The following is a 57,671-nucleotide window of genomic DNA, read 5'->3' as shown; positions in this document are numbered from 1 at the left end:
TGGAAACAGTGAGAAAAGACGGCCTGTAAGATAAATACATACTTCAGGCCATGTATTACAGGAGGCTGTACATGAATTATACAATACGTGAAATAGAAGAATCCGAGTACCCTTTATTAGATGTTTTTTTATATGAAGCAATATTTATTCCCGATGGCACAGAAGCTCCTCCAAAATCCGTCATTGCTTCCCCTGACCTTCAGGTTTACATCTCCGGTTTCGGCGAAGAGAAAGAGGACAGATGCCTGGTGGCAGACGCCTGTGGAAAAGTAGCAGGGGCCGTTTGGACGCGTGTTATGAATGATTATGGGCATATCGATGACGATACACCGTCATTAGCGATCTCGGTTTATAAAGAGTATCGGGGGATGGGCATCGGAACCGATCTGATGAAAAGTATGTGTTCCCTTCTGCAGAATAATGGCATAGGGCAGGTCTCCCTGTCTGTTCAGAAGGCGAATTATGCCGCTAAAATGTATCAGGATCTGGGTTTTCAGGTAGTAAAGGAAAACGGGGAAGAGTATATCATGGTAAAATATTTATAGCAAAATTTCTGTGCGTCAGAAGTCCCCTTAAACAGACTTCTGCCGCACATGATAAAAGGGTGGCATAAAACAACTGTCTCTCAGTTAATTTATGCCGCCCTTTATTATATTAATTTACCAAAAAATTGCGTTGCATCTATGTTAAAACTTCAGAAGCTTCTGAAGCAGAATATTTTTATCATACAAGAACGACAGTATTGCACTGTCCTCAATCAAGTCAAAACACATTCTGCCGACTGGCGTAGAATATACCAGCGTCAGAATAAGGAACGCAAACCATACAATCAGGAGCGCTACAAAAACACCCGCCAGTGCGCCCGCAAAACGGTTGATCAGGCCCAGGACAGGAAGTTCCCCGATGATATCCACAGCGGCCATCAGTGCCCTTACAATAATGATAGCAAGCAGGAATGTCACCAGGAATGATATGATTTTTATTACCATTCTGGATATATAGGTAGCCACGTACTCCGGAAAGCTGAGTACGTTCAGCTCGCTGTATATCTCTGAGTTATTATTTTCAAGAATAATATTTTTCATAAATGATGGCAGCGTCGAGTTCTCGATCTGCTTTATCTGCGCATCTTTTGGGATCTCTCCGATCACATCAAGAACATCCTGCGCCGTAATTCCCAGACGCTCCCAGTCCAGCTCTTTCAGATTCGCCAGATCGTCCTGACTCAGCCCGGAAAGGGGCGTGCCGCTCAGATCAACTTTTGACAGCTCTTCTGCAGAAATCTCCGGCATGAATGCCTCTGTACATTTTGTCTCTATCATTTCTGAAATTGGCGTATACTTGGTCAGTGCCTGTGCCACGTAAGGATTCAGCACGATCATCAGCACGATTGTCAGCACCGCAGAGAGGAGCGAGAGCCCTATCCGGAAAAAGCCTCTTAAATATCCCACTGCCATGCATATTAAAAATACAACGCCAACCATTATTAATAACCAGTTATCCATATCTTCTCCTATTTCACCAGATAAACCACTCTCAGCTCATCGGCGCTCATCACCAGGTATCTGTTTATCCCCCGTGCAGGGATGACTTCCAATGCATTCGTCTGCAGGTCCCCTTTGAACCGCATGATCCCGTTATTTGTAATAATACAGCACTTGGTACCATCATACATGATGATCTCGTCCTTGTGCATCTTGACATTGCTGTATTCTCCGGTAAATGCCTTATTCATGACCTGTTTGCCTGACTTGTTATACAGGCGGGCTTCGTACCCTGATTTGTTTTTGTTTAAAAGTACAAAGCCAATATATTTGTCTGTATGAAATACACTTTTGATTTCCTGATTGATTTCCACTTCTTTTTTCTTCTGAGGCGTGTCCTTTCCTTCATATATGATAAAGGAACTGTCACTGACCGCAACCGATGTTGTGTCATCCATAAAGTATACTTCCGGGACAATACTCCCGCCGTACTCCTCCATGCTTACCTCATGATCCGTTTTGTCTTTGCCCGCCTCACCAAAATTATAATAGGCAACCCGGGACTTCATGGCTCCGTCTTTGGTGGACAGATAGGAAACTGCAAGTGTCATACCGTCCCTCGATATGTCAAGAGCCAGCGGATACCCCGTACTGTTCATGGTGGCCTGATGTTCTACGAGAATATTTCCCGTCGCATCGTATGTTACGATCATCGGGGAGCCTTCATTTTTCAGGATTGTACTTACAATTCCCTGGCTGGAAACCGACATTTTTTCGATTGGGAGCGTCGTTTCCATCTCGCCCTTCAGGCCCTCCTCCGTAAATACCAATATGGAGTTGCCTCCGCTGTCTGCTACGGCAAATGTTTCTTCGTTGACATCGATCACCGGATTCTTCATCTGACATGGCTGAATCCACTGCTCTTCATTTTTTCTGTTCAAATATACGATACCATCCCGGCTGTAGCGCACGATCCCATCGGCAAACTGAGCATACCGGTTGGTATCCGAAGTTTCGTCTTCGTAGGATGCTGCTTTATGTACGCTTGTGTAGGACTGATTCTTTACAAGCAGGTATGACCCGCTTACAATCATGATGATCAGCAGCGCGGCGATACTCCATCGTTTTACCGCATCTTTCCTGTGCCGCTTTGCTGACTGTTTTATCTTCTCCAAATCGACTGGGCCGGCCAGTTTCAAATGTGGATTTTTCTTTTGCGTCATTTCTATCCCCTTATTGCGTTCTTTAGTCTTACCAAAAGATTATAACATCATTTTATGGTAATAGCAATTTCTGACCTACGTAAATCAGGTTCCCATCCGTGAGGCCATTCATTTTGCAGATCGCATCCACATGGGATACATCGCCATATGTTTTCCGGCTTATAATCGCCAGCGTATCACCCTGTTCCACGATATATACACCGTCGCTTCCGTTGGCACCCGAGTCTGTTTTTGCCGCATCGGCATCCTGACCGCCACCGTCAGTATCCTGCGGCTGATCCGAATCGGCGGGAGCCTGTCCTTCCTCTTCTTTCTGCCCGGTATCCCCCTGGGCATCTTTTTGGCTGCCCTCCTGCTGTAACTGTTCTCCCGATGGTTCATTGGTAACGGCGGTTACATTCCCGCTGGTCTCCTTCGCCTCCACCGACTGCTTGTCCGTAGATGCGGAACTCGAGAGATTGTTCAGAGTGGTCTGTACCGATTTCATCTTATCGAAGTTGTTGAGCGTGGTAACGCCCATGATGATGACAATAAGCACCAGACACGCGCTGACCGCATACATCACGTGGTTGCTTCTTTTCTGGTGTTGTTGCTCCTCGCGGGTTCTAACAAGACTACGAAAGTCCTTTGCAGCTCTATCCTCAACAGTTTCCGAGGGACTCACCCCATTCTTCTTTCTAGTCGAGATCATATAGTTCTGCATACACGGGTTTTTCTCATAATATGTATAGTGCCCGCCTATTTCCATCAGATCATTGTACTTCAGTGCAAAGAACACCTCGTCCTTTTCCACAGGATCTTTCATAATAAACACTGTATTCTTCTTGGGGAACGACTTTTTGTGAAGCTTCACCGTACTGTGTTCCGGTGTCAGCGGCACGCCCTGGTGCGCAACAAACCAGCCCAGCATCTCCCCATCTTCAAAATATTGTTTACAGTCTTCGTATGCTTTCTTCCATGTATCATCCTCTATTACATAGTCGCTGCCCGATAATTTTAAATCGTGCATCTGGATCGCTCCATATATGTATACATACTCCTCATCTTCTGTTTTCTGTATATCTCCTACAAGGAATGCACCGACCGGTCCTTCCCCCCCTTTTTCGCATAACTGGGCGAAAAATGTATCTACATAATCTTCTACATAAATCTTCGGGCTGTCACTGACATTCCCGATTTGACGCACGTTTTTAGGAATTTGTCTCTCCATTACACTCACCTCTGAATAAAATTTTTCATAAGCATAGCATAACGAAAAGGCTGAATTTATCGGTTGGTGTCAGGTGCGTTCGACAAAAATACTGCGGCGGGGTCTGCGGAGGGGTCAGACCCCTTTGCACTCCGTTTTCAGAATATTCTCAATTTTTCGCTCCGAAAGTCCTGTTGCATCCTTACATTCCATTAAAAAACTCTCTTTTATTTTCCCAATTGTTAATACTGTTTGAACATCTTCAATTTGATTTTCGAACATGTATTTCTCAACTAATATTCTAACCCGTTCAGAGTTGTGAATCCTCTCATCTTCAACGGTATCGAGAAATGATTTCTGTTCGAACTGACGATGAAATCCCCAGAAGTCTTCTATATTATGAAAACGGGTTTTCAGCATGTGATATGAGGCTTCGTCTATCAACTCCCGAGTTTCTGAGTAATATTCTGACGCACTGCTGAATCCATAGTCAAAAGGCCGTGTGACAAGGTTGATTTTGACCGGATTATTGTGGATATAACGCAGACAGCACCAGTAATATTCTTCTGTCTCTACGCAGTCACTGTAGTAACGACCCTGGAATACGTGGCCGGTTCTGTCGTATCTGGCATTATAATACTCAGCATATGTCGAATTGATGCGCTGCATGAACCTAGGCAGGACGTCATACCCGGCTTTTAACATGATGTGTACATGATTAATCATTATACAGTAGGCATACATTTCAGTCGTATAGTATGTTTGCCCCTTTTTCAAAATATTCATAAAAGCTATTTTGTCGCTGTTCTTTTCAAATATCTTCTCTTTGTTATTGCCGCGGACTATAATGTGGTAAACTTCGGTCCCGCTCTCTCTTCTGTTTTTTCTTGGCATATAACTCCTCCTTAGTTGTTGCCTGAAATGATTTTTAGTATGCTCACTGTGAAATGTTGTTCCGAACCGGAACTGAAATGTATAGGAATGGCTTATCGCCGCTGGTGATGAAATATTCTCCCGGCGACTTCATACGCCGTCCGCACAGAATATAATCAGATTAGAAATAGAATATCATATTTTTCTTAATTTTTCTACGATAAATTGAATCTACATATTTGTAGTGTTATTATGGATATAAATATTTGATATAAGTATTGATATAAATATAAACAGAGGTGTCTATCATGAGATTTCGTAATAAATTACTGGATAACCTGCGCAGTGAGACTTCTAATAAGAAGGAAGACCTGCGGCGCGACTGGGGAGATGAATTTTATGAGTGTATTAAGGATATCGCAGAGCATCCCGTCGTACTCCGCATGAAGCTGTATCCTCACCACGGCCATACGAGCTGCTATCAGCACTGCCTTCATGTCGCCTATTATAACTATGTGTGGTGCCGTTTTCTTCAACTCGATGCGCGGTCGGCCGCCCGCGGCGGTATGCTTCATGATCTGTTCTTGTATGACTGGCACACACATGCAGCCCGGACCGGGGATTATTTTCACGGGATGACACATCCCAAATGTGCTTTTAAGCATGCGAAAAAGTTTTTTGAACTTAATGCAAAAGAGGAAGATATCATATTGAGCCATATGTGGCCGGTAACTCTTTTCCGTGTTCCCCGTACAAAAGAAGGATGGATAACCACATTTACAGACAAGTACTGTGGAACTTTGGAGACAAGCCAGAGGTAGAGCAAAAGATGATCAAAGGGGTCAGACCCTCCTACCGGAGGGGTCTGACCCCTTTGAAGTTAAAAGAAACTTTTTACTTTCTTATATATACTTTCAGCATCAAGTCCGTATTTCTTAACCAGTTCCACTGCCGGTCCTGATTCTCCAAATGTATCATTGATACCGATCTTCATAACCTTCGTCGGAGCTTTCTCTGAGAGCACGTCACATACTGCGCTGCCCAGTCCGCCGATTACGGAATGTTCCTCAACTGTAACGACTTTGCCGGTCTCATTGGCTGCTGCAACTACCAGTTCCTCGTCCAAAGGTTTAATGGTATGGATGTTAATTACTTTTGCATCAATTCCATCGGCTGCCAGCTTTTCTGCCGCTTCAAGACAGTTTGCTACAGGAAGTCCTGTTGCGATGATAGTAAGGTCTTTTCCTTCACGGAGTACAACGCCCTTTCCGATTTCAAATTTATAATCCGCATTGTCGTTGATTACCGGCACCGCCAGTCTTCCGAAACGCATATATACCGGGCCTGCATATTCATATGCAGCTTTCACTGCCGCCCTTGCTTCCACATCGTCTGCCGGGTTAATAACAACCATCCCCGGTATTGTCCGCATCAGAGCGATGTCTTCGTTGCACTGATGTGTTGCACCGTCTTCACCTACAGAAATACCTGCATGTGTAGCTCCGATCTTGACGTTCAGTTTTGGATATCCGATGGAGTTACGTACCTGCTCGAAAGCACGTCCCGCTGCAAACATGGCAAATGAGCTTGCGAACGGCACTTTCCCGGCTGCTGCCAGCCCTGCTGCAACTCCCATCATATTGCTCTCGGCAATACCACAGTCAATATGTCTTTCTGGAAATGCCTTTTTGAATACACCTGTCTTAGTTGCTGCTGCAAGGTCCGCATCCAGAACTACAACATCCTGGTGTTCTTTTCCCAGTTCAGCTAAAGCATTGCCATAACTTTCTCTTGTTGCAATCTTCTTTACATCTGACATAATGCTTCACCTACTTTCTCTAAATCTTTCATGGCAACTTCGTACTGCTCATCATTTGGAGCTGTACCATGCCAGGAAGCCTGATTCTCCATAAAGGATACGCCTTTCCCTTTCACCGTCTTAGCAATGATTGCTGTCGGCTGTCCCTTTACCGTTTTTGCTTCTTTAAATGCAGCATCTATCTGATCGAAATCATTTCCTTCTATATTAATAACATGGAAATTGAAAGCCTCAAACTTTTTATCTATCGGATATGGTGAGTTAACCTCGTCAATTGCCCCGTCAATCTGCAGGTTGTTATTGTCCACGATCACAACCAGATTATCCAGCTTTCTGTGAGCCGCAAGCATGGAAGCCTCCCATACCTGCCCCTCCTGGATCTCGCCATCCCCAACAAGCGTATAGACTCTGTAATCGTCCCCTGACAGCTTCGCTGCAATTGCCATTCCAACTGCTGCAGAAATACCCTGTCCCAGAGAACCTGAAGACATATCAACCCCCGGAATGTGTTTCATATCCGGATGTCCCTGAAGATAGGAACCTGTGTGACGCAGTGTCTTCAGATCTTCCACCGGGAAATACCCTCTGTTGGCCAGTGCAGAATACAGGCCTGGAGCAGTATGTCCCTTTGACAATACAAAACGGTCACGGTCCGCTTTCTTAGGATCCTTAGGATCAATATTCATTTCTTCAAAATAAAGATATGTGAAAATATCGGCTGCAGATAAAGAACCGCCCGGATGACCGGATTTCGCACTGTGAACTGCAGTCACAATGCCCTTGCGGACTTCATTTGCAGTCTTCATCAATTCTAACTTATTCATTGAAATTCCTCCTGTTTCATTATTTATTTCCAGGGATTGCCCAAAGGGGTCAGACCCTTTTGCATAGGGGTCTGACCCCTTTGACCCTGCTTGTTAAATTATTCACCAAATACTGCTTTATAATCCGCCTGGAATTTTTCAATTCCTGCGTCTGTCAGCGGGTGATGTGTCATCTGCTCGATTACGCTGTATGGAACTGTAGCAATATGAGCTCCTGCAAGAGCACAGTCAGTCACATGAATTGGGTTGCGCACGCTTGCAGCGATAATCTCTGCCTGGATGCCTGCAACTTCGAAAATCTGTGCGATCTCAGCGATCAGGTCTGTTCCTCGTACAGAGATGTCGTCCAGACGTCCCAGGAACGGTGATACGTATGTTGCACCAGCTCTTGCTGCAAGCAGTGCCTGGTTTGCGGAGAAGATTAATGTTACGTTTGTCTTAATACCTTCAGAAGAAAGAACTTTACATGCCTTCAGACCTTCTACTGTCATCGGGATCTTAACTACCATGTTCTTATGAATCCTGGCAATCTCTCTTCCTTCTGCAATCATTCCCTCTGCATCTGTTGTTGTAGCTTTCACCTCGCCGCTGATTGGTCCGTCTACGATTGAAGCGATTTCAGCGATTACCTCTTCAAAAACTCGTCCTTCTTTTGCGATCAGCGACGGGTTTGTGGTAACTCCGCAGATCACTCCCATATCGTTTGCTTTTTTAATATCCTCTACTTTAGCCGTGTCGATAAAAAATTTCATTATTCGTTCCTCCTTGAACTAAAATCCCTTTGTTTCCATATTAATGATTATAAGCGCTGGCGAGTGGCGGGTCAATAGTGCTGTAGATTATTAATAATTTTCTTCAGTTAATAATTTCATATTATTAATTATCTTCAAATTGATATAACTCCCTTTATTTTATTTTCAAAACGTATCCACGCCCATATCCAATATTTTTATATAAATTTTTTATGAACAAAGCAGTTCATGTTCTAAATTATTAGTAATATTTTTTTCTATTACATTAATTTTTCTTTTTTCTGCTTGGAGGATATGAAGTCGTTCCTCTCGTAACGATCCTGGGTTCATATTCCACATGGTAAATGCTGACAGGTTCCATCTCCGAATACTGCCTGTCCCTGGTTTTTATTTTCTTCATAATAATATCGCACGCATCCCGCCCTTTATAAATCACAAAATGCTCTATGGTGGTCAGCGATATATTATGCATTCTGGCAAACAGTGTATTGTCACACCCCATTACGGACATGTCGCCCGGAACTCTGTACTTCTCATCATAAAGCGCATCCATAATGCCGAAGGCAATCATATCATTCAGCCCTACAATAGCAGTCAGATTACGATGTTCTGCCAGCAGTTCTTTGGTCAGGTCATAACCGATTCTGTACTCTGAATCTATTCCCGGAATATCCTTATCGATCTGCTCATTAGCCGCCTTTATAATAACATTTTCTCCCAGCCCTGCATCCTTAAATTCCTTAAGAAATCCCTCCACCCGCTTGGAGCGCTGCTTCTGTCTGACAGTCAAAGGCGGTGCAATATATGCCACATGCCGGTGTCCCAGCTCCAGCAGGTGCCGGGCCATAATCCTGCCCAGCTTGGAATTGTCCAGTTCAACGGCATCTACGTCCAGCTTTTCATTCTGGTTATTTATAATAGCAAACGGGATCTTCTCCGACAATTCTTCCACAATTGGCATAAAACACCTGCTTGGGTTACAGGTATATATCACCCCCTGCGGATTCAGCGACGGCATCATTTTCAAATAGCGTTCTTCCAGCTCCAGATTCCTCTGTGTATTACAGACGAACAGCCCAAAGCCCTGCTCTGTCGCCCGGGATTCAATTCCCTGCAGCAGCATAACATAATAGGGATTCGTCAGGTTCGGACAGAGCACAACAAGAAGCTTTTCCCGCTTATTTTCCTTATGCCGTTTCCTCTTTGGCAGCTCATATCCCAGTTCCACGGCAGCCTCCTCAACCTTGCGGATCACATCCTTTGAGAAGGAAACATTGTACTTCTTATTGAGAACCATGGAGACTGTGGCCTGAGATACTCCTGCTTTGCGCGCCACATCTGAAGATGTCACTTTTTTCTTATACATCATCCCACTTCCTTAGTACCTGTTTCATCTGTCTACAGTTCGGTTCTGCCTTCCAGTGCCCGTAGGAGAGTTACCTCGTCTATATATTCCAGGTCTCCGCCCACCGGAACACCGCTGGCAATCCGGCTGACCTTAATCCCCGTGGGCTTGATCAGCTTACTGATATACATAGCCGTCGTCTCCCCCTCAAGACTGGAGTTGGTGGCGATAATCACCTCATCCACATCCCCCTGAAGACGTTCCATAAGCTCCTTCAGTCGAATATCCCCGGGCCCTATGCCAAGCATGGGAGAAATCGCACCATGCAGGACATGATAAACGCCGTTATATTTTCCCGTTTTCTCATAAGCAGCAAGATCCCGGGGTGTCTCCACCACCATAATGGTCTTCTGGTCCCGGTCGGGATTGTTGCAGATCGGACAGAGCTCCCGGTCCGTCAGCGTACAGCACTGCGCACAGTACCGCACATTATTGCGGGCATCCACAAGAGATTTGGCCAGATTCTCCACCTGCTCCTGCGGCATATTAATAATATGAAAAGCCAGGCGCTGCGCAGACTTCGCCCCAATTCCCGGCAGGCGTGAAAATTCCTCAATCAGCCGGCTGATTTGATTACTGTAATAATCCATTTAGTATCACTCCTGTTTCTTCGTTACGTTCTTAACAAAGCAGGTCAAGAGGGTCAGACCCTTCTGCAAAGGGGTCTGACCCTCTTGAGCACCATTGTCAGAATATTTAGAACATTCCGGGCATGCCGCCGCCGAGTCCGCCTGTCAGTTTGTTCATTGCTGAATTTGACTCTTCATCGACTTTTCTCAGTGCTTCGTTCGTTGCCGCTACAATCAGGTCCTGAAGCATCTCGATGTCTTCCGGATCCACAACTTCTTCCTCCAGCTTCACACGCAGAACCTCGCGCTTGCCGGAAATGGCTACCTCTACAGCACCTCCGCCGGCTGTTGCTGTGTATTCTTTTGTCTCAAGCTCTTTTGCCTGCTCTTCCATCTGGCGCTGCATCTTCTGCGCCTGCTTCATCAGATTTGCCATATTGCCAGGCATTCCGCCGCCTGGAAATCCGCCTCTTTTTGCCATGATTAATCCTCCACTATGATCTCCATATTAATTTTCTTTTCGATGTCTACAAATGTATCTTCAAAGTGCCGTCCCTCTTCTACGTGACGGACCTCCACTTCCACCTTTTTCCCGATCCGGTTCTCAATCAGCGCCTCCAGCTCCTGCCGGTGTTCTTCCTTACCGACCACATCTGCCTCCAGCGTCCCCGGCATCACGATCATCAGCCGGTTGTCTCCTCCAAGACTCAGCCTGGCCTTCTTCAGAAAGGTCCGAAGCATTCCGGACGCCTCATCTGCAATGGGTCTGAAGTTCTTCACAACCTCCTGGATATCTTCCGGGATCGCATTGGGCAATTCCGGCCTGGCCTTCTGTTTTGCCTGCGCAGCCCCTGGGTCTCCGCTCACATAAACCACCCGTTCAGCAGCGGCGCCTGCAGGGATCCCCTGCTCCAGCTTTTCTTCCACTGCCCGGATGCGGTCAAGCAGCGTATCCTGCTCCACTTCCATGGCCGGAGTACACAGCTTAATCAGCGCAACCTCCAGAAGAACCCGTTTTTGAGTCGCATATTTGAGCTGTCCCGACAGCTCGGAAAAAATACGGATGTAACGGAGCAGCATATCGGACTCAATCATCTGAGCCTCTTCCTTCAGCTGCAGCATATTCTCCGTAGATACATCAAGCACATCTTCTATATTATCAGAAGTTTTCACCAGAAGCAAGTTCCTGAGATACCATGTGAAATCGGAAGAAAGCTGTGTCAGTTCCCTTCCCTGCATCACCAGGTCTTCTACCGTGTCCAGTACCTTAGGTATATCCCGCTTAATAATATTGCGGAGCAGCAGGCTGAACACATCCGTGTCCACTGCCCCCAGCACTTCCAACACATTATCATAGGTCAGTTTCTGCCCCAGATAAAAAGCGATACACTGGTCCAGAAGGCTCAGCGCATCACGCATGGAGCCGTCTGCCGCCTTCGCCACATAGCGGATGGCTCTGTCCTCCACTTCCACCTGTTCGGTCACCATCAGCTCCTTCAGCCTGTCGGAAATCGTCTCAATCGTGATCCGCTTAAAATCATAATGCTGGCATCTTGAAAGGATCGTAATCGGTATCTTATGCACCTCTGTCGTTGCCAGTATAAAAATCACATACTCCGGCGGTTCTTCCAGCGTCTTAAGAAGCGCATTGAAAGCACCTATGGAAAGCATATGCACCTCATCTATGATGTAGACCTTATACCGCCCTTCCGTCGGCCGGTACGCCACTTCCTCCCGGATCTCCCGGATATTGTCCACACCATTGTTGGATGCAGCATCAATCTCAATGACATTCATGGAAGTCCCCGCCGCAATCGACCGGCACATCGCACATTCCCCGCAGGGACTGCCATCCGCCGGATGCTCGCAGTTTACGGCCTTGGCAAATATCTTTGCCACCGTAGTCTTCCCGGTTCCCCGGGTCCCGCAGAACAGATAGGCATGTCCGATGCGGTTTGCCTTAATCTGGTTCTGCAAAGTTGTAATAATATGGTCCTGTCCTTTTACATCTGCAAATTCTGTAGGACGGAACTTTCTGTAAAGCGCCGTATACGACATGAATCACACCTCTGCTCTAAAGTGCATCTGACTACTCCCTGCTCCATGTAACTGTACAATCAAACCAGACAGTCCTCGGCTGCAAAAATACCAGACGCACAGTAATTTTCTTTTACCTTCTACCTTTTAAGATTACTTAAAAACATCATCACCAAAACTGATCCCTACCATCTTTGCCTCTTTAATCAGGCTGCAGCCCGGATCCACCGTCTTCAGCTTCCCTGCAACATCCTGGAGCGGTACCTTTGTTGTCTCCCCGTTTTTCATTGCAATCATATAGCCGAATTCTTCCTTCAGAATCAGTTCTGCTGCCGCCGCACCCACTCTTGTGGAAAATACACGGTCATACGCACACGGAGAACCACCCCTCTGGGTATGTCCCGGAACGGTAATACGTACTTCCTTGTCCGTTTTCTGCTGAATCTGTTCCGCCAGTTCATAGGCAATCGACGGATACTTTCTGTTTGCCAGCTTCTCCTTGTATTCCTTTTTCTTCAGCTGTGCATCCTCTTTGGAAACTGCTCCCTCAGCAACCGCCAGGATCGTAAATGGCTTGCCGGCCGCAGAACGCTTCTGGATCACATCCGCGATCACTTCAATATCATAAGGAATCTCCGGAAGCAGAATAATATCAGCGCCCCCTGCAACCCCTGCATGAAGCGTAACATGCCCAACCTTGTGTCCCATTACTTCTATAATAAATACACGGCTGTGTGAGGTCGCTGTTGTGTGGATCCTGTCAATCGTATCCGTGGCAATGTCCACTGCACTCTGGAACCCGAAGGTCATATCGGTTCCCCAGAGATCATTGTCAATCGTCTTCGGAAGCGTAATCACATTCAGTCCCTCTTCCCTCAGGAGATTGGCCGTCTTATGCGTACCATTGCCGCCCAGAATCACAATGCAGTCCAGGCTCAGCTTATGGTATGTATGCTTCATAGCAGCCACCTTGTCCAGCCCGTTCGCATCCGGCACCCGCATCAGCTTAAACGGCTGTCTGGATGTCCCCAGAATCGTGCCGCCCCGTGTCAGAATCCCGGAAAAATCCTTGGAGGTCAGCATCTCGAAGTTCGCATAAATCAAGCCCTTATAGCCATCTTTAAATCCATATATTTCCACATCATCACGCTTAGAACATACACCCTTTACTACGCCGCGCATTGCTGCATTCAATGCCTGGCAGTCTCCGCCGCTCGTCAGCATACCAATTCTCAACATAATCAAATCCTCCTTGTTCAAACTTCTGCCGCTTCCGCAGCAGATCTTATAAACTACAAGCAGCTCCACCGTAAGGTGAAGCTGTTCTTACTCTTATGATTATACCCCATTTTGCATACCGTAACAAGAAAATATTCATTTCCGGATACTGATGGAAAACCTGTTACTGATTACAGACCGGACCGTATACTGACACTCTCTTTTCATTTAAATACCTGGATTTTATTTTCCTCCTGGATTAACCAACCGTGATTCAATGACAAATTCCACAAAACAGTAGTTGCTGTTCCACGGGAGGTGTCTCCCTCCACTACTAGAACAAAAAGCGGCCTACAACTCACATTTTTGCACAAAAGAATTGTAAATTCTACAAAAAACTTGTATAATATTAACAAGTAATACGAAAGAGAGGACACACTATGAAGCAGAATAACATGTTAGCAATGATTTTAGCCGGAGGCCGGGGTTCACGCCTTCACGAACTTACCAACAAGGTGGCGAAACCGGCAGTTTCATATGGCGGTAAATACCGCATTGTCGATTTTCCTTTGAGCAACTGTGCCAACAGCGGCATTGATGTTGTCGGAGTGCTGACACAGTATGAATCCATTTTACTAAACAGTTATGTTGCTGCGGGACGCCGCTGGGGACTGGATGCCCAGAACAGTGGAGTATATGTCCTTCCTCCGCGTGAAAAGGCGGATGCCAACCTGGACGTGTACCGCGGAACTGCAGATGCAATTTCCCAGAATATTGATTTTATCGATACCTTCTCTCCGGAATATGTCCTCATACTGTCAGGTGACCACATCTATAAGATGAACTACGCAAAGATGCTGGCATATCATAAAGAATGCCAGGCAGATGCTACTATCGCAGTAATCGAAGTACCTATGAAAGAAGCGGGCCGTTTCGGAATCATGAATACCACCGAGGACGGCCGTATTGTAGAATTTGAAGAAAAACCGCCACAGCCAAAGAGCAACCTGGCTTCCATGGGCATTTACATATTTAACTGGAAGCTGCTGCGCAGGATGCTTCTGGCAGACATGAAGAATCCGGATTCCAGCCATGACTTTGGAAAGGATATCATCCCTACACTTTTGAATGACAAGAAAGAGCTTTTTGCATATAAATTCAAGGGATACTGGAAAGACGTGGGTACCATTGATTCCCTGTGGGAGGCCAATATGGATCTTCTGGACAAGAACAATGCCCTCGATTTGAATGACCCTACATGGAAGATTTACACGGAGGACGGATACACCCTGCCGCATTATGCAGGACCGGATGCAGATATCAAGCGGGCATTTATCACCCAGGGCTGCAAGATCAACGGGGAGATTAAAAACTCTGTCCTCTTCACAGGCGCCAAAGTCAGCACCGGGGCCAGGATCATTGACAGTGTGCTTATGCCGGGTGTTGAAGTTGGAGAGGGTGCATGCATTACACGTGCGCTCATCGCCGATGGCGTTAAGATCGGCAAGAACGCTGTTGTTGGCAGCGCGGGAAGCGAGCACATTGAACTCGTTTCTAAAAATGTAAAGGGGGAAGAATAATATGAACAACGCATTTGGAATTGTAAATCCTGCCGGAAATCACATCAAAGTAGAAGGACTTCAGTCATACCGCACCATCGGGGCATTTTCGTTCCTCGGCAGATACCGCGTTATCGACTTCCCGATCTCAAATATGAGCAACAGCGGAATTGACCAGATCCAGGTCTATGCCCGCAGAATGCCCCGCTCCCTTGTAGAACACCTTGGCACAGGGCGGCACTATAACATCAACTCCAAACGCGGCAAACTGCGTGTTCTTTTCGCAGAGAACAGTTCTGACAATGACATTTACAACACCGACATCGCCGCTTACCTGGAGAACCTGGAATGCATCGAAAGAATGCACTATCCGTATGTTGTCATTGTACCGAACTACATGGTCTATACAGAGAACTATGACCAGCTTTTGGAGACACACATCAATTCAGACGCTGATATTACTCTGTTGTATCACACCACAGACAATGCAAAGGAAACATTCCTGAACTGCGATCTGTTGAACCTGAACCGCCAGAAAGGCGTGCTTTCTATAGAGAAGAACCGCGGAACCGCTAAGAGCAGAAACATTTTTATGGATACCTATATCATGAAGAAGGATCTGTTTATCGAACTGATCCACAAGGCTAAAGACCTCTCCTCTATGTACACACTTGCACAAATTGTAAACAGCCAGTGTGAAACGCTGGATATCCGGGGCGTGTCTCACAGAGGGTATTTTGCTTCCATTACAGACTTTAAGAGCTATTATGATGCAAATATGTCACTGATCGATTATAAGAATGCGCTGAACCTTTTTGACGATGAATGGCCCATCTATACGAGGACAAACGATTCCTGTCCCACACAGTACTATGAGACCGCGGATGTGAAAACCTCCGTTGTGTCTAATGGATGTCTTATAGAGGGAACCATCGAGAATTCCGTTGTGGGCCGGGGATGTGTTATCCATAAGGGAGCTGTTGTCAAAAACTGCATTCTTCTGCCAGGGGCAGTGATCGGAAAGGATGTTTATCTTGAGAATCAGGTTGTGGATAAGGGGGCCAGCCTGATACATGCAAAAGAACTTATTGCAGCCCCGGAGAAACCGGGGTATATACGACGAGGGGATACGATATAAGGATATTTGTCGTTAGTCATAATTTTGTAAATTGATAGGGGGATGTGTGATTCATATAAATCACACATCCCCTATTTGTGGCTATCTGTTTCGTGACAGCCCCTTTTTTGGCTTAAACTAACTATGCATGTGAAAGTGTTGGAAACATTAAATGAATATCCGAAAAATCTATGAAGCCTTTACCTTTAACAAAGAGTGTCGTATTTTCTTCCTTTAACAATTTACATTCATATTTTTCTTTTTCATCCACATTTTTGTTTCTTTGTAAACTTATACGAGATCTCCATCATCAAATGGATCTCCACATTCGGGACAGAATTTGGGCGGATGGGCCATGTCTTCCGGCTCCCAGCCGCATTTGTCACAGCGGTACTGGGGGACGCCTTCGGGTTTCTTCGAACCGCATTCAGGACAGAATTTCCCTTTGTTTACTGCACCGCAGGGACAACTCCAGCCCGCTTCCCGTACCGGCTTAGGTGCCCCGCACTCTGCACAGAATTTTCCCTTGTTTCCTGTGAATCCACAGCTGCAGTTCCAGCCGCCCGCCTCCGGAGTCTGCCCGGCTGGTGCAGACTGCTGCTGGTTCATCTGTTGCTGCTGTCCCATCTGGTAGAGGTTCTGGCTGTTCATACCTCCCATATTGTTTGCCATACCCATTCCCATGAATGCCATGGCGGATCCTGTACCTTCGTTCTTAGCCGCAGACTGCATGGCTGCTGCCTGGGCACCGGTCAGATATGCAGCTGCCATGGTAGGGTCTTTGAAGACCGCGGACCTCTGCAGTTCTTTTATGTATGCTTCATCTTTTTCGGATGCCCGGATGCTGCTGATCGCGATGGATACCATTTCGATTCCTCTCGTATCGTTCCACTTATTGGAGAGGATGTCTTTCAGCGCATCCGTAAGTTCCGTTGTATGTCCGGGAAGCGCACTGTAGCGGATTCCCATTTCTGATATCCGCGCAAATGCAGGCTGCAGGGCACTCAACAGCTCGCTCTTTAACTGGCTTTCCAGATCTTTAACGGAAAACTCGAAATCAATGTTTCCGCAGACATTTTTATAGAACAAGATCGGATTGCTCAAACGGTATGAATATTCTCCGAAACATCGGATTGAGATGTCCATATCCAGACCTATATTCTTGTCTGTTACACGAAAAGGCACCGGATTTGGAGTACCATATTTATTTCCCATAAGTTCTTTGGTGTTGAAATAATAGATCCGCTGATCCTTTCCGGTATCTCCCCCCATTGAGAAACGCTTTTTGAATGTATGAAAGGCCTCTTCTACTCCCTGATCATATCCGCTCCAGAATATAGAGGGCTCGGAAGAATTCTCCCATACAAATTCCCCTGGTTCTGAAGAGAACGCTACGATCTCTCCCTGATCGACTATCATCATACACTGCCCTTCATTTACCGCCACTATGGAACCGTTGCTGATGATATTCTCGTCTCCGTGCTTATTGGAACTTCTTTTGGATGTCCGCTTCATTCCTTTGGCAGCGATGACTCCGTCATCCAGAGACTCACAATAAAAATACTCTCTCCATTGGTCTGCCAGCACTCCTGATGCCGCTCCAATTCCTGCTTTTAATAACCCCATAACTAGCTACCTCCTGATTTAAATTCAAGTACATCCTGACGCACTTATATTAAGTTTAGAACTTGCCGCTGGCACCGCCGTGTCTTTCACCGTTATCACTTGTATGAACTGTCGTTGTTGTCCTGCTGTGTCTTTGCGGATCCGGATGTCTCGGCGGATCCGGATCCTTCTGCTTCACAGGAACTTTGGTAATACTACTTGTTAAGAACACCTCGTTTTTACGAATCTGCAGCGATGCGTCTTTATTCTGGTATACATTTGCGTTCATCTGCTTATAAGCCGTTTTCATTCTCGACTTCATAACCTTCATGCAAATAATGGTTATAATCAATCCGCATACAAGAGCCGACGCTATGTAGTCAACAGGTGTCTTTGGCTCCGATGGCGTTTTCACCTTTTCCTGCGTCTGATTTCCCCCTGCTGTACCACTGTTTGATGGCTGGTTTTTCTCAAACTTATCCGCTGCATTCGGCTCTGCACTTCCGTCCGCTGCATTTGCCTCTGTACTTTCATCACCCGCACTCTGGCCATCCACCTGAGAATTCAGTTTTTCTTCACATATATGTACAATTCCTGCCACATAGGTAATAAAACCGTCACGATACTGACCATTCGCAAAATAACTCTGTGCCGCAGTTTGCCCCAGTGAATTCAAATCGTAGTCTGAGAACAGTGTAATGGCATCTCCGTGTGTAGATATCGCCCACTCCCTATTCTTCATATCCAGTACAAACAGCACTCCGTCTTTCTTGTCTCCAATACCATATCCATTACTATCAAACAGCATATCTGCTTCAGCCTGAATATCCGCTTCCTGTCTCTCATTTTCAGTTACCAGTACTACATCGATCTGATATACTGCGGCAATATCGTTGGTCAGCTTTGTTAACTCCGCCTCTTCCGCATCAGATAAAAGTTCTGCATTATCGACCACTTTCGGCAGACTCACTTCTTCACTGGCTGATACCGGTATCACATTTACCAGAAACAGACAAAGCAGCGCTGCCATAAACCGTATTTTTTTCATTCTCTATCCCTCTTCCATCATGTATAGTCTCAACACTTTCTATTGCACCGTAATCACAATTGATTATAATAACAAAAGTATCATAAGTAAATATATGATCACACTGCTTCCCGCAAATACACCCAGCGCAAATTTCCAGAACACGCCTCTGTCAACCGGCAGATTCCCTGCCACCTTTCCTGTTTGTCCGTTCACTGCATAGCTGTATGTTTTGTCTTTATATTTTACATTGAATGTCCATACCGGAAGCAGGGCATACTGCACTCGTCCGTTCTTGCAGTCAATCCTGGAACTTTTCTGTATTATAGTTTGATACTCGTTTTTATTGACCGACTGATTTATGGTATCTTCAAATGAGCTTTTTATCCTTTCCTCTGCCCGTCGCCGGCATTTTTCCTTGGGCACGTCATACTTAAACGCTTCATAGCCTGACAGATAACCTTCTTCAAACTTCTCCGCCATTTCCATCCCAAAAGGCTCAATGGCTTCCATATAGGTATCATCCAGCTCAACAGAACCATCTACAGGAACGTATTCGAAAAACATATCCCCTTCTCTGGTAACAAGGTATAAATCGCTTTGGGTATATTCATAATAATCATCCCGCCATTTTTTTATTTTTTCCGCATCATAGATAACAGCCCCCTTTGCCCGACAGCTGAACATCCAGAACGGAGCATAGACTCCTGTTATTTCCTTTATATTATGCTCAGACCAGAAGCCCCTCGGCAAAAGCTTCTTTCCTTTACAGTACTCCTTAAACACCTCTTTTACCGCATCCTGATCCAGCTGAAACGGAATAATCAAATCCGGATGGAATTCTCCCGACACCTGTCCCGGAAGGATTACCGGACTGTCACAATAGGGACACTTTGTAGCTGCGGTAGTCTGATCCGCATCCACATCTCCTCCACAGGAAGGGCAGGTGTAAACTTTCCTTCCGTCTTTTTCTCTTGCCTTCCATTCCCCTTGGCTTCCCCGGGAGTCTTCTTCCCAATCGAATGTATCCTTCTGCTCTTCTACTGACTCTACGATCTCCGCATATTGCCGGATTGTGTCCATATCAATCTCATTCCCACAAGATGGACAGCGAAGCTTCTGGATTTCACTGCTGAACACAAGATTCCCCCCACAGCAAGGGCACTTATAGCCTTTTGTACTCATATTCCATACTCCTCTTCTCTCTGGTCTCATTTAGGTAAAAATATACTTTATAATCTGCGTTTATTATATCATAAATTTTAAACTTTTGTTTGCTAAAAGCATACAAGTGAAACAGACTTTATGCACTTTTCCGAAAGCAACATAACAATCCTTGTTTCATTCGTTCAAAAAAACAGGGCAATCATCCTTAATAATGGATTTCAGCCCTGTTGATATACCTTGTGTATTTTTATTTAATAATGCGCTTAAGCCTGCACCGTTGTATGACCACGATCCTATACAGTGTTCCCAAAGCGGCGATCCCCACCAGCGCTGCTCCTGCTCCCATAACCTGCCTCCAGCTGTTATACATCTGCTGTTCCGGCCAGAATTGCTGAAAAGTTGCCAACATCCTGACTGCCTCCGTTTTTGTTTTCCAAAGGTTGCTGTAAAATTCAAAATCCGACCAGTATGTGGGCAGATAGTCTCTTCCCAGGCCGGAGAAGGCAATTCCAAGAATTATAATTAGCAGCGCCACGATCCAGCCTGCCCCGGACAAGCTCCGTGACAGAACAGCCGGTTTCGTAGTTTTTCCGGCCACTACCGATGCAGCAGTACAAAGTAAAGCGCACAGCATTGCCAGGTTAACTGCAAATACAATCTTTGCAGTAGCCGAGTAGAACTGTCCGTCTATTACTTCTCCGTGAGAACCTCCCATGTATACTTCCAGTATGCTGACAATACTCTGCACAGACTTGTTATCCGATTTTCTCCGGACAGTAACACCATCAAATGTACTCCCCTTTTCTGCAGGTATAATACAGACTGCATCTTCTCCCGACAATATTCCGGTTATACGGTATGTCTTTCCCCCTGTTTTGACTTCATTTCCGGTTGCATCTTTGACCCCAAACAGGGCGATGGCAGTCTTTTCGTCCAGCAGGCAGACTCCTGTTTCGCTGCTCAGAAAATATCTGCCGGACCGCAGTGTCTTTCCAAACACTGCCTCCGGCTGGCCTTTCATACTGTAACAGTCTGCCTTTTCTTTTCTGCCGGTCTGCTCTGCGGATATCTCCTCCCGGCCGTTGTCCTTCCACACTGCGGCTGACGCAAGTTTTTTTGCTTCCTCACTGTCTACCAGCTGGTCAAAGGAATCTTCTAAGATCTGCCCCTCCCCATATCGCACGGACAGATAACCCGAATGGTTCCCGGACGCCTGCGTGCGGCTCAGCAGCCATAGGTCTGCCAGAATCAGCACCCCAGCAAGTAATAGATAAAATGTCAGTTTGCGTTTTCCATTATCCGTACCTGGTCACCTTCTTCCACATATTTTTCCGATGAAACAATGATCTGGTCTCCTCTGGTCAGCTCAGCGATTACTGCAGCACTCTCGCTGTCTTTTTCTAATACGCTTACCGGAACTCTTTTAGCACTCTGGATGGTCCCCAGCATACCGGAGCTTTCGGCGAGAATCAGACAGTAGGTCCCATCAGTGCCTTCTCGCAGTGCACTCAGTGGAATTTTCTGCTCGTATTCTTCCTCTGATTCCACCTCTGCCTTCCAGGTAAAAGCCTTGTTATAAACACCCTCGACTCTTTCGGGAAGGGGTGCGTACCAGAATGCCCCCGCCTCGTCTGACGCATCGCCGCCGGATTGCCCTGCGCTCTGTCCCTGTCCGTCCTCTTTACCCTGTCCGCTGTCTGCATTTTCAAGAGACTCTATTTTTAAGGTACGTTTTTCGGAAGACGGCAGCGTAATCTCTACTTCCTTCCCTGCCGATATTTCCTCTTTGTCTTCCCCCCTGACACTTCCCCGGAGACGCCATCCACCGCTTCCCAGTACCAAAATCTCTGAACCGGTTGTAACAGCGCCCTCTTTTCCCCCTGATTGAAGCACCACGCAGTCCTGTTCTGCACAGATTTTTCCTCCTGCGGCCTGATACTCCTTAAGCTTTTTCAGCTCACTCTCCGCCTGCTCTGTCTGAACATCCAGATCCTTCACCCCCAGCTCGGCGGCCTCCCGGGCATTAGCATCATTGGCCTCCTGGGCCGCATCTTCCTGGCATGCCAGGTTATAGGCATTTTGGGCGTCTTCTACAGCCTGATTCGCTGACTGTACTTCTGCCTGTGCACTCTGCAGTGCCTGGTAAAGCTCCTGCTTCTGCGCCTGAATCCCCGCGTTCTCTTCCTCCTCAGGCTGTCCGGCGGATACCGCCTCATCATATGCAGCCTGCGCCTCTGCTGCCTTTTGTTCCGCTTCTGCCAGCCTGTTCTGTGCGGACTCAAGCGTCAGGGCCGCCCCCGCAGCCGAAGACACTCTTTCGTTCCCGCGTGCAGAAACCTGCTGCTGATCCCGCTGCAGTCGAAGCCGCTCCACTTCAGCCTGCTTCTTGTCAATGGCTTTCTGGAGATATTCCGCTCTGAACTGTACCAGACATTCTCCCGCTTTCACCGTACTGCCTTCTTTGGCAACACTCTCAATCTGCTGCTCCGGCCAGAGAAAAAGCTTTGTTTCCTGCGCTGGAACGATCTGCCCTTTCCCTTCATACGTATAGGAAAGACGTCCTTTTTTTATTCCTCCCACCTGCACCTGTGCTACCAGCAAAGATGCCGCCGCTCTGGAAACCACTGTGCATAGCGCCATCACGGCCAGAAATACTGCCAGAATCCGTATGGCCCGTTTCTTATTCTTATCCATCTATGATCTACTCCTTAATTCCTGATGCAACAATTCCCTGTTCCAGATAATCCTGTCCGAAAAAGAACAAAAGAAGCGCCGGCGCCAGCATAATAATCGATGCTGCAAATGCAAGGGCTGCCTTTGATGCGGTAATCTGCGGCAAATACAGCGAAAGCGGCCAGTACACCTTTGTCTTCAGGTAAGTCATCGGCTGCTCAATTGCATTCCAGCTCTCCAGAAATCCCAGAATCAGTATGGCAAAGATTCCGGCTTTCCCAAGGGGCAGGCCGACATGAAAAAAGATTCTCAGACTTCCCGCGCCATCCACCTTGGCGGCCTCAATCATTTCACCTGGAATTGCCGAAAAGCTCTTCCTTAATATGAATACCGGCAATGTGGAAAACATCCCCGGCAGAATTACTGCCGCCGGTGTATCCATCAGATGAACCGCACTCAGTACCAGATATCCTGAAACCATAGTCACCTGAAACGGGAGAATCATCAAAAGCATATAAAAGAACCAAAGCACACCTTTTCCCGGGAACCGGAATCTGGCGAATGCCCAGGCCGCCGGAACTGCCGCAAGCAGCTGGCCTGCCAATATCCCCCCTGTCTGCATACAGGAATTCCAGAATGCCGTAAAAAACTCCGGCGAATCGAGAAGAAGCCGTACATATGCCCGCAGCGTTGGATAAGCCGGGATCAGCCGGAATCCGGACATTCCCTCCAGACCGGAAAGAACCGGTCCGCACAGTTCCCTTAATTCCTGTACTCCCATGAAGGAATAGGAAACCAGCAGGAACAGCGGGAGTATGATTACCGCCAGTCCAAGAACCAGACACGCCCTGACTGCCGCCTGGCCCAGGCCGGCTGTTTTATGCCTGCCCAAGCTTTCTCTCCCGCTTTTCCCTGTGATTTTTCCATAATTCCTCACCGCCCAGGACACCTCCTATTCCCAGTACAAGCAGTACCGCCGCTGCCGTCATTTTCTGGATATCCAGATTTGTAAACCAGTTGTTAAACAGATGCTGCAGCATGTAAATACTGTCATGGGGATAATCACCCGCTATCAGATATGCTTCTCTGAACACACGGAACGCATTGATGAAGGACAAAAGCGCCGTCACAAATACCGTCTCCTTCATCTGAGGCATCGTGATATACCGAAAACAGTTCCACCGGCCCGCGCCCTGCACCTGAGCGGCTTCATACTGTTCCCGCGGTATAGCGCTTAAACCTGCCAGCCACAGCACCATGTCATACCCCAGGTTCTTCCATATATAGCAGGCTGTCAGCACCCAGAATGCCTGTTTTGTTGCCAGCCAGTCCTGCCCTCCGTCTCCGAATTTCTGAAGCAGGAGATTGAGCCAGCCATGCCTGTCAAATATCATCTGAAAGCAGACGGCTACAGACGCCACCGGCATTGCCATGGGAAGCAGCACACCTGTCTTCATCGCCTTCTGAAACCCGCTGGTGTTCTGCAGTATTAATGCAGTCCCAAGAGATAAGAAAAGAAGCAGCGGGATACAGATCAGCATGAACTTCGCCGTATTTCCCGCTGCCCTTCCAAAAGCCTCATTCTGAAGCACCTCCTGATAATTCATAAGCCCCACAAAGCCATGGCCGGATGCCTGCAGAAACGACCTCCGGATAACATCCAGAAACGGTATGAAGACAAACCCTCCTACTCCCAAAAGACTTGGGAGCAGAAACAGGTATGCCGTTCTTATTTCTTTTTTTCTATTCTGCGAGATAGGTATCCACCTTCTGCGCGATTGTCTCCGCCGCTTTTGTGGCATCAATACTTCCCTCCAGATATTTGTCCGTTGTTTCCTGGTAAATATTCCATACGACCCGATCCTGATTTACCGGCTTTGTCAGTGAGTGGCTGATTTCCATTAATTGCTCTACTTCCTCCACCGTCGGATATGTGGCTGATATCTCCACAACCTCGTCTCCGATCATCGTACTGGACATCATGGAAAATGCTTTCGCATATTCGCTGTCCGCCTCTGCAGCCATACTCTCTAATGCGCTTTCCATTACCGGGAATCCATCATCAAGCTGTGCTGACTGTATTTCTTCTGAAAATAGATATTTAACAAATTCTTCTGCAAGTTCTTTTTCCTCACTGCTCTCGTTAATTCCCACAACACCGACCGGATCATACATATTCTGAATTGCAGACGGCTTTACATTCAGCTCCCGCATCATAGCATAGGGGAGCATCATATTCTGCACACTGGATATCTCATCCGTGGACACTGCGTTTGGATATTTCATGATGCCTGCACTCACAATATTGTTAAACGACCCCTGAACATATTCATAGGAAGTGTTGTATGCCTCTCCCTGGAACTCCTCGGCCCGGGCATTCTCACTGATTTTCGCCTCCAGTTCCAGAAGCTGCGCCAGCTTATCCTGATCGATCTTTCCGTCCAAACCCACAATTTCCTCCTGGTACAGCTGGAACAGGAAATTGCTGATATAATCATAGTCTGCAACTCCAAATACGGTTGCTTCCGGGTTGGCATCCATATATGCCTGCAGCGTATCAATGGATTCCAGTGCCGTCTTAACCTCGTCGTCCCCATAGAGAATCGGTATTTTAAATTTCACCGGCATCCCGTAGATTTTCTCATCCTTCTGAGCAGTATTCTTCAGAATCGCTTCCAGATAGGTATTCTCCCCCATCAGTTCATTTGCCAGGTCTGTGAGGTCTTCCAGCATACCCTTTTCGATATAGGAATCAACTGGCAGGCCGTCCAACAGCAGTACATCTGCTCCGTTTCCGCCAAGAAGCTCCGTATTCAGTGTACGAATATCATCTGTGCTCACCTCGCCCGCTGATTTACCGGAAGTATTAAATTCCACTTTCACGTCGGTATGTTTTTTCTGGAAACTAATAATTGCCTGGCGTACGGTGTCATTCTCTGACAGTCCAAAAACTTTCAGTGTTTTTTCCGGAACAGAAGGTATGCTGGAATCAAAGGAATAATATTCCAGACTTTTTGTTCCCGCTTTATCCTGGCTGTACAATACATAGAAGTCTTCATCATTTCCCGTGATCACAGAAATCGGGCTGTTTACAGGTGACCCCATGGCTCCCATGCTTCCTTCCATCAGAATTTCACTGATATCGTTTCCAGTCTGTTTTCTGCTGATCCCGTCCTCTGAAATGGAATACCAGTTGGTGCCGTCGCTGCAAAGCTGTCCCTGCACTCCATCATCCTGCTGCAGTGTCCCTTTCTTCGCCATACTGCTGCTCTGATATAAGGTGTAGACTCCTTCCTCTGTGTTCACAGCCACAATTCCGTCACTGCCCTTTGCCATCATCTTCTGTGCGTTGCTGAAAGCCTGAACTGTCTCAATTTCGTTGAGCATTTCCAGTGTATCCGGTGAAAGAACCACAACTTTTTGCTGATACATATCCTGCAGCCAGTAATTTCCTGAATCGTCAACCAACAGATCCGCTATCGCTGGGGTACCGTACTCCGTCTCCTGTTTGAGATAGGCTGCATCCAGTGCTTCACCGGCGCCCCCCTCTTTTCCGCGGGCCAGCTGAAACTGCTGGGTCTCCATATTTGCACTCAAAACTACCTGTGTGCCGTCTGCCGCCTCTTCCATATCAACCAGATACGGAGGATTGTCCTGGTATAACTCTGCGATCCATTTAACCGGGGATTCCTCCCATTTTCCATCTTTATATTCATATCTGTTTACTACCGCACCACTGCCCGCAAACAGAAGAGGATTCCCGTCTTTGGATTTGGAAAGGCTGATCACACTCTCCCCGTCCTTTAAAGGCAGTTCGATATCCTTCTCGATGTAGCGTCCTTTTCCTGAGTTATTATTCTTTGTATTCCCTTTGCTGCATCCTGCCAGCAGACCGGCTGTCAGAGCCAGTGCCAACATAAATACAAGTGTCCGTTTTATTCTGTTTTTCACAGCTGTACCTTCCTTTCAATGGCGATACAGTTAATCATACAGACAAAATCTCAAAAAATCTTGAAAGCCTGGAATAATTTCTTAAAGATTTTTTTGAGATTTATCTGTTATACTATATTTAATACATTGGAATGTTTTAAAAAGAGGCAACAGTACACGCAAGCCTGAACTGTTACGAAAAGAGGTATCATTATGCATATATTAATCGTGGAAGATGATAAAGAACTTTGCCTTGCCCTGCAGTTACAGCTCAAGGCAAGAAATCACACTTCAGACTGCTGTTATAAAGGAAGTGAAGCTTTATATTATGCGATGAGTAATTCTTATGACCTGATTCTGCTGGACCGGATGCTTCCGGAGATCGACGGGCTTTCTATCCTGCGCTCCATCCGGCAGAACCACATAAACGTGCCCGTGATCCTGACCACTGCGCTGGATACGGTGAATGACAGGATCGACGGACTGGACTGCGGCGCAGATGATTATCTGGTCAAGCCCTATGCAATTGAAGAGCTGATGGCGCGTATCCGCGCACTCTCCCGCCGTCCCGGCGTACTTTTGGAGCATCAGGATCTGACCTTTTTAGACCTGTGTTTCACACCGGACAGCCGCACCCTCAAATGCAAAGACAAAGAAGTGCAGTTATCTGGACGTGAGGCACTGCTAATGGAATATTTTCTCCGTAACCCGGAGAAGGTCCTTGCGCGGGAACAGATTTTTGTGCGTGTATGGGGCACAGATGCCTCAGTAGAGGACGGCAACCTGGATACTTATATATATTTCCTAAGAAAACACCTGAAAACGCTGCACAGCCAGAGTGTCATCACCACCGTACACGGCCTTGGCTACCGCCTGGAGGCGCCTCATGTTTCATAAATTCAAACAAAACCTTATCTTTTTATATACTCTGAGCACAGGGCTGATTCTGACACTAATCGTTGTTATGGCATTCCTGTTTTCAGCAGTCTCACAGAGCAACCGCCGGGAGTCCGCATTTCAAAGCAACTTGTTTACATTGACCTCCAAACTGCAGACCGATTCCCGGTTTACAGACGCCTACCTGGCACAGATGGAGCTGGAAAACGGACTGATTATCTATATAGAAGAGAACGGGCATCAGCTCTTCTTCCCGGGCGCATGGGAGCCGGAGGGAGGCAGGGATATACTGCTGGAGCGCGCTGCAGCCGGGGCTGAAAAAGAAGGGATCTACGAAGATTCCCATCCCATGTCCTCCAATCTGCTGAAAAGTTCTGTCTTACGTATCACCGGAGATCATCATGATACATGGCTTGGAAATGTACTGATCACACGCTCAGACTCAGGCTATAAAAAAATGATCCTTTTATCAGATGAGACGCAGCACCGCAGAGACCTTCTGAAAACAGGCCTGCTTTACCTGCTCCTGGATCTGATTGGTATCTTCCTGCTGTACCTGACCGGCCGCCGTTTTGTCCGCCGTTCCACACAGCCTCTGGAAGAAACTTACCAAAAACAGAGAGACTTCGTCTCCGCGGCCTCTCACGAGCTCCGGTCTCCCCTTGCTGTCATCCAGGCAAATGCGGCCGCAGTCAAAGATGCCCCCGATGAAAGCCCCCGGCTTCTGGGTGTTATCCAAAGTGAATGCGAACGCGGGAGTACGCTCATTAAAAACCTGCTGCTTCTTGCATCTGCAGACAGCAAAAATCTGATTCTGCAGACGCAAAGCCTGGAGATAGATGAACTGCTTCTGCACGTGCTGGAACTGTACGAACCGGTATTCCACTCAAAAAATGCCAGACTTTTGCTGGAGCTTCCCGCAGAGACGCTGCCACAAGTTCATGCCGACCCGCAGCTCTGCCTGCAGATATTTACCATACTCCTGGAAAACGCGGCCGCCTATGGCCTGGAGAATAGCAGAAACCGTAAGATTCTGCTGAAAGCGGACTGCCGGGGAAACTCCGTATACATCTCTGTGACGGACTATGGCAGGGGAATCCCTGATGAGAAAAAGAAACAGATATTTGACCGTTTTTACCGGGGTGACAAATCCCGCAGCCACAAAGAACACTTCGGGCTGGGCCTTTCGATTGCGTCGGAACTGGCAAAGGCGCAGGGACTCGAACTGGACGTAAAAGATACTCCGGGGGGAGGGAGTACATTCGTTGTCAGGTTTCATATTATACAGGGCTGATGGGATGGGGGATTGTATATACCAGCGGCCACACACCAGCCCACACCTATATCTCCCCCATCTTCTTTAATATCAATTGATAAAATTCTTCCTCTCCCCCTGTCTTTTCCAAAGTCTCAAGTATGGCTCCATCTTTCAGCAGTATGATTCTCCCACAGTACCCCGCCATCTGCGGATCATGGGTTACCATTACCACGGTTTTCCCATACACTTTATTGATCCTGGTCAGAGCATCGATCACAATTTTACCCGATTTGGAATCCAGATTACCCGTTGGCTCATCGGCCAGAACCAGTTCCGGGTCATTGATCAGTGCACGGCAGAGCGCCACCCTCTGCTTCTCGCCTCCAGAAAGTTCATATGGCTCTTTTGCCAGCAAATGATCGATTTGGAACTGTTCAGCAAGCTCCAGTGCCCTTTTCTCCATGACTACCGGCTGCTCTTTACTGAGAATCATAGGAAGCATGATGTTTTCTTTCACGGAAAGGCTGTCCATGAGATAAAAGTCCTGGAATACGAAGCCAATCTGCTTTCTTCGGATATCCGCCAGTTCATCCGGGTTCAGATTATCCCTGTCTTTCCCTTCGAATAGGAGGGTTCCGTCCGTCTGTTTGTCTATCAGCCCGAGTACTCTCAGAAGTGTTGTCTTTCCGCATCCGGATTTACCCATGATGCCAACAAACTCCCCTTCCCTGACCTCAAAATCCAGGCCTTTCAGAACCCTGATTTCGTCCTTTTCCTCCATTGATGCAGACTTCTGATAATTTTTGACTAAATTATTTACTTCCAGTACTTTTATTTCTCCCATTCTGCCTGCCTCCAAATCTTTCTATTTAGCATACCGCAATCCCCAGATACCGGCATAAACAGTCAAACAATCAGACCTGTGTGTGCAAATACAGGTACCTCACTCGTTTTATACAGCCCTTCCGCTCCTGCATCCATGCGCTAATAATAACTAACATTATACTACACATCCCCTAATAAGGGGAAGAATCTTTCCTAACGGCCGGATGAGTGTAGATGTCTGGAATCGCGGCCCGCCCTCACCCTTCTCGTGATATTATAATCTCCTTTTCTATGCGCTTTTTATCTTTCTGAAGAAAGAATCCCGTTTCTTCTCTCAGTGCTGCCGCAGTGGACATTGCGCTCGCTTCTCTCAGAATTTCTTCCATATTCCGCTTTCCTGTTTTTACCCAGTTTTCGAATCCCAGCGCAAATCCAGCAATCATAGAGTCTCCGCAGCCCACGGAGTTGACAGCCTCTATTTTAGGAACTCTGGCACGGTAAACGCCTTCGCTGCATACGGCAACGGCCCCGCCGGCTCCTAAAGAGACGATGACTGTCTCAACTCCACCTTTTTGAATATCGGCGGCGGCCTCCAGAAGTTCTTTTTCTGACATACATTCCTTTCCTGTCAGAGAACGGATTTCATCTATGTTCGGTTTTATCATATCCGGTTTTGCGCTGATTCCTTTTTGAAGCAGCCTTCCGCTTGTATCCAGAATCACTTTTTTCCCGGCTGCTTTTGCAATCTGTATCAGTTCCGGGTAGGTGTTCTCGTCCAGACCGGAAGGAACGCTCCCTGACAGTGCTACTACGTCTGCCTCTGATACAAGGCTTCTGTATTTTTCCAGAAAGCCCGCGTACTCTTCCCTGCTAACCGTAAAACCTGGTTCCAGGAATTCTGTCTGCTCGCAGGTGTCTTTGTCCCATATGTTAATACATGTGCGGCTTTCTTTTTCAAGTCGGTAGAATTCGTTCCGAATCCCCAGGGATTTCAGGCCTTCCATGATATAGTCCCCGGCATGGCCCCCTGCAAGACCTGTGGCGGCCACCTCTGCTCCTGCAATGACTGCCGGTTTGGATACATTGAGCCCTTTTCCGCCCGGAGTGGGCGTACAGGTAAGCACTCTGTTTACTTCTCCGTTCTTTGCCCCGGCTACTACATACCGTTTATCGATTGCCGCATTCATTGTTACTGTCAAAATCATCTTCGTGCCTCCTTAAGCCCGCTCTGCAGCTCTGCCCGGGCCTGTCAGCCAGGACATATGCCGCAGTCTTTCGCCTGTCATAGAATTCTCCGTTCCTATGCCTCACAGTCAATTAGAATCTTCCCTTTTACTTTTCCAGGAACCTTGTACATTTCAAATGCATCTGCAATTTTGGCAAGCGGTATTTTTTCAAATATAAGGGAATCATCAAAACGCAGTGCACCATTTCGGAAGGATTCTGCCGTCAGGGTCCATTCATCCCCCGGGAACGGCGCGCTGTATGACATCCAGGAACCTGTCAGTGTAAATTCCTTCCGGTTCATATTTTCCCATTCCTGTACCTGGAATCCCAGCTCTCTGACAGGAGTCCCTATGTAACATATTTCTGCATGATTCGCCGCAAGCTCAAAAGCCATCTTCATCGTTGCCGTATTTCCTGCAGTCTCATATATATAATCAAATCCCCGGCCTCCGGTTACTGCCATGGCCTTTTCCTTAAAATCCGGGTCTAATGTATTAATTACCTCGGTGGCTCCCAGCCGTCTGGCCAGTTCCAGACGCTCCGGCACAATATCAAAAACAACCGCTTTCGCTGCACCAAATGCCTTTGCCCACTGCATTGTAAAGAGCCCGATCGTCCCTCCCCCGAGAATGGCTGTTGTCTTTCCTCCCCGGTAGTTCAGTCTTCTGACACCGTGAAGTGCAACCGTAGCAGGTTCGAAAAATGCCCCCTGTTCAAAGGTCACCTCATCACCAAATCTGACCGCATTTTTTTCGGGTACTGCAACGTATTCGGCGAAACTTCCAAATTCTCTGGATCCAATGAAACTGTAATTTTTGCACAGAGAGTAGTCCCCTCGCTGGCAGTCACTGCATCTCATACAGGGAACCAGCGGCACTCCGGCAACGCGGTCCCCGGCCTTCAGGCTTTCTACACCCTCGCCGGTCTGCTCCACGGTTCCCGAGAATTCATGTCCGAGAACATTCGGAAAATAATGACATGCATCCCCGTTTACTCTTGGGATATCCGAGCCGCATATTCCGGTATATTTTACCCGAATAAGAACCTCGCCCTCCTTGGGAACGGGTTTGCTGATGTCTTCATAACGAATATCATTTTTTGCATGGACAACTCCAGCTTTCATTCTGCTAAACCTCCTCAATACCTTTTTGTACAATCATTCCTTTTCCTGCGCTTTTGCATACCGCTATCTTATGTTTGACAAGGGCTGTAACGGCTTTCATACCTGCAATTCCAAGCTCTTTCGGATCAAACACTTCGGGCTTCTCAGCCAGAAGTTCTTTTACCGCTTCTGTGTACGCCACCCGCAGTTCTGTCGCAAAGTTTACCTTACAGATTCCTCTCTCCACACACGCTTCTACCTCCGCATCGCTTAATCCCGATGCACCGTGCAGCACAAGGGGAATTTCAACCCGGCTTCTGATCTCTGTTAGTCTGTCCTTGTCCAGTACAGGGGTGCCTTTGTAGAACCCGTGTGCAGTACCGATTGCTACTGCAAGGGAGTCAATTCCGGTTTCTCTGACATATTGCTCAGCCTCTGCAGGATCTGTATTTCCATCGCTCTCGGCTTCATGATCGTCTTCTTTTCCTCCGACTTTTCCCAGCTCTGCCTCTACCGGCACACTATATTCATGGGCTTTGGCCGTTACCTTTGCCGCCAGCTCAATGTTCTGCTCAAAGGGCAGCCCCGAACCGTCGATCATCACAGACCTGTACCCTGCCTCCAGACATTCCTCCACCAGTTCATAACTGCTTCCATGATCCAGGTGCAGACAAACCGGAACCGGAGTCCTGGCCGCTTCCGCACTGACAATGGACGCATAAACTGCCGCGCCGCCATAACGTATTGTGGACGGCGTTGTCTGCAGTATTACCGGCGACTCCATTTCACCCGCCGCCTGGATTACCGCCTTGACCATCTCCATATTTTCCACATTAAACGCGCCCACAGCATAGCCTCCCTGCCGGGCATCCTGCAGCATTTTCCTTGAATCAACTAATGGCATTTTCTTTCTCCTTTATACTGTTTGTTCACTTTTTTCCGTAAATAACTGAAGCAGAACCGCTGCAATGATAATACATCCCTTGATAATATCCTGGGGATAGGACGGCACTGCCATCAGGTTCATAATATTGCCGATCAGTGCAAGCACAAAAGCTCCCATCAACGTTTTGATTACCGTACCTTTTCCGCCTGCCAGATTCGCACCGCCGATGACGCAGGCCGTGATAGCATCCAGCTCCTGCCCATCCCCTACGGTTGGGCTTCCGGTAGAAGATCTTGCAGCTATAAAGATTCCTGCCAGCGCCGCCAGGCATCCTGAGATTGCGTAGACAGAAAGCAGATATCTTTTCACGCGGATACCGGCCAGTTCTACTGCCGTACTGTTGCTTCCCAGTGCAATTACAATTCTTCCGTAAGAAGTGTATTTCTGGATGAACCAGAATAAAAGAACGATCAAAGCTGCGCATAATATGATCGGATAACCGTATTCTTTCTTAACCAGAACATCCAGTGTTCCTTTTTCCAGTTTGACCGGAATACCGTCTGTCAGCATAAATGCAGCGCCTCTTGCCATTGTCATCATTGCCAGAGAGGCCACAAATCCCTGCATCTTTGTGTATGCCACAAAAAATCCTGTGATGCCTCCCAGGATACATCCCATCAGCATAGCCGCGATGATCCCAACAAACATATTCATTCCATGTTCCGCCATCATCGTAGCAGTGACACATGCCCCCAGCGCCATAATAGATCCGACGGAAAGATCAATTCCACCGGTCAGGATTACAAACAGCATGCCCACTGCAACACAGACAGGAGCCGCCTGTTGCAGGGCGATATTTCTGATATTCATAACGGTCAGAAAGTTACTGGATAATACACAACAGACTATAAATAAAATCAATAAGATGATATATGTATTATTCTGGATCAACAACCGCTTCAAATCTATCTTTTTCTTTTGAGCTTCCATCATTCTACCCCCATTGCGTATTTAATCAAATTCTGTTCTGCCAGCTCGTGCTGTTTCAGCTCTCCGGTGATCTCGCCCTGACGCATGATGATCACTCTGTCGCACATACCGATTACTTCGTTCATTTCCGAAGAGATCATAATCACTGCGACACCCTTTTCTGCAAGCTGATTAATAATACGATATATTTCTGTCTTTGCACCTACGTCAACGCCCCGGGTCGGCTCATCAAAAACGACGCATTTACAATCTGCCGCAATCCATTTTGCCAGTGCAATCTTCTGCTGGTTTCCACCACTTAAACTGTTCGCGTTATCCTCGGTGCTTCCATATTTTGTAGATATCTTTTTCAGAAGTTCCTGAACGTATTTCTTTTCTTTTGCATGATTGATCACACCAAATTTATTCGTAATCTTATTCAGGATTGTCAGTGTAGCATTCACCCTTATACTCTGTTCCAGCAGAAGACCCTGCTGCTTCCGGTCCTCCGGCAGAAGGCCGAAGCCATGCTGAATCGCTTCTTTCGGATCCTTAAAGTCAATGTGTTCTCCAAAGTAGATGATCTCGCCCTTTTCTTTCCTGTCTATCCCGAATATGGCCCGCATCGTCTCTGTCCTGCCCGAGCCTACAAGGCCTGAAAATCCCAGCACCTCACCCGCGCTTACCTGAAAGCTGACATTCTTTACCATACTGCCTGCACTTAAATTCTTTACCTCCAGCACTACATCCTTGATCCTGGCGCTGCGTTTTGGAAACATCTGTGTCATATCCCGTCCCACCATCATATTCACAAGCTTCTGCTTGTCGATCGTGTCCGTGGCAACGGTATCCACAAAGGTCCCGTCTTTCAGCACTGTAATATGCTGGCTCAGCCGGAATATTTCTTCCAGCCTGTGGGAGATATAGATGATGCTCGTTCCCTGCTCTTTCAGACGTTCAATGATCTGAAAAAGCTTTTCAATCTCAGCAAACGTAAGCACCGCCGTCGGTTCATCCAGAACCAGTATCTTCGCATTCCGCTTGAGACATTTACAGATCTCCACCACCTGTTGGTAAGCAACACTTAAGTTTCTCACTGGTGTCGTCGGCTTTATATCCCCAAATCCCAGTTTTACCAGCTCTTCCTCCGCATTCTTATTAAGCTGTTTCCAGTTAATCAACCGGCCCTGGCTGAGCCTGTCGATAAATATATTTTCTGCAACCGTCAGATCCGGAGCCAGCATAAATTCCTGATAAATAACCGCCACGCCCAAATCCTTTGCATCCTTGGGCACCTCAATCTTTACCTGCTCCCCATCTATCCTGATCTCTCCAGCATCCTTCTGATAGGCGCCTGATAAGATCTTCATCAGAGTCGATTTCCCGGCGCCGTTTTCTCCGATCAGAGCATGGACCTCGCCCTTTTTCACACACAGATCCACATCTGTCAGCGCCTTTACTCCGCCGAATGATTTCGAGATTCCCTTCATTTCCAGACGATATTCGTTTTCCACATTCCTACCTCCCATTTTCTCAAAGGGGTCTGACCCTTCTGCCAAGGGGGTCTGACCCCCTTGCAGAAGGGTCAGACCCCTTTGGCTAAACGATGCACTAGAATCCAAAGTCGTAATGTTCGTCTACATTGTCAATCGTAACTGCAACTGCTTCCGTCAGAATGACGTCGTCATAACTTGTCCAGTCTTTTCCGTCAATCAGAATTTCTTTTGCTACTTCCATTCCTTTTTCAGCTACTTTAAATGGAGAGTTCTCTCCTGTTCCGAAGTATTTTCCTTCTTTGATCAGATCGTATGCTTCTTTTGCACCGTCTGCCGCCGCTACCAGGTCCACACCTTCAATTCCGGCGTTCTCAAGAGCGTCCATAGCTCCAAACAACATCTGGTCATTCTCACCCAGTACACAGGTCAGGTCCTTGTTAGCCGTGATCAGGTCTTCTGCCGCAACAAGCCCTTCTTCCCTGGTTCCTGCGCCCCACCCCTGTCCGCGCAGTGTAAAGTTGGCTTCTTCGTTTCTTGCTTTTCCGGATGCCACCAGATCGTCTTCCATCTTCTGTGCCTTTTCCCATGCTTCTTCTTCCGTACAACCGGATCTGGCTTCTATAATTCCGCAGTACAGACCCAGACGTCTTTCGAGGCAGGCAATGTTTCCTTTCAATGCGCTCAGAAGAACTGCCACGATTTCCGTATCTTTTTCTACAAATTCACCATATGCCAGACCTACAAGCCGTCCATTCTGCTTATTGTCTGAGTAAATGGTAGTGCACTGGTTACACTCGCTTACACCGCTGTCCAGGTTGATGACCGGGATGTCGGCCTCTGCCGCTGCATCAATGCTCGGGACACAGGCATCCGGATCTACGCTGTCCAGAAAGATCAAATCTACGCCCTGGGTTATCAGCGTTTCCATGTTTTCCGCCTCTTTGGTGGAATCTCCGCCCGCATCCAGTACGGTGCAATCCCACCCCTCTGCTTTTGTCAGCTCTTTCACGGACTCGACCAGGCTTACGAAATACGGAGAATCCTGTGTCTTCATGCAGAAACCTACTTTTATATCAGACACCTTTGTATCAGCGCTTGTTTTCTTAGATTCTTCCGCTTCACTTTTGCTGTTTCCGCATCCTGCCAGAGAAGTCACTGCCATTGCAGCACAAACAGATACACTTACCAATACTTTAAAAAATCTTTTCCTCATCTTATTTCCCTCCACAATAAAATTAAAAATATAAGGTATTTAGTTGTCATACTGCCCGAGCTCTTTTGCCCACTCGGCAAACTTGATAATGTTTTCCATAGGCATGTCGTCCTGGAAGTTACTGGTGGGAGCCATGATGTAACCGCCCTCTTTTCCAAGGGATTCCAGACGTGTCTTCATCTCATCCTGCACTCGGTCACCCGAAAATATCAATGCCGTCTGTTCGTCAATACTTCCGTGGAAAATCAGCCTGTCCCCGAACTCTTCCTGCAGCCTGTATGTATCCATATCATCCGCGCTTGGCTGCACCGGATTCAGGATGTCCACCCCGGACTCGATCAGCCCGTCCAGCAGACGGTACACAGAACCACACGTATGATGAAATATCTTTACCTGAGGTGCTTTACTTTTAATAAAGTCATTCAGCTTTTTTCGTCTCGGAAGTATCATCTCCTCAAACAGTTCCGGCGACATGATCGGCCCTTTTTGTGTGCCGTAATCATCTGCGGTCTCTACGATCTGAAGATATTCCCCGCATTCGCTCAGCAGTACATCGTACAATCCCATCTGTATCTCCAGCGTTTTGTCCAGAAGCTTATTGGCAAATTCTTTGTCAACCAGCATGTCAACCAGCATATTCTCCATTCCCCGCAGCTCCCATGACAGTTCGAAGAATCCGTGGGAAACTGCTCTTGAAGCAATCGCATAATCCGTATCATAATACAGATGCCTGGCACGCTCTTTGAGGCCCCGCGTCCTGCCCGGCGCATACGGATCCGGCCAGGGATACGTGTCGATATCCTCAATCTCCGCATCGGCCAGCGGCGTGCTGCTCAGCTGTGTCATTCCCTGGAGCAGCTTTTTTTCCACGCCGAATTCATTTATAATCATGCCCTCCACGGCAAATGGATCATACCCGTCCGGGGGAAGCAGGAAAACATGCCGGAAATCACTTCCCAGTTTTTCGAGGACATCATCGTTATATAGCGCGGAGCTTTCATCCGGCCTCGCCACAATATCCTCACTCGTCACCCCCAGATACTCCTTCACTTTCCGGAAGGTATCGTTTGTAATTCCGGCGGCTGTTGACCCGATATCGACGGCCACCCGGTCTGGTTTTCTGTGTTCCAAAATACATTGAACTCGCTCTCTTGGTGTCATTTTTCCTTTCCTCTCTAAAAATTTATACATCCAAATCCGCCAGCATCTGAAACTGCTTTGTGGCTGTCGGATACAGAGTCTTATATACAGGATATAATTTTTCATAAACACGGGAGTTACTCTCATCCCGTTCGATCTTTTTTGCTGCAATTCTTTCTTTTACTTCTTTAAAAGAAGAAATCATACCCACACCATATGCCGCAGTATACATATTTCCTACGGCTGCTGCCTCCTCACATTCTGTCCTGTAAAGCGGAATTCCCAAAACATCGCTGAAAATACGCATCCACAGATCGCTTCGTGCAATTCCACCTGCAATTGCAATCTGACTGCAGACCGCCCCGGCCTCCTTTTCCAGCTCCAGGATCTCCCGGATCGCAAAGGCATTTCCTTCCATAAGCGCCCGGATAAAATGTCCCTGGGTGTGTTCCGGTGTAATCCCCAGATACATACCCCTGGTTGTGCTGTCCCACTGCGGACATCTCTGCCCTACCAGTGTCGGCAGAAACAGAAGCTTATCCGCCCCCGCAGGAACGGCGGCCGCCAGACTGTTCATCCGGTCGTAGACCTCTGCTTCAGAATATCCCTGCATGAACTGATCCCTGTACCATCTGAAGTTGCCTCCTCCAAAATCCACGCCTGCCATATTACACCAGGTTCCCGGAACAATATGATGATAAACATGTACAGAATCATTTCCCACAGGCCTGTCCGAACAGATTCCCAGTGCAGTAACCGTCCCCCCTGTAATATAGGAATCCCCGTTTTCTACAACACCGCATCCCAGAGCACATGCCACAGCATCCATGGATCCCGCTGTGACCGGTATACCTTCCGCCAGTCCCAGGCCGCATGCCGCTTCCCCTGTCAGCCTGCCCGCCGTCTCATAGCACTGCAGGATATCCGGCAGTTTCCCTCTGTCCAGTCCGCAGCCACGGATCAATTCATCCGACCATATCCCGTTTTTTGTGTCAAACATCTGAGTCAGTCCGCCCTCGGAAATATTGCAGGTAAACTGTCCCGTCAGCCGGTAAACCAGGTATCCGGCCGCATTTAGAATCACGTCTGCCTTTTTGTAAATATCCGGTTCATTTTTCTTCAGCCACATCAATTTAAGCGCCACATTGGACTCATCATTGTGGTTTCCATTGATTCTGGTGATCGTCTCCTGGCCGATGTTGTCATCCACCCATCGTTTTTCTTCAGAAGCTCTTCTGTCCGTCCATATCATCGAGGGGTATAAAACATTTCCCGCCCGATCCATGGGGATCATGGAACTGCTCTGGCTGTCTACACCGATCACTTCAATCTCACCAGCCCTGACAGATACGGATTCCATCACTCCTTTAACCGCATGGCAGATTCCTGTCCACCACTCATCCGGATCCTGTTCCACACCGCCATTCTTTTTAAAAAATGTCCGGTGTTCCTTTGAACATGTTTGAATAATACTGCCGCTGCTGTTGAACAAAATTACCTTGCAGCTCGAAGTTCCAATATCAATGCTCAATATGTACTTTTCTCTCATATAATTCAGCTCTCTTCATTTTGTTTGTTTTACTGTTCGTTTCTTGTTTGTATAATCATTAAATCATCATTTTCCTTGTTTGTCAAGTATATTTAAACATATTTTTCAATCATTTCGTTTTTATTTTGTGCATTTTTATATTATTTCAATTATAAAATGTTCGTTTTTCGTTGTTTCAAACATTTTGAGAATATTTTGCTTGTAATTTTTGTTTATTTCTATTATAATAACAACAAAGTTATTAGATAAACTCTATGGGTTTATATGAGCACTCCCGGAAATTGTTTGCTCCGGCTTTGTGGGGCATTGGCAGAGACGCTCAAAGACAGATTCAGCAATGTCTCAGGTAGTACTCCAAATAAGAATCGAGGATAGATGAGATGAAAGAGGACAGAAAAGAACTGATTATTGATTATATGCAAAAACATAATGAGACCGCCAGTGTAGCGGAACTCTGCGAATACTTCCAGGTATCGGACATGACAATCCGAAGAGATCTGCAGGCCTTGGAGAAGGCTCAAAAACTAATACGTCATCACGGGGGCGCAACATTGGTTCAGGCACCCACCTCTCAATACACTGCTGAATCGCTCCACACAAGACTTCTCACGAACCACTCCCTGAAGATGGATCTGGGCAGCTTTGGTGCAGAACTGCTGAGAGAAGCTATCGATTCAGGCACCTGCAACTCTGTTTTCCTGGCCTCCGGTTCTACCCTGTACTGCATGGCATCACTGATCCGTTTTCCGCTGACCAACGCTACGGTTGTAACGGATAATGTAAATGTCTCCCAGGCCCTGGCCAGCAACCCAAGCTATACCGTCATCATGATCGGAGGACAGCTGATATTCCCGTCCCTCAATGCGGTCGGGCATCTGGCAGAGAAGATGATCCGAAGTTTCACTTACGACTATGCTTTTATAGGAGCCGCCGCTATAGATGAAAACGGATATGTTTATACCTATAATTTAATAGAGGCTGGTACATTTCATGCAATCGTGGAATCTGCCAAACATGTCGTTGTAATGGCAGATTCCAGTAAGATATGCCAGAAAACTTTTGTACAGTTGTTTCAGTTGAAGGAAGGGTTTACATTGATCACAAATCCTGATATACCAGAGACATTCCGCAGTACACTGCAGTCTAATGGGGTGCGGATTGTTACAGAACATGCAGTTTAGGAACTGAGAAGGGGACGCATTCTATGTGAAAAGGTCTAGTTCCCATCGTTTAGAGTGTGAATATTAGCTGTTGAATCTGGGTTCTTAGTTCTTGAAAATTCGGATTGCCCAGCAGGTCTTCTCTTTGATCCATAGAAAAGGGAACTTCGATCTCCTCCCGGATCCGGCCGGGACGACGCTCCAGGATGACTACGCGGTGGGAGATCCTGATCGCTTCTTCTACGTCGTGGGTTACGAACAGGATGGTCTGGCGCCTCTTTTCCCAGAGGTGCAGGAGCAGAGACTGCATCTGACTGCGTAGCTGGGCATCCAGGGCTGCGAATGGCTCGTCCATCAGCAGGAGACCCGGATGGAGTACAAACGCCCGGGCCAGAGCAACCCTTTGCTGCATTCCACCGGACAGTTCGTGGGGGTAGTTGTCCTCAAAGCCCTCCAGTCCTACCAGACGCAGCATCTCACCGGCTTCATTCCGCCTGTTTGCAGCAGGTACCCTGCGGCGTTTCAGGCCGAATTCCACATTATCCCGGGCGGTCAGCCACTCGAAGAGGGCCGGAGTCTGAAATACGACGCACCGCTGGGCAGAAGGTTCCGTGATCAGCTCTTTGTCCAGCAGAACATTTCCCGATACCGGCGCGTCAAATCCGGCTATGATGTTCAGCAGTGAACTTTTTCCGCTGCCGCTGGGTCCCAGCAGAGAGACGATCTCCCCCTGACGTATTTGCAGGGAAATGTTATCCAATGCCTCAGTGCAGGTTCCGTTCTCATTCTGAAATTTCTGACAGATCCGGTCTATGACCAGCCCTCGGTCATCCATTACTTTTTCCTCCTTTTCGCATCTGCGGGCAGACTGCACGGCAAACCGTCATCAACAGCACATCCGTCAGCTTTCCCGCGCAGGCGATAACAATCATAGTCGCCAGAACGATATCCACATGCCCCAGCATTCGTCCATCCGTCATAACTGCACCAAGGCCTTCGGTTACGCCTGTGACTTCGCCCAGTACAAGGTAGGCCCATGCAACTCCCAGCCCCAGACGCAGTCCAACTGCCACGTCGGGAAATGCCGCAGGCAGAATGACCGTGCGAAAGAGGGCAAACCCCTTCGCGCCCAACATCCGCCCGGCACGTAAGGTCACCTCAGGCACCTGGGATGTTCCGTGGACAGTATTGATGTAGATGGGAAAAAAAGAAGCCAGCGCAATCAAAAACAAGGTATTGCCCTCCCCAATACCGAACCACACAATCGCAACCGGCAGCCAGCCGATACCAGGAACGGTGCGTACAAGGTGGATCAGCGGATCCACCAGCCGCCGCGCAATTGGGATCCCGCCGCTTAAAAAGCCCAGGATCAGTCCGCAGACGGCGGCCAGCCCAAATCCGCTGGCTACCCGCTTCAGACTGTGAATCAGATGCCCCCAGAGGGTTCCCGAATAAGGTGTGATCTCAAACTGGCCGGTGGCAAAATCCACCAGCACATACAGCAGCTTTTGAGGTGAAGGAAGCTTATACTCAGGCATTCCGCCCCATGTAGTGGCCGCAAACCAGAAGATCAGAATCAGAGCCGGAAGGATTAGTCCTACGGGATCGAGTCCTCTGCGGTGTCCACGTTTCATTTCAGATCCTCTTTTGCCTGCTCGAGGAAACTCAGGTCAAACATGGCATCAATATCCGGAACAGAATCAATCATTCCCAGCTCCAGCATCTGCTGAGCCAGATTCTTTGTGTTTTGAATATACTGCTCGTCGATATCCCAGCACAGCTCGATATTCTCAGCTGATACCTCCAGCAGAGCCTTATCTGTACCAAAGGAAGCCGCCTTATCCAGCCACATATCAGCATCGCTGTTCATCATCTCAGTGGCCTTGATATGGGCATTGACCAGGTTCTGAACCAGACCTGGATTCTTTTTGATGGTATCCTCTGTAACGATCATTCCGGCGTTGATGGTTCCGATACTGTCGTCAAAGTAGGGATAGCTCAGGATACGGCCGTAACCGTCCTGTACCGCCTGTGACGGATAAGGTTCCCCGCTCAGGAATGCATCAATAGTGCCGTCTGAAAGTGCCTGTCCCATGTCAAAAAAGTCGATCCGCACCAGGGTGACGTCCTTGTCCGGATCCAGCCCCGCCCGCTTCAGCACATCAAGCAGCAGAACATGGTGCATCGTACCAGGAACATAGGCAATCGTTTTTCCTTTCAGATCTGCTTCAGTCTGTATGTCGGAATCAGCCCCAACCACCAGGGCAGAGCACTTGTTACACAGGCTCACCACCACCTTGACCGGTTCCCCCTTGGATGCCGCGGTGATAGCCGTTGGAATGGTAGTGCCTGTCATGTCCAGGCTGCCTGCCAGGAGCGCCGTCTTCTGGTCTCCTGGATTAGTGAACGGTTTTACCTCAATGGCTGCACCATCCCCCAGAGCCTCCTCATAAAAATATGGGGTCAGAGTCTGAGCTGTCTTCCAGGTGCCCACAACGGCCTTGACCGGTTCCTTCGATGGTTCTGCTGTCTGTTCTTTAATCTGTTCCTTTGGCTGTGCTTTAGTTTGACTGCACCCCGTGCACAGCCCGCCCAAAAGCACTCCTATCAGAACCAATGAAATAACTTTTTTACCGATTTTCATTTTTCTCGTTCCTCTCCTTCACATCTTTTGTCTGTTTACGCCGTCTGATGGACCGTATATCCCGCTGCCTCAAACAGTTCCCCGGCACGTACAGTATCAAACTGGTTCCATTTTCCTCCGGAGCAGCAGCAGGTATCCCGTGGAATGGCCCCCGTCTCCACAACGGTCACATTTGCCCCGAACTCCATGGCCAGCTGGGTGCCCGGATGAATACAGATATCGGGTACACAGGACCCGCAGGCCAGCCGGGTCACTGCGATAATCTGAGCCATACGCTCATCGCTGACCTGAGGATGTACGCCCAAAGGAGTTCCCGGCACGGGAATCCGTGCCATAGCACCCGAGACAATAGCTTTGCAGTCTGCAGCCAAAAGACAGATGTCTGCTATCTCCTCATTCGTATGCTCCACCCCAATAGGTTCCACAAGAAAGACCAGCTTCAGGGGTGATGCCTGAACCGCCCGCAGTGTGTCAATGCGGGTCTGGGGTTCGAAACGGGTTGCACGCCCTTCTCCCAAACGCAGTGAATGATAAATAAAGTCAACCCCGCATTCCGCCAGCCAATTAGCCGTCTCCAGCCCAAATTCACCGATATTAAGTCCGATTTCATAGGGCCCCGGCACCTGTGTGCGTATATGCCGGATCATCTCGCCCAATTGATCCTGAGAATAAAATTCCGTAGTACGCAGAACAATCCACCTTACGCCATTATCGGCGTATTCCCGCACCTGACGGACGGTTTCCTCCGCATCATACTCCCGACGCTCCCCAACAATTGCCCACTTCTCTCCCAGAGAACAAAATTCACAATTCATAGAACAGGGAGCAAAATCTACCCCAATCGCTCCCCAAAGATAGGCCCGTCCTCCTGACAGCTCCATAGCTGCCCGGTGCCCCGCCCGGCCCAAAGCTTCCCATGCCCCGCTTCCCGGCTCAATACTGAGGAGCTGCACAATCTGCGCCCTACTCAAAAGTTCCCCGCTGTGAATCCGTTTTTCCGCATACTCTATCAATTCCAAATCCAACATTTTCTAATAACCACCTTCCTATTTATAAGCCCATGCAGGACCATGCCCACCTTTTCGGCACTATCCATAAACATTATCAGTAACTGCTTCTATCGCAATTCCTGTAAATAGCATAAGACAGCATAGAAATTGTTTCTTGTAATTTCTCAAGGATATTTTGTATTTTATACGGAACAAAGAGATTAATCTCCCGAGAATAAAGTTTGTTTATTAAGTCCCGATTATCTCTGCAGTGCCGAATCAAATGCAATCTTAGATGGTGAAAAGTTCATTTTCCTTATATATTTTAAAGACTCAGCCGCCCCATATTCCCGTTCCATTCCGCTGTCCTCCCACTCAACAGACAGAGGCCCTTCATACCCCATTGCATTCAGCTCCCGGATAATACCGTCAAAATCCACATCTCCATGTCCCACCGATACAAAGTTCCACCCTCTGCGCAGATCTCCAAACGGCAGGCATGACCCCAGTATCCCATTTCTCCCATTCAAATTTATCTTAACATCTTTAATGTGGACATGATAAATCCGATCCCGAAAGTCATGTAAAAATTGTTTCTCGTCAATCCCCTGCCAGACCAGATGACTCGGATCAAAATTGATGCCCAGTGTTTTTCTGTACTCAAAACGTTTTAACAATTCTTCAGTTGAGTAATAATCAAAAGCAATCTCCGCCGGATGTACTTCCAGCGCAAACTTGACTTCATACTGATCAAACACATCAAAAATGGGCGTCCACAGATCGTAAATTTTCTGATATCCCTCTTCAATCATCTGTTCCGTTGTCTGCGGATAGGAATACCAGTACGGCCACAGAGGAGATCCCGTAAAGCCTGTTACAACAGTTACCCCCATCCGTGCTGCCGCTTCTGCCGTACGCTTCATCTCCTCTATTGCCCATTCCCTGATTTTTTCCGGATTGCCTTTATAATGATCCGGTACAAAATTGTCCAGACGGGGCTCCCATTCATCGCCAATGCATTGTCCCGTCAAATGCGCAGATATAGCAAAACATTTCAGATGATGTTCTTCCAGAACCTCTTTTAGACAGGGAATGTAAGAGGGATCAGCAAGTGCCTGACTCACATCAAAATGTGCATGTGTAGCAAGTTCAATCCCCTCATACCCTATATTTTCACAAAATTCTGCTAATTCTCTTATAGTTAGATCTCCAAATTGGCCTGATGCGATTGTTATCGGTCGACTCATATCATATTTCCTCCATTACTTCAAAGGGGTCAGTCCCCTTTGCGTCCCATTGTCAGAATTGTTTTCTAATTCAAAGGGGTCTGACCCCATTGTGCAGACCCCCTTGCGGATAAGATAATTATTTCATTCCTTGTTAAACAGCTTGTCCTGTCTTCCTTCATATGGATTTTTAATGATGAGCGGCTTCATAAATTCAGCCACCTTTTCCACTCCATCCATGCGGCTCATCGTCACATCTTCATGTTCATAACTGAGTGAACCATCAAATCCTACCATAGACAATTCGGTAATCAGCCTTTTCCACTCCACCTGTCCCCAGCCTGGGATTCTGAATCTGTACGTATGATCCAGCGCTGACATATCGCCGTGCATCAGGGTTCCGCCTAATGCGATATTTTGTTTTGCTAATTCGGCATCCTTGGCATGAACATGAAAAATGCGGTCTTTTAATCTGTCAACTGCAACAGCGGGATCGATCAGCAGATACAATATATTTGCAGGATCCAGATTATATCCGAGTGCAGGGTGATCGTTTACCAGTTCCAGCGCCCTTTCCGCCGTATGAATATCATAGACAAAACTGTTGGGATGAATTTCAATTGCGAATTTGACTCCATATTCCTGAAACTTATCCAAAACAGGGGTGAAACGCTCTGCAAACTGCTCTTCGTACTCACTCCAGCCCTCCCCATATGGAAAGAAGAAGAATCTTCCCCAGTTTTCCACGCCCGGATAACCCACAACAATCGGGACCTCCAACGCATTTGCCGCCTGGGCTGTCCGGATCAGGCTTTCTGTACCATGTCTGATCTTTTCTTCTGCGGACCCTTTATATATAAAGTCAGTTTCCTTTCCCGACGGCCCCATGATTAAAAATGAATCTGCGTGATTGCTCAGCGCCTGAATGCTCATGCCGTAGCCAGCAACCATTTTATTAATGTTTTTTGCTGTATTTCCCTTTATAACATCGATCGTTTCTAACTGCCCGTTTCCTTCATATGCAGGTATTTCTAAAGTTTCATACCCATACCGGGACACCAGTTTTACCACTTCTTCAAGTGGTTTTTCACTAAAATTTGCTGTAAAAAATCCTAATTTCATTTTTTTCCTCCTTTTATTGAGTAAAATATAGCCCATTTTCAAAAAATCTGTTATTATCAATTCATAATCCTTGGACAGAAAGGCAGATAATTAGTATGTATTATATTGAACGCAAAAGTAAAATTCTCAAATTACTCCAGGATGAACATAGTGTCAGCGTGGACTCTCTGGCTATTACTTTTAATGTTTCAAAAGAAACAATCCGGCGTGATCTGCGTCAAATGGAAAGTGAAGGATTATTAACAAGGACCCATGGCGGTGCTGTCCCATTAACCACAGCATTTACAGCGCCATCTCCTTCTTCACCGGAACTCCCCGTGGACGTCCGCGGCACTTTTAATAATGATTTAAAACATTCTCTGTGCAAAAAGGCGGCTTCTTATATTAAAGAGGGGGATAATGTATACATAGACAACAGCTCAACCACAGTATATCTGGCCCAATATGTACCGGAAAATATCCAGGTTACTTTTATTACAAATTCCATCTCGTTTCTGATCGAGTCCTCACAACTGAATAATCCAAATCTCACCTTTGTTTGCCTTGGCGGGATATTGAATACAAACAATTTATCCACATACGGGAATATTGCGCTTCATAACTCTCATGATTACTATCCGAACAAGGCTTTTTTGTCCTGCACCGGCATATCCGAAGAGAGGCAGATTACCGATTCCAGCATCAATGAGGTGGATATCAAAAAAGAAATGATTCACAGGGCAAAGGAAGTCTTCCTTTTATCCGACCATACGAAGTTTAACAAAAACGGACAGATTTTCCTTTCCAATATCGAAAATATCCACCACATTATTACAGACCCTATTGTGGATTCTTACAGTCACAACTTCATCGACCGCTCGCATACCGATATCATCTTTGCTGAATAGTGGTAACAGTTCAGACAAGCCTGAACTGTTACAAACAATATTACTTTTCGGAACCGTTTAAAACCATCTGTAAAAGTACAGCTACAATAATAATCGCACCCTTAATTGCATCGACAAGAAATGAATTTACGCCCATCAGATTCATCATATTGTTGATAATCCCAAGGGTAAGTGTTCCCAGAACGGTAAATCCAATCTTTCCCTTTCCTCCGGCCATGCTTGTACCGCCAATAACGGCTGCTGCGATGGCATCCATTTCATAGCTCGATCCCGAGGACGCTGAATTCACGCTTCCCAGTCTGGATGTTTCCACAATCGCCGCAATCACTACCAATAATGATAAAATCGAGTATGCAAAACATTTTACTTTGACCACACGCACGGTTGCCAGCTCCGCTGCCTTTTGATTACTTCCCACTGCATAAATGTGTCTGCCTGTTGCTGTATGCTGTGCAAACAAATAAACAATAACCGCGCACACAATCCATACAACGATTGGCATTGGAATCACACCAAACAGCTTTGAATTGGAAATAGAAAGATACGAATCCAGTTTATCCCCCGCTGCCGTTAAACCGCCGCCATTCAGCCAGTACTGCGCCACGGAACGATAGATGCTCATACTTCCCAACGTGGTAATAAACGCAGGAATTCTGAATTTTGCAACCAGCAGCCCCGTAACACTTCCCAAAATGAGTGCCATTACAACGCCTGCTGCCAGAGTTAACACAATGCTCTGGGTCTGATTAAATACCTGTATAATTATGACACCGGTAAATGCCAGCTGTGAACCTACGGAAAGATCAATCCCGCCGGTTATTATGACCAGCGTCATTCCCAATGCAATTATTCCAATCACTGCATTGTTTCTTAATATATTTATAATATTATTAAACGATAAAAACATTCTCCCCTGAAGAATCACCGCCAGCACAAATAATGCGGCAAATGCAAGCAATGCGCTGTTGTCTCCTGCCCATTTTTTCCAATCTCTGTCTTTCACTTTTGCCTTCATATTTTCACCTCATTTCCTGTATTGTACCGCCGGTAGCGGCTATCATAATGTCCTCTTCATTGGCCTCTTCACGAGAAAACTCTTTTCGCATCTCTCCATGGAACATAACGTATATCCGGTCACAAAGCATTAATACTTCATGCGCTTCACTGGAAAGGACAACAAAACTGACTCCCTGTTCTGCCAGCTTCATAATAATACTGTAAATCTCCAGTTTCGCCCCGATATCAACTCCCTGCGTCGGGTTATCTAAAATAACCAGTTCCGGATTTGAACTGAGAGCCCGCGCCAGCATTACTTTCTGCTGATTCCCTCCGGAAAGGCTCGTGATCAGGTCATCTGTATCTTTTACTTTAATATTTAACTGCTGCACATAATTTGCGACCAGCTTTCTGTCTTCTTTATGACTGATAAAAAGGCCCTTCCTGATTTTATCAATAATAGAAATGGTAGCATTTTCACCGACACTCAAGTCTTTTATGATCCCATTTTCCTTCCTGTTCCTGGGCAGATATGCTACTTTTGCTTTTTTAGCCTTCTGGACATGATTCATTTTACATTCCATATTATGTAAATAAATCTTTCCGTTATAGTCCTTATTGCACCCGTAAACCGTGCTCATAAGTTCAAAGCGGCCATCTCCAAGCAGCCCGGTTATACCAACTATCTCGCCTTTTCCAACTGAAATATTAATATCTTTAAATTCACGATCACGTGACAGATTTTCCGTTCTCAATATCTCTTCGCCGATCGTTCTGGCCTTATACAATTCATCATAGTTAAGGTCTTTCCCCACCATATACCGCGCAAGATCTTCCTCTGTAATATTCCCATCAACTTTACCGGCCTGCACTACGCATCCGTCCCGCATAATCGTATAGCTGTCGCAGATTTCTACTACTTCATTCAATTTATGAGAAATAAAAATAATACTGACGCCCTGTTCTCTCAGGTTATTCATGATTTTAAAAACATGCTCAATTTCTACATTTGTGAGTGCCGTGGTCGGTTCATCCATAACAATCACCTTTGCTTTTTTCATCAGAGCTCTTGCAATTTCGATGACCTGTTTATAGGAAGCATTCAGATCAGATACCATGGTCTTTGGATCCAGATTAATATCCATCATATCCAGAATCTCTTTTGCCTTTTCATACATCGGCTTTTTTGCCAGTTTCCCGCTCTTCTTTATTTCACACCCCAGAAAAAGATTTTCAAAAACATTCAGGTCATTTATCAGTGCCAGTTCCTGATGAATAAATGCAATCTCAGAACTTTGTTCCACGGCAGACCCATTTACGTGCATGATTCTTCCTTCTACAGCAATCTCTCCTTTGTTTCCGGGAATAATTCCTGTGAGGATATTCATCAGGGTCGTTTTACCTGTACCATTCTCGCCCAGAAGTGCATGAATACTTCCCTTTTCGAGCAGGAAATCCACGCCATGGAGTACTTCATTTTTTCCGTATGATTTTTCAATCCCCTTCATCTGTACAACGTAATCACTCATTCTAATCACCTCTGTTCTAAAAACGCCTGAGCAGCTTACTCTCAGGCGTTTTATGATATTATTTTATAGCTATGAGCACTTAGTGACCGTATTTTGGTCACTTACGTGCGATGCATAAAAAGTAGTTGGCAAGGTTTTTTCGAGCCTTACTGCTTTTTAATATGGTGAATCCGCATTTATATAATCAGCAACATTTGATGAATCTACTGTTTCCGGCTCAAGTATTGTATCTTTCTCAAATTCCTCGCCCTGCTGGATCTTCTGCGCAAGTGCAATTGCATCCGCAATCATGGTCGGGCTGTATGTTTCTGTGAAGCAGTTAATCGCATCTTCTGTCTGGATTTTCTGATACCATGACTGCGCACCGCCGCCTCCGGAGATGTATTTGATATCTGATCTCCCAGCTTCCTGAACGGCTTTCAAAATACCAAGTGAAGGCTCATCATCAATTGAGAATACCGCATCAATCTCCGGGTTTGCAACCAGCATATCTGTAGCCATTTTAAGTCCTGCTTCCTGTGTGAATCCATCTGCCGTTACCTGGATCAGCTTGATGTCCGGGTAGCTCTTTTCCATTTCACTTGTAAATGCTTCTGTTCTCTCCACGCTTACAGAGCCGACACTTGGTGCTGACATCACCGCGATCGTACCTTTACCCTCCAGAACATCACCTAAGTATTTTGCGCCTTCACGGCCGATACCCGCATTGTCCCCTGCCAGATATGCCGTGTAATCACCGGTTACTTTTCTGTCAAATACGATTAAGTTAATGCCTGCATCCACAATTTTCTGTGCTGCAACAGACACTTCGTCGTTATGCGGCAGAAGTACAATGGAAGTACATCCCAGAGAAATTAATTCTTCAATATCATTTGCCTGTCCGTTTACGCTGTCAGATGTCATAATTTTATATCCGGAACCTTCCTCCAGACCCAGCTCCTTTACTTCTTCCTGGGCAGAGTAGATACAGCCTGCCATCCATCCGTGATCCGCTGCAGGAAGAGCAATTCCGATCAGCCCGTCTTCCGTATTCACTGTTCCTTTACTGTCTGTTTCCTTCGCATCCGCTTTGTCTGCGCTGTCTTCCTTCTTCGTGTCAGTTCCTGAAGCATCTGATTTTCCACTGCCGCACCCGATACACATTGTAACTGCCATCGCTGCGATTAATAACGCTGATATGATTTTCTTTTTCATTTCCACTACCTCCTTTTATGTATGTGAAACTCTAAGATTTCCTTTTTCTTTTCTTGTTCTGACAAGTTCTTCATGCGCTGTTTTATCATATATACAACAGCCAACCTTGCTCTGCTGGATCAGTAATTCCAGGCAGCTGTCACATAACAGACAGTATTTAATCTCATCTTCTTTTCCTTCTGCCAGTTTCTTAGGAAGGAACGGATCTGCAAATGACTGGCGTCCAAGTCCCACCATATCTGTCACTCCGTTCTCAATGCACCATGCGCCGTAGTTTAAGAGATTGCTCTCCTCCGGTGTGGTTGCACACAGATCATTCTTTCCGCTTCTGAATGGAGAGAAGTTAGAACCAATGACTACGGTTTCCGGTTTCAGTGCTTTTCTGAACTCTTTTGCCCAATACTGATGCAGGTAAGCATAATATGGAACATGTTTGTCAACCTGTGTTAAGCCAACTGTAATGGACGGGCTTCCTGCAGACTGGATGATGAAGTTTGCCCCTCTGGCCTCCAGGCCCTGAATCAGCTGAATCGGTTCTGTAAGATCCATTATCGGTGAATCAGGTCCCTCTGTACCAAACCCGCCCGGGAATCCTTCCCATGCAGAAATCTTGGATCCAACCAGGAAATTCGGGTCCGGAACTGCTTTTCTGATTCTTTCGATTAACTCAAAAGCAAAGCGGCTTCTGTTTTCCCAGCTTCCTCCGTATTTCCAGTCCCTGCTGTTATGTGGGCGGATCATCTGACATCCGAGATATCCGTGGGACAGCTTCATATCAATTCCATCAGCCCCTGCTCTGTAGGCAATCTCCGCTGCCGTTACAAAAGAATCCATAATTCTTTCTACATCTTCTTCTGTAAGCAGATCCCCGCCGTATCCCGGCAATGGATTGGGAGTTACCCTTCTGGAGAACTCCGGATTAGAGATCTCTCCGGAATGGGTCAGCTGAAAGATAAACAATGTCTCCGGATTAGCCTCATGTACTCTTCTGACAAATTCGGTCAGCGGTTTTTCATTGTCCGGCATAATCGTCAATTGATTATCTCTCGCCCTGCATTCCCTCGTGACCGTGATTGCTTCTAATGAAATTAACCCTGCACCTCCTTTTGCAAGATCACAGTATCTCTGGATAGTCTCTTCTGAAGGGTTTCCTGTTTCATCTTCTTTGTTGCACTCCATTGCCTGAATAAAAAAACGGTTCTGCGCAACTCTGTTTCCAATTTTAATTGGCTGTAATAATGTTTCTTTGTAAGACATTATAATTGCTCCTCCTTTGGCCTCTTGTTTTTGTTTATAACCGAATACTAACACACTTGTCCTATTTTTACAACAAATTTGCACGTTTTTATTTCTTTTTGTCTGTTATTCACAAATATCAACTTCTGTTTTTGTGTGTATTCCACATATTTGAAACTATAACTTGCGTTTGTGCCCGTTTAGTGTTAACATTCAGTCATAAACAAAACCCAGCATGCTTGTTTTTTAGTATGTAGAAAGGAGAAAACATGATTAATACACTTACTCTTAATCCAGCCATTGACAAACTTCTGTTTTTGCCCGAATTTAAAAAGAACATCACCAATCGCTTACATAGTGATGATGCTTCTATGGGCGGAAAAGGAACCCATGTCTCAATGAATCTGTACAATATGGGGATCAAAAACAAAGCATACGGAGTTGCATATGGCGATACAGGCGCCAGAATCATACAGATGCTCGAACAGTACGGTATTGAAGTACATTTTTTACAGAAAAGCGAAAAAAACAGCCGCACCAACTATATTATCATCGAAGAAAATGGCGATTGTTCCACCCTGGCTTCTCCCGGTGTTTTACTCGATAAGAATATCATCGACGAAATCACTGCTTGTCTTATAGAAGAACTGGAACCCGGAGACTCTCTTATTTTGTCGGGTGACACCAGCAATTGTTACGATCCCTGCGTCTACAATTATATGCTTCAGAAACTGAAGAAAAAAAGAATCCGGATATTCCTGGATGCAAGCGGCCCGACCCTGGAAAAATGCCTGGACGCATCGCCTTTTTTAATCAAACCCAACCAGGATGAGCTTTCTCAATTATGCAGGCGGGATCTGCAGACAGAAGAGGATATCGTTTCAGCTATTGAATCATTATCCAGTTACCACATCCCAATCATCGCGGTTTCCCTTGGCGGTGACGGATCCATTGTCAAATATAACGACACCATCTATCGGGTTATCCCGCCAGAGGTTTCCGTCTGCAATACTATCGGCTGCGGCGACTGCTTCCTTTCAGGCATGATTTACGGCATTGAAAAGAAATATTCTATCGAAGAGACGCTGACCTTTGCCACTGCCGTCTCCGCCGCAACCGCAGAATCCAGATTTTCCGTCGGCTTTGATATGAAAAGGTCAGAGGAATTAGCCGCACAGGTAAAAGTCACAAAAATGAATTAATTATAGAAAGAAGGAATAAAAATGTCAAACTTATCTTATTACGAAATGCGTAAGGAAATGTGTAAGGTCGCAAAAATGATGTGGGACAAAAGGCTTACCAACGCAGCCGGTGGAAATTTTGCAGTCCGGGTGGATGAAAACAGAATCCTGATCTCTCCATCCCTTATGTCCGAAAGAAACCACTGCGAAATGGAACCGGAAGACTTTTTATTAATCGACTACGATCAGAACATCTTAGAGGGAACAGGAAAACTCTCCAGAGAGGGCTTAATGCATGTGCTTATCTTAAGCAATTTTAAAGAGATCGAGTGTACGATTCATGCACATCCATTCTATTGTATGCCATTTGTAGCAGAGTCAAAACCCATCCCCAATGTTACAGAGGCTACCATGGGGCGCGGCGAGGTTGGCTGTATCGAATGGACCAAAGCATATTCCGAAGAGCTTTCACGCAATGTATATCAGTATTTTGAAGACCACAGAGAAACTGCCGAGAAAAAACCAATTGGAATGATTATGCCCAAACACGGGGTGGTCGTGTCCGGTCCAAGTGTTTATCTCGCGTATAGTATGTTAGAAAGAATCGAATGTGATGCTTTCTGCACAATCACAAAGTCCTTAATTTAAAAGCAGGTATTCTTATGTATATAGAAGAGCGGCATGAACGGATAATCAATACTCTTCAATCAACCGGACGGATTGATGTAAAAAAACTTGCAGATACTTTTCATGTTTCTAAAGAAACGATTCGAAGAGATTTAAACATTTTAAGTGAAAACGGGCTGCTGCTGCGTACCCATGGCGGAGCTGTTTTAAGCAGGCAGGAGCAGGTCCCGGCTTCAGCTTCCGAGACGCCTGTCAGTATCCGGACCGTGCAGAACACATCCGCCAAAGAGACGATATGCAGGTATGCGGCAAAATTTATCAATGACGGAGACACCATATTCGTAGACAACAGTACAACCTGCGTCTACTTATATAAGAATCTCCCCCCTGAGATGCAGGTTACTATTATTACAAATTCTATTTCCTTTTTAGCGGAATGCGCAAAGGTAGTGAACCCGAATCATACGGTGGTCTGTTTAGGCGGTATATTAAAAAATTCCAATTTATCTTTTTACGGAAATATAACCATGAAAAACGCAAAACAATATTACCCGAACAAGGCCTTTATCTCGTGCACCGGAATCGCCTCCAAATCCCGTATTACGGACTCCGGAGTGCAGGAAATCGATATTAAACGGTTTCTGATAGAAGCATCCAAAGAAGTGTTTCTATTAGCCGATGAAAAAAAATTCCAGCCAATCGGTCAGATTTTCCTATGTGAGTATTCCAATATTGATTATTTAGTCACCACACAGGATGCCGATTACGATTATCTGGGCTTAAGCGATTCCGAATCCGCCAAAATACACATTGCACCATAATGGAGGTTGCCTATGAATATAATAGCTTTTGATATAGGCGGCAGCGGAGGGAAAATGTTCCTGGGTAAATTTACCGGAAGCAGCATCTCCCTTCACACACTTCATCGTTTTGAACATGCCGCTGTTTCAGTAAACAATGGATTATACTGGGATGTAATAAAGATATATCAGGAATTATGCAAAGGATTAAAGAAAGCAGTTGAAGAGACCGGCGATCAGATCGACTCCTTTGGAATTGATTCTTTTTGCAATGATTTTGCGCTGGTTTCCCCGGAGGGAAGTTTAGTAACACAAATGCACAGTTACAGGGATGAACGGACAACCAGGCATCTGGAAGAGCTTTATCGGATTATGCCGGAAAAAGAATTATATCAGGCAACCGGAAACCAAAATGCCCCGTTCAACTGCCTGATGCAGCTCGGAACAATGGTTTTGCAGAATCAGACACCTCTTTTCCAGGATAACACACTTTTATTTCTGCCCGATCTGCTGCTGTACTGCATGACCGGGATCAGAAAAACGGAATATACAATCGCATCTGTCAGTCAAATGTTCGACTTTTCCGCAAACGACTGGAATCAGGAAATCTTAAAAAAGTTCTCAATTCCACAGGACATATTTGCTCCCATTGCATTTCCCGGCAGTTTACTGGGAAAAACAGCCGGAACATTTAACCAGGAACTTGCGACAACCGGCTTTCCGGTTGCGACTGTTTGTGAACATGATACCGCCTCCGCATTCCTCGCCTCATCAGGCCTGCCCGGCTCCGCCATTATCAGCTGCGGGACATGGTCAATCGTAGGTGCCGAGACCAGCGCTCCCAGAATCGATGACTATGGTTACAAATATAATATCGCAAATGAAGGCAGTATCAAAGGTCATCACCGGATATTGAAAAATGTGATGGGAACCTGGCTGCTGCAGGAAATCAGGGCAGAATACAGACTGCAGGGTATTGACTACTCCTATACCGAGATGGAGACCGCCGCTCTTTCGGCATCTCCTTTCGCCTATCTCATCGATGTGGATGACGAAATATTCTATTCACCCGGGCAAATGACAGAAAGGATACAGCAGTATTGTTTGCGCCGCTATGGAAGCGCCCCTTCTGCGCTCGGTGAACTGGTCCGCTGCGTAAATGAAAGTCTGGCAATGAAATACCGCTGGAACATCGAAAAAATAGCCGGCTTAACCGGTATTAAGTTCGAAACCGTAAACATGATTGGCGGCGGTTCGCAAAGCAGCCTCATGTGCCAGTTTACGGCAAACGTAATGAATTTACCCGTTATTTCCGGTCCAGCGGAGGCGACAGCCCTTGGAAATATAATCGTTCAATTAATGGCTCACAAAAAAATAGATACTATTGCGCAGGGAAGAAAACTCATCAGCGATTCGTTTGCTGTTAAGAACTATTCACCAATCGACGCACAGGAATGGGAAAAACAGTACCAGGCATTCAAAAATAGTTTTTTATTATAGGTATTTTTTTATTGTAAGGTAGTTTTTTATTATAAGAAAGAAGGGCTTTTATTATGAAAATTTACAGAGCAGGGATTATCGGTACCGGCTTTATAGGTGCTGTACATATCGAAACACTTCGAAGACTGGGAAACGTAGATGTCGTGGCATTAACTGATAAATGCAATGCGAAAGAAACCGCGGAGAAGTTAAATGTTCCGTTTTTCTTTTCTGACTATAAAGAGATGATCGATACCATGGATCTGGACACAGTCCACATCTGCACCCCGAACAACACACATTACGAAATCGCAATGTACGCCATGGATCACGGCATCAACGTCATCTGCGAGAAACCAATGTGCACGACTATCGAAGAAGCAAAAGCGCTCGTGGCAAAGGCCGCCGAAAAAGGGCTGGTAGGCGGGATCAACTTCCACAATCGTTTCTATCCAATGAACAATCATTTAAAAAACATCATACAGGATGGAGAGCTTGGCAGCATTTTTTCAATAACAGGCAATTACACACAAGACTGGCTCCTATTTGATACCGATTACAGCTGGAGATTAAGCTCAAAAGAATCCGGGAATACCCGTGCAGTAGCCGACATTGGTTCCCACTGGATGGATCTGGCGGAATACGTGACAGGCCAGAAGATTGTAGCCGTCAATGCCGATTTCTCAACCATCCACGCAAAAAGAAAGAAGCCGAAAAAGACTGTACTGGCATTCTCAAAAGAAATCTTTAGCGAGAAGGACTACGAGCCGGTTGATATCGATACCGAAGATAACGCAAATGTGCTTTTCAAATTCAGCAATGGCGCAATAGGAAGCGCTTTCTTCTCACAGGTAATCGCCGGAAAATCGGTAGATATCAATCTGCAGATCGGAGGCTACAAAAAATCTGCCGAATGGCACAGTATGAGCTGCAATCAGCTCACCATCGGCAACCGCGACAGTTACAACGAAACCATTGAAAAGGGAATCGCAACCGTACATCCCGAGACCAGGCCGCTGATTGCCTATCCATTCGGGCATGCCGAAGGTTTTCCGGACGCATTCAAACAAAGCTTCCGCAGTATTTACAGCCACATCGCCGATCCTTCCGGTTCCTATGAGCATGCCACCTTCGAAGACGGCCTGCATGAAATGATATTATGCCAGAAGATCTTTGAAAGCAATCAAAAACAAGGCTGGGTCGGGATATAGTTACGAGCTTTCAGTCTCGTTGACGGACGGGGACGCTCAATGACAGGGATCCCAACCTGGGAACGAGTTCCTACCGACCGGATGAACCAGCTTACCGGGAGCCGGGACGGACTGTGAAAAACACCTGTCCTGTTGGAAATGCATTAAGCGAGCCCTAGCAGCAGTTAGAGGAAATCCGCAAAATCAGCCTGAAAAAAGCTGCTTCCGAAGCAGCTTTTTAGAACGCCTGAGGCGTTTAATCATCAGATTAAACGGTGAATGCGTTCGGTTCAGACTGATTTTGCGGATTTCCTCTTACTGCTGCTTGGCGCAGCGGCCTGTATTTCCAACAGGACAGGTGTTTTTCACAGTCCGTCC

General features: G+C 46.6%; 54 protein-coding genes (1 of these 54 cut by a window edge). 14 read left to right on the top strand and 40 right to left on the bottom strand.

Going from position 1 to position 57,671, the window contains the following annotated elements:
• Together HMPREF0240_RS20075 and HMPREF0240_RS20070 are read left to right on the top strand one after the other, a co-directional pair.
• On the top strand, positions 1-29 hold the final stretch of the coding sequence (locus tag HMPREF0240_RS20075; protein ID WP_009005237.1) for a hypothetical protein. Its footprint begins 358 nt before the window's first position; only the last 29 of its 387 coding nucleotides appear in the window; the start codon falls outside the window, past its left edge; the stop codon is at positions 27-29.
• A gap of 42 nt (positions 30-71) precedes the next feature.
• On the top strand, positions 72-545 hold the full coding sequence (locus HMPREF0240_RS20070) for an N-acetyltransferase (protein WP_009005236.1): 474 nt from the start codon (positions 72-74) through the stop codon (positions 543-545).
• 141 nt (positions 546-686) lie between these two features.
• Here HMPREF0240_RS20070 and HMPREF0240_RS20065 read toward each other — a convergent pair whose 3' ends face one another.
• The 4 genes from HMPREF0240_RS20065 to HMPREF0240_RS20050 form a co-directional block, all read right to left on the bottom strand.
• Positions 687-1,505 carry a CvpA family protein gene (locus tag HMPREF0240_RS20065; protein WP_009005235.1) on the bottom strand — a complete coding sequence of 273 codons (819 nt, stop codon included), beginning with the start codon at positions 1,503-1,505 and terminating at the stop codon, positions 687-689.
• Between the two features lie 8 nt (positions 1,506-1,513).
• Positions 1,514-2,707, bottom strand: coding sequence for a DUF5711 family protein (locus tag HMPREF0240_RS20060; RefSeq protein ID WP_009005234.1), 1,194 nt, complete (start codon positions 2,705-2,707; stop codon positions 1,514-1,516).
• Between the two features lie 52 nt (positions 2,708-2,759).
• Complete coding sequence (locus HMPREF0240_RS20055) at positions 2,760-3,917, bottom strand: LysM peptidoglycan-binding domain-containing protein (RefSeq protein WP_035314321.1); 1,158 nt, start codon at positions 3,915-3,917, stop codon at positions 2,760-2,762.
• Between the two features lie 114 nt (positions 3,918-4,031).
• Positions 4,032-4,790: a transposase gene (locus HMPREF0240_RS20050; protein ID WP_009005232.1), complete on the bottom strand. Its 759-nt coding sequence runs from the start codon at positions 4,788-4,790 to the stop codon at positions 4,032-4,034.
• Positions 4,791-5,077: 287 nt separating this feature from the next.
• On the opposite strand from HMPREF0240_RS20050, the gene HMPREF0240_RS20045 reads away from it, so the two are divergent.
• Entirely contained in the window at positions 5,078-5,590 is a 513-nt protein-coding gene (locus HMPREF0240_RS20045; protein WP_242833365.1) for a phosphohydrolase, read from the top strand.
• Between the two features lie 59 nt (positions 5,591-5,649).
• On the opposite strand, the gene HMPREF0240_RS20040 is transcribed toward HMPREF0240_RS20045, so the two are convergent.
• The 8 genes from HMPREF0240_RS20040 to HMPREF0240_RS20005 all read right to left on the bottom strand — a co-directional run bounded on the left by HMPREF0240_RS20040 (position 5,650) and on the right by HMPREF0240_RS20005 (position 13,414).
• Positions 5,650-6,588 (bottom strand): transketolase family protein, encoded by a 939-nt coding sequence (locus tag HMPREF0240_RS20040; protein WP_009005230.1) that lies wholly within the window; start codon positions 6,586-6,588, stop codon positions 5,650-5,652.
• Entirely contained in the window at positions 6,576-7,412 is an 837-nt protein-coding gene (locus HMPREF0240_RS20035; protein ID WP_009005229.1) for a transketolase, read from the bottom strand. Before HMPREF0240_RS20035 ends, HMPREF0240_RS20040 begins: the two co-directional genes overlap by 13 nt.
• Positions 7,413-7,510: 98 nt before the next feature.
• Positions 7,511-8,164: a fructose-6-phosphate aldolase gene (gene fsa, locus HMPREF0240_RS20030; protein ID WP_009005228.1), complete on the bottom strand. Its 654-nt coding sequence runs from the start codon at positions 8,162-8,164 to the stop codon at positions 7,511-7,513.
• 265 nt (positions 8,165-8,429) lie between these two features.
• Positions 8,430-9,533: a LacI family DNA-binding transcriptional regulator gene (locus tag HMPREF0240_RS20025; protein ID WP_347462634.1), complete on the bottom strand. Its 1,104-nt coding sequence runs from the start codon at positions 9,531-9,533 to the stop codon at positions 8,430-8,432.
• Between the two features lie 29 nt (positions 9,534-9,562).
• Positions 9,563-10,159, bottom strand: coding sequence for a recombination mediator RecR (recR, locus tag HMPREF0240_RS20020; protein ID WP_009005226.1), 597 nt, complete (start codon positions 10,157-10,159; stop codon positions 9,563-9,565).
• A 106-nt stretch (positions 10,160-10,265) separates the two neighbouring features.
• Positions 10,266-10,619 (bottom strand): YbaB/EbfC family nucleoid-associated protein, encoded by a 354-nt coding sequence (locus HMPREF0240_RS20015; protein ID WP_009005225.1) that lies wholly within the window; start codon positions 10,617-10,619, stop codon positions 10,266-10,268.
• A gap of 2 nt (positions 10,620-10,621) precedes the next feature.
• Positions 10,622-12,196: a DNA polymerase III subunit gamma/tau gene (dnaX, locus tag HMPREF0240_RS20010; RefSeq protein WP_009005224.1), complete on the bottom strand. Its 1,575-nt coding sequence runs from the start codon at positions 12,194-12,196 to the stop codon at positions 10,622-10,624.
• A 132-nt stretch (positions 12,197-12,328) separates the two neighbouring features.
• Positions 12,329-13,414, bottom strand: coding sequence for an ATP-dependent 6-phosphofructokinase (locus HMPREF0240_RS20005; protein ID WP_009005223.1), 1,086 nt, complete (start codon positions 13,412-13,414; stop codon positions 12,329-12,331).
• Between the two features lie 419 nt (positions 13,415-13,833).
• Here HMPREF0240_RS20005 and HMPREF0240_RS20000 point away from each other — a divergent pair, with 419 nt between their 5' ends.
• Positions 13,834-14,973: a glucose-1-phosphate adenylyltransferase gene (locus tag HMPREF0240_RS20000; protein WP_009005222.1), complete on the top strand. Its 1,140-nt coding sequence runs from the start codon at positions 13,834-13,836 to the stop codon at positions 14,971-14,973.
• Between the two features lies 1 nt (position 14,974).
• Entirely contained in the window at positions 14,975-16,090 is a 1,116-nt protein-coding gene (gene glgD / locus HMPREF0240_RS19995) for a glucose-1-phosphate adenylyltransferase subunit GlgD (RefSeq protein ID WP_009005221.1), read from the top strand.
• Between the two features lie 121 nt (positions 16,091-16,211).
• On the opposite strand, the gene HMPREF0240_RS25245 is transcribed toward glgD, so the two are convergent.
• From HMPREF0240_RS25245 to HMPREF0240_RS19955, 9 genes are all read right to left on the bottom strand, one after another.
• Positions 16,212-16,340, bottom strand: a complete 129-nt coding sequence (locus tag HMPREF0240_RS25245; RefSeq protein ID WP_278245613.1) for a hypothetical protein — start codon at positions 16,338-16,340, stop codon at positions 16,212-16,214.
• A 20-nt stretch (positions 16,341-16,360) separates the two neighbouring features.
• A complete protein-coding gene (locus HMPREF0240_RS19990) occupies positions 16,361-17,695 on the bottom strand; it encodes an SPFH domain-containing protein (RefSeq protein ID WP_009005220.1) in 1,335 nt (444 codons plus the stop codon).
• 55 nt (positions 17,696-17,750) lie between these two features.
• Positions 17,751-18,722, bottom strand: a complete 972-nt coding sequence (locus HMPREF0240_RS19985) for a TPM domain-containing protein (RefSeq protein ID WP_009005219.1) — start codon at positions 18,720-18,722, stop codon at positions 17,751-17,753.
• Between the two features lie 63 nt (positions 18,723-18,785).
• A complete protein-coding gene (locus HMPREF0240_RS19980; protein ID WP_009005218.1) occupies positions 18,786-19,886 on the bottom strand; it encodes a hypothetical protein in 1,101 nt (366 codons plus the stop codon).
• Positions 19,887-20,115: 229 nt separating this feature from the next.
• Positions 20,116-21,051 (bottom strand): ABC transporter permease, encoded by a 936-nt coding sequence (locus HMPREF0240_RS19975; protein ID WP_207636769.1) that lies wholly within the window; start codon positions 21,049-21,051, stop codon positions 20,116-20,118.
• A gap of 95 nt (positions 21,052-21,146) precedes the next feature.
• Positions 21,147-22,562, bottom strand: coding sequence for a hypothetical protein (locus HMPREF0240_RS19970; RefSeq protein ID WP_009005216.1), 1,416 nt, complete (start codon positions 22,560-22,562; stop codon positions 21,147-21,149).
• A gap of 7 nt (positions 22,563-22,569) precedes the next feature.
• A complete protein-coding gene (locus HMPREF0240_RS19965) occupies positions 22,570-23,433 on the bottom strand; it encodes a carbohydrate ABC transporter permease (RefSeq protein WP_009005215.1) in 864 nt (287 codons plus the stop codon).
• Positions 23,420-24,343, bottom strand: coding sequence for a sugar ABC transporter permease (locus HMPREF0240_RS19960; RefSeq protein WP_009005214.1), 924 nt, complete (start codon positions 24,341-24,343; stop codon positions 23,420-23,422). Before HMPREF0240_RS19960 ends, HMPREF0240_RS19965 begins: the two co-directional genes overlap by 14 nt.
• Positions 24,285-26,492 carry an ABC transporter substrate-binding protein gene (locus tag HMPREF0240_RS19955; RefSeq protein ID WP_009005213.1) on the bottom strand — a complete coding sequence of 736 codons (2,208 nt, stop codon included), beginning with the start codon at positions 26,490-26,492 and terminating at the stop codon, positions 24,285-24,287. Before HMPREF0240_RS19955 ends, HMPREF0240_RS19960 begins: the two co-directional genes overlap by 59 nt.
• Before the next feature lie 192 nt (positions 26,493-26,684).
• Between HMPREF0240_RS19955 and HMPREF0240_RS19950 the strand changes: the two genes are divergently transcribed.
• Positions 26,685-27,368: a response regulator transcription factor gene (locus HMPREF0240_RS19950; protein ID WP_009005212.1), complete on the top strand. Its 684-nt coding sequence runs from the start codon at positions 26,685-26,687 to the stop codon at positions 27,366-27,368.
• Positions 27,358-28,662: a HAMP domain-containing sensor histidine kinase gene (locus tag HMPREF0240_RS19945; protein WP_035314317.1), complete on the top strand. Its 1,305-nt coding sequence runs from the start codon at positions 27,358-27,360 to the stop codon at positions 28,660-28,662. The genes HMPREF0240_RS19950 and HMPREF0240_RS19945 overlap by 11 nt, the downstream gene beginning before the upstream one ends.
• Positions 28,663-28,708: 46 nt before the next feature.
• Here the strand turns inward: HMPREF0240_RS19945 and HMPREF0240_RS19940 are convergent, their stop codons facing one another.
• The 9 genes from HMPREF0240_RS19940 to HMPREF0240_RS19900 form a co-directional block, all read right to left on the bottom strand.
• The gene (locus HMPREF0240_RS19940) at positions 28,709-29,470 is read right to left on the bottom strand and encodes an ABC transporter ATP-binding protein (protein WP_009005210.1); all 762 of its coding nucleotides are present in this window, start codon (positions 29,468-29,470) and stop codon (positions 28,709-28,711) included.
• 238 nt (positions 29,471-29,708) lie between these two features.
• On the bottom strand, positions 29,709-30,656 hold the full coding sequence (locus HMPREF0240_RS19935) for a 1-phosphofructokinase family hexose kinase (protein ID WP_009005209.1): 948 nt from the start codon (positions 30,654-30,656) through the stop codon (positions 29,709-29,711).
• A gap of 95 nt (positions 30,657-30,751) precedes the next feature.
• Positions 30,752-31,801, bottom strand: coding sequence for a galactitol-1-phosphate 5-dehydrogenase (locus HMPREF0240_RS19930; protein ID WP_009005208.1), 1,050 nt, complete (start codon positions 31,799-31,801; stop codon positions 30,752-30,754).
• 4 nt (positions 31,802-31,805) lie between these two features.
• Positions 31,806-32,684 carry a class II fructose-bisphosphate aldolase gene (locus tag HMPREF0240_RS19925; RefSeq protein ID WP_009005207.1) on the bottom strand — a complete coding sequence of 293 codons (879 nt, stop codon included), beginning with the start codon at positions 32,682-32,684 and terminating at the stop codon, positions 31,806-31,808.
• A 12-nt stretch (positions 32,685-32,696) separates the two neighbouring features.
• Positions 32,697-33,659 carry an ABC transporter permease gene (locus HMPREF0240_RS19920; protein ID WP_009005206.1) on the bottom strand — a complete coding sequence of 321 codons (963 nt, stop codon included), beginning with the start codon at positions 33,657-33,659 and terminating at the stop codon, positions 32,697-32,699.
• Positions 33,656-35,149, bottom strand: a complete 1,494-nt coding sequence (locus HMPREF0240_RS19915; protein ID WP_035314352.1) for a sugar ABC transporter ATP-binding protein — start codon at positions 35,147-35,149, stop codon at positions 33,656-33,658. Before HMPREF0240_RS19915 ends, HMPREF0240_RS19920 begins: the two co-directional genes overlap by 4 nt.
• 97 nt (positions 35,150-35,246) lie before the next feature.
• Entirely contained in the window at positions 35,247-36,344 is a 1,098-nt protein-coding gene (locus HMPREF0240_RS19910; RefSeq protein WP_035314312.1) for a substrate-binding domain-containing protein, read from the bottom strand.
• A gap of 39 nt (positions 36,345-36,383) precedes the next feature.
• Positions 36,384-37,505 (bottom strand): uroporphyrinogen decarboxylase family protein, encoded by a 1,122-nt coding sequence (locus HMPREF0240_RS19905; RefSeq protein ID WP_009005203.1) that lies wholly within the window; start codon positions 37,503-37,505, stop codon positions 36,384-36,386.
• 22 nt (positions 37,506-37,527) lie between these two features.
• The gene (locus HMPREF0240_RS19900) at positions 37,528-39,033 is read right to left on the bottom strand and encodes an FGGY family carbohydrate kinase (protein ID WP_035314309.1); all 1,506 of its coding nucleotides are present in this window, start codon (positions 39,031-39,033) and stop codon (positions 37,528-37,530) included.
• Positions 39,034-39,413: 380 nt separating this feature from the next.
• Here HMPREF0240_RS19900 and HMPREF0240_RS19895 point away from each other — a divergent pair, with 380 nt between their 5' ends.
• Positions 39,414-40,214 (top strand): DeoR/GlpR family DNA-binding transcription regulator, encoded by an 801-nt coding sequence (locus tag HMPREF0240_RS19895; RefSeq protein WP_009005201.1) that lies wholly within the window; start codon positions 39,414-39,416, stop codon positions 40,212-40,214.
• A gap of 49 nt (positions 40,215-40,263) precedes the next feature.
• Here the strand turns inward: HMPREF0240_RS19895 and HMPREF0240_RS19890 are convergent, their stop codons facing one another.
• The 6 genes from HMPREF0240_RS19890 to HMPREF0240_RS19865 all read right to left on the bottom strand — a co-directional run bounded on the left by HMPREF0240_RS19890 (position 40,264) and on the right by HMPREF0240_RS19865 (position 46,174).
• A complete protein-coding gene (locus tag HMPREF0240_RS19890) occupies positions 40,264-41,028 on the bottom strand; it encodes an ABC transporter ATP-binding protein (RefSeq protein WP_035314307.1) in 765 nt (254 codons plus the stop codon).
• Positions 41,021-41,827: an ABC transporter permease gene (locus HMPREF0240_RS19885; protein WP_009005199.1), complete on the bottom strand. Its 807-nt coding sequence runs from the start codon at positions 41,825-41,827 to the stop codon at positions 41,021-41,023. Before HMPREF0240_RS19885 ends, HMPREF0240_RS19890 begins: the two co-directional genes overlap by 8 nt.
• A complete protein-coding gene (locus HMPREF0240_RS19880; RefSeq protein ID WP_083806409.1) occupies positions 41,824-42,837 on the bottom strand; it encodes an NrtA/SsuA/CpmA family ABC transporter substrate-binding protein in 1,014 nt (337 codons plus the stop codon). Before HMPREF0240_RS19880 ends, HMPREF0240_RS19885 begins: the two co-directional genes overlap by 4 nt.
• 35 nt (positions 42,838-42,872) lie before the next feature.
• A complete protein-coding gene (locus HMPREF0240_RS19875) occupies positions 42,873-43,865 on the bottom strand; it encodes a radical SAM protein (protein WP_035314305.1) in 993 nt (330 codons plus the stop codon).
• Positions 43,866-44,086: 221 nt separating this feature from the next.
• Positions 44,087-45,073, bottom strand: a complete 987-nt coding sequence (locus HMPREF0240_RS19870) for a sugar phosphate isomerase/epimerase (RefSeq protein ID WP_009005196.1) — start codon at positions 45,071-45,073, stop codon at positions 44,087-44,089.
• Between the two features lie 123 nt (positions 45,074-45,196).
• Complete coding sequence (locus tag HMPREF0240_RS19865) at positions 45,197-46,174, bottom strand: sugar phosphate isomerase/epimerase (RefSeq protein WP_009005195.1); 978 nt, start codon at positions 46,172-46,174, stop codon at positions 45,197-45,199.
• A gap of 95 nt (positions 46,175-46,269) precedes the next feature.
• Between HMPREF0240_RS19865 and HMPREF0240_RS19860 the strand changes: the two genes are divergently transcribed.
• On the top strand, positions 46,270-47,061 hold the full coding sequence (locus HMPREF0240_RS19860; RefSeq protein WP_009005194.1) for a DeoR/GlpR family DNA-binding transcription regulator: 792 nt from the start codon (positions 46,270-46,272) through the stop codon (positions 47,059-47,061).
• A gap of 40 nt (positions 47,062-47,101) precedes the next feature.
• On the opposite strand, the gene HMPREF0240_RS19855 is transcribed toward HMPREF0240_RS19860, so the two are convergent.
• From HMPREF0240_RS19855 to HMPREF0240_RS19840, 4 genes are all read right to left on the bottom strand, one after another.
• A complete protein-coding gene (locus HMPREF0240_RS19855; protein ID WP_035314303.1) occupies positions 47,102-48,076 on the bottom strand; it encodes an ABC transporter permease in 975 nt (324 codons plus the stop codon).
• Positions 48,077-48,080: 4 nt separating this feature from the next.
• Positions 48,081-49,586, bottom strand: coding sequence for a sugar ABC transporter ATP-binding protein (locus tag HMPREF0240_RS19850; protein WP_035314301.1), 1,506 nt, complete (start codon positions 49,584-49,586; stop codon positions 48,081-48,083).
• Positions 49,587-49,742: 156 nt separating this feature from the next.
• Entirely contained in the window at positions 49,743-50,780 is a 1,038-nt protein-coding gene (locus tag HMPREF0240_RS19845; protein WP_035314299.1) for a substrate-binding domain-containing protein, read from the bottom strand.
• 15 nt (positions 50,781-50,795) lie between these two features.
• The gene (locus HMPREF0240_RS19840; protein ID WP_035314297.1) at positions 50,796-52,037 is read right to left on the bottom strand and encodes a 2,4-dienoyl-CoA reductase; all 1,242 of its coding nucleotides are present in this window, start codon (positions 52,035-52,037) and stop codon (positions 50,796-50,798) included.
• A 248-nt stretch (positions 52,038-52,285) separates the two neighbouring features.
• On the opposite strand from HMPREF0240_RS19840, the gene HMPREF0240_RS19835 reads away from it, so the two are divergent.
• The 5 genes from HMPREF0240_RS19835 to HMPREF0240_RS19815 are packed head-to-tail and all read left to right on the top strand — an operon-like array spanning position 52,286 to position 57,314.
• Complete coding sequence (locus HMPREF0240_RS19835; protein WP_009005191.1) at positions 52,286-53,218, top strand: 1-phosphofructokinase family hexose kinase; 933 nt, start codon at positions 52,286-52,288, stop codon at positions 53,216-53,218.
• A 21-nt stretch (positions 53,219-53,239) separates the two neighbouring features.
• On the top strand, positions 53,240-53,845 hold the full coding sequence (locus HMPREF0240_RS19830; RefSeq protein ID WP_009005190.1) for a class II aldolase/adducin family protein: 606 nt from the start codon (positions 53,240-53,242) through the stop codon (positions 53,843-53,845).
• A 14-nt stretch (positions 53,846-53,859) separates the two neighbouring features.
• Positions 53,860-54,645, top strand: a complete 786-nt coding sequence (locus HMPREF0240_RS19825; RefSeq protein WP_009005189.1) for a DeoR/GlpR family DNA-binding transcription regulator — start codon at positions 53,860-53,862, stop codon at positions 54,643-54,645.
• Positions 54,646-54,657: 12 nt separating this feature from the next.
• Positions 54,658-56,124: a rhamnulokinase family protein gene (locus HMPREF0240_RS19820; RefSeq protein WP_035314295.1), complete on the top strand. Its 1,467-nt coding sequence runs from the start codon at positions 54,658-54,660 to the stop codon at positions 56,122-56,124.
• Positions 56,125-56,177: 53 nt separating this feature from the next.
• A complete protein-coding gene (locus HMPREF0240_RS19815) occupies positions 56,178-57,314 on the top strand; it encodes a Gfo/Idh/MocA family oxidoreductase (protein ID WP_009005187.1) in 1,137 nt (378 codons plus the stop codon).
• Positions 57,315-57,671 lie beyond the last annotated feature (357 nt).

It is taken from the genome of Clostridium sp. D5 (assembly GCF_000190355.1).
Lineage (GTDB): Bacteria > Bacillota > Clostridia > Lachnospirales > Lachnospiraceae > Faecalicatena > Faecalicatena fissicatena_A.
The sequence above is the reverse complement of the archived record's forward strand: the minus strand, read 5'-3'. Positions and strand labels throughout refer to the sequence as shown.

Bases quoted from the DNA above. Each gene is read 5' to 3' on its own strand.
- HMPREF0240_RS19840 (WP_035314297.1), bottom strand. From the start codon at position 52,037: ATGTCTTACAAAGAAACATTATTACAGCCAATTAAAATTGGAAACAGA.
- HMPREF0240_RS19820 (WP_035314295.1), top strand. From the start codon at position 54,658: ATGAATATAATAGCTTTTGATATAGGCGGCAGCGGAGGGAAAATGTTC.
- HMPREF0240_RS20025 (WP_347462634.1), bottom strand. From the start codon at position 9,533: ATGATGTATAAGAAAAAAGTGACATCTTCAGATGTGGCGCGCAAAGCA.
- HMPREF0240_RS19860 (WP_009005194.1), top strand. From the start codon at position 46,270: ATGTATTATATTGAACGCAAAAGTAAAATTCTCAAATTACTCCAGGAT.
- HMPREF0240_RS20040 (WP_009005230.1), bottom strand. From the start codon at position 6,588: ATGTCAGATGTAAAGAAGATTGCAACAAGAGAAAGTTATGGCAATGCT.
- HMPREF0240_RS19900 (WP_035314309.1), bottom strand. From the start codon at position 39,033: ATGAGAGAAAAGTACATATTGAGCATTGATATTGGAACTTCGAGCTGC.
- HMPREF0240_RS19815 (WP_009005187.1), top strand. From the start codon at position 56,178: ATGAAAATTTACAGAGCAGGGATTATCGGTACCGGCTTTATAGGTGCT.
- HMPREF0240_RS19935 (WP_009005209.1), bottom strand. From the start codon at position 30,656: ATGATTTTGACAGTAACAATGAATGCGGCAATCGATAAACGGTATGTA.
- HMPREF0240_RS19910 (WP_035314312.1), bottom strand. From the start codon at position 36,344: ATGAGGAAAAGATTTTTTAAAGTATTGGTAAGTGTATCTGTTTGTGCT.
- HMPREF0240_RS19980 (WP_009005218.1), bottom strand. From the start codon at position 19,886: ATGAGTACAAAAGGCTATAAGTGCCCTTGCTGTGGGGGGAATCTTGTG.
- HMPREF0240_RS20055 (WP_035314321.1), bottom strand. From the start codon at position 3,917: ATGGAGAGACAAATTCCTAAAAACGTGCGTCAAATCGGGAATGTCAGT.
- HMPREF0240_RS19920 (WP_009005206.1), bottom strand. From the start codon at position 33,659: ATGATGGAAGCTCAAAAGAAAAAGATAGATTTGAAGCGGTTGTTGATC.
- HMPREF0240_RS20015 (WP_009005225.1), bottom strand. From the start codon at position 10,619: ATGGCAAAAAGAGGCGGATTTCCAGGCGGCGGAATGCCTGGCAATATG.
- HMPREF0240_RS19825 (WP_009005189.1), top strand. From the start codon at position 53,860: ATGTATATAGAAGAGCGGCATGAACGGATAATCAATACTCTTCAATCA.
- HMPREF0240_RS19845 (WP_035314299.1), bottom strand. From the start codon at position 50,780: ATGAAAAAGAAAATCATATCAGCGTTATTAATCGCAGCGATGGCAGTT.
- HMPREF0240_RS19950 (WP_009005212.1), top strand. From the start codon at position 26,685: ATGCATATATTAATCGTGGAAGATGATAAAGAACTTTGCCTTGCCCTG.
- HMPREF0240_RS20070 (WP_009005236.1), top strand. From the start codon at position 72: ATGAATTATACAATACGTGAAATAGAAGAATCCGAGTACCCTTTATTA.
- HMPREF0240_RS20060 (WP_009005234.1), bottom strand. From the start codon at position 2,707: ATGACGCAAAAGAAAAATCCACATTTGAAACTGGCCGGCCCAGTCGAT.
- HMPREF0240_RS19940 (WP_009005210.1), bottom strand. From the start codon at position 29,470: ATGGGAGAAATAAAAGTACTGGAAGTAAATAATTTAGTCAAAAATTAT.
- HMPREF0240_RS19970 (WP_009005216.1), bottom strand. From the start codon at position 22,562: ATGGATAAGAATAAGAAACGGGCCATACGGATTCTGGCAGTATTTCTG.
- HMPREF0240_RS20035 (WP_009005229.1), bottom strand. From the start codon at position 7,412: ATGAATAAGTTAGAATTGATGAAGACTGCAAATGAAGTCCGCAAGGGC.
- HMPREF0240_RS20000 (WP_009005222.1), top strand. From the start codon at position 13,834: ATGAAGCAGAATAACATGTTAGCAATGATTTTAGCCGGAGGCCGGGGT.
- HMPREF0240_RS19895 (WP_009005201.1), top strand. From the start codon at position 39,414: ATGAAAGAGGACAGAAAAGAACTGATTATTGATTATATGCAAAAACAT.
- HMPREF0240_RS20005 (WP_009005223.1), bottom strand. From the start codon at position 13,414: ATGTTGAGAATTGGTATGCTGACGAGCGGCGGAGACTGCCAGGCATTG.
- dnaX (WP_009005224.1), bottom strand. From the start codon at position 12,196: ATGTCGTATACGGCGCTTTACAGAAAGTTCCGTCCTACAGAATTTGCA.
- HMPREF0240_RS19850 (WP_035314301.1), bottom strand. From the start codon at position 49,586: ATGAGTGATTACGTTGTACAGATGAAGGGGATTGAAAAATCATACGGA.
- HMPREF0240_RS19905 (WP_009005203.1), bottom strand. From the start codon at position 37,505: ATGACACCAAGAGAGCGAGTTCAATGTATTTTGGAACACAGAAAACCA.
- HMPREF0240_RS19885 (WP_009005199.1), bottom strand. From the start codon at position 41,827: ATGAAACGTGGACACCGCAGAGGACTCGATCCCGTAGGACTAATCCTT.
- HMPREF0240_RS19925 (WP_009005207.1), bottom strand. From the start codon at position 32,684: ATGCCATTAGTTGATTCAAGGAAAATGCTGCAGGATGCCCGGCAGGGA.
- glgD (WP_009005221.1), top strand. From the start codon at position 14,975: ATGAACAACGCATTTGGAATTGTAAATCCTGCCGGAAATCACATCAAA.
- HMPREF0240_RS19945 (WP_035314317.1), top strand. From the start codon at position 27,358: ATGTTTCATAAATTCAAACAAAACCTTATCTTTTTATATACTCTGAGC.
- HMPREF0240_RS19865 (WP_009005195.1), bottom strand. From the start codon at position 46,174: ATGAAATTAGGATTTTTTACAGCAAATTTTAGTGAAAAACCACTTGAA.
- fsa (WP_009005228.1), bottom strand. From the start codon at position 8,164: ATGAAATTTTTTATCGACACGGCTAAAGTAGAGGATATTAAAAAAGCA.
- HMPREF0240_RS19855 (WP_035314303.1), bottom strand. From the start codon at position 48,076: ATGAAGGCAAAAGTGAAAGACAGAGATTGGAAAAAATGGGCAGGAGAC.
- HMPREF0240_RS20065 (WP_009005235.1), bottom strand. From the start codon at position 1,505: ATGGATAACTGGTTATTAATAATGGTTGGCGTTGTATTTTTAATATGC.
- HMPREF0240_RS19835 (WP_009005191.1), top strand. From the start codon at position 52,286: ATGATTAATACACTTACTCTTAATCCAGCCATTGACAAACTTCTGTTT.
- HMPREF0240_RS19930 (WP_009005208.1), bottom strand. From the start codon at position 31,801: ATGAAAGCTGGAGTTGTCCATGCAAAAAATGATATTCGTTATGAAGAC.
- recR (WP_009005226.1), bottom strand. From the start codon at position 10,159: ATGGATTATTACAGTAATCAAATCAGCCGGCTGATTGAGGAATTTTCA.
- HMPREF0240_RS19960 (WP_009005214.1), bottom strand. From the start codon at position 24,343: ATGCCACAAAAGCGGCGGAGACAATCGCGCAGAAGGTGGATACCTATC.
- HMPREF0240_RS19990 (WP_009005220.1), bottom strand. From the start codon at position 17,695: ATGGGGTTATTAAAAGCAGGAATTGGAGCGGCATCAGGAGTGCTGGCA.
- HMPREF0240_RS19875 (WP_035314305.1), bottom strand. From the start codon at position 43,865: ATGTTGGATTTGGAATTGATAGAGTATGCGGAAAAACGGATTCACAGC.
- HMPREF0240_RS19830 (WP_009005190.1), top strand. From the start codon at position 53,240: ATGTCAAACTTATCTTATTACGAAATGCGTAAGGAAATGTGTAAGGTC.
- HMPREF0240_RS19890 (WP_035314307.1), bottom strand. From the start codon at position 41,028: ATGGATGACCGAGGGCTGGTCATAGACCGGATCTGTCAGAAATTTCAG.
- HMPREF0240_RS20045 (WP_242833365.1), top strand. From the start codon at position 5,078: ATGAGATTTCGTAATAAATTACTGGATAACCTGCGCAGTGAGACTTCT.
- HMPREF0240_RS19880 (WP_083806409.1), bottom strand. From the start codon at position 42,837: ATGAAAATCGGTAAAAAAGTTATTTCATTGGTTCTGATAGGAGTGCTT.
- HMPREF0240_RS19985 (WP_009005219.1), bottom strand. From the start codon at position 18,722: ATGAAAAAAATACGGTTTATGGCAGCGCTGCTTTGTCTGTTTCTGGTA.
- HMPREF0240_RS19870 (WP_009005196.1), bottom strand. From the start codon at position 45,073: ATGAGTCGACCGATAACAATCGCATCAGGCCAATTTGGAGATCTAACT.
- HMPREF0240_RS20050 (WP_009005232.1), bottom strand. From the start codon at position 4,790: ATGCCAAGAAAAAACAGAAGAGAGAGCGGGACCGAAGTTTACCACATT.